Source organism: Lactobacillus iners DSM 13335 (assembly GCF_000160875.1).
GTDB classification, from domain to species: domain Bacteria; phylum Bacillota; class Bacilli; order Lactobacillales; family Lactobacillaceae; genus Lactobacillus; species Lactobacillus iners.
Map to the genome: position 1 here is coordinate 57,672 of NZ_GG700804.1, position 48,279 is coordinate 105,950.

Annotated in this window: 43 protein-coding genes and 3 tRNA genes (1 of these 46 cut by a window edge); 7 read left to right on the plus strand and 39 right to left on the minus strand. The window is 32.8% G+C overall.

Annotation, left to right across the window (positions count from 1 at the left end; all coding sequences use genetic code 11):
* The 5 genes from HMPREF0520_RS01810 to HMPREF0520_RS01830 form a co-directional block, all read right to left on the minus strand.
* A protein-coding gene (locus HMPREF0520_RS01810) for a bifunctional folylpolyglutamate synthase/dihydrofolate synthase (RefSeq protein ID WP_006729196.1) crosses the window boundary here: on the minus strand, positions 1 to 827 show its 5' portion. It extends 439 nt beyond the left edge of the window; 827 of the gene's 1,266 nt are visible here — the first part of the coding sequence; its start codon is at positions 825 to 827; its stop codon lies off the left edge, out of view.
* A 3-nt stretch (positions 828 to 830) separates the two neighbouring features.
* The gene (locus tag HMPREF0520_RS01815) at positions 831 to 3,470 is read right to left on the minus strand and encodes a valine--tRNA ligase (RefSeq protein ID WP_006729197.1); all 2,640 of its coding nucleotides are present in this window, start codon (positions 3,468 to 3,470) and stop codon (positions 831 to 833) included.
* 291 nt (positions 3,471 to 3,761) lie between these two features.
* Complete coding sequence (gene thiI / locus HMPREF0520_RS01820) at positions 3,762 to 4,979, minus strand: tRNA uracil 4-sulfurtransferase ThiI (protein WP_006730158.1); 1,218 nt, start codon at positions 4,977 to 4,979, stop codon at positions 3,762 to 3,764.
* Positions 4,980 to 4,989: 10 nt separating this feature from the next.
* Positions 4,990 to 6,144 carry a cysteine desulfurase family protein gene (locus HMPREF0520_RS01825; RefSeq protein ID WP_006729199.1) on the minus strand — a complete coding sequence of 385 codons (1,155 nt, stop codon included), beginning with the start codon at positions 6,142 to 6,144 and terminating at the stop codon, positions 4,990 to 4,992.
* A gap of 100 nt (positions 6,145 to 6,244) precedes the next feature.
* Positions 6,245 to 7,948: a septation ring formation regulator EzrA gene (locus HMPREF0520_RS01830; RefSeq protein WP_006730119.1), complete on the minus strand. Its 1,704-nt coding sequence runs from the start codon at positions 7,946 to 7,948 to the stop codon at positions 6,245 to 6,247.
* Between the two features lie 282 nt (positions 7,949 to 8,230).
* On the opposite strand from HMPREF0520_RS01830, the gene rpsD reads away from it, so the two are divergent.
* From rpsD to HMPREF0520_RS01845, 3 genes are all read left to right on the plus strand, one after another.
* Positions 8,231 to 8,842 (plus strand): 30S ribosomal protein S4, encoded by a 612-nt coding sequence (gene rpsD / locus HMPREF0520_RS01835; RefSeq protein WP_006730196.1) that lies wholly within the window; start codon positions 8,231 to 8,233, stop codon positions 8,840 to 8,842.
* A 74-nt stretch (positions 8,843 to 8,916) separates the two neighbouring features.
* Positions 8,917 to 10,224: a replication-associated recombination protein A gene (locus HMPREF0520_RS01840; protein ID WP_006730188.1), complete on the plus strand. Its 1,308-nt coding sequence runs from the start codon at positions 8,917 to 8,919 to the stop codon at positions 10,222 to 10,224.
* A 596-nt stretch (positions 10,225 to 10,820) separates the two neighbouring features.
* Positions 10,821 to 11,294 (plus strand): universal stress protein, encoded by a 474-nt coding sequence (locus HMPREF0520_RS01845; RefSeq protein WP_006729203.1) that lies wholly within the window; start codon positions 10,821 to 10,823, stop codon positions 11,292 to 11,294.
* Between the two features lie 69 nt (positions 11,295 to 11,363).
* Here the strand turns inward: HMPREF0520_RS01845 and HMPREF0520_RS01850 are convergent, their stop codons facing one another.
* From HMPREF0520_RS01850 to HMPREF0520_RS01935, 18 genes are all read right to left on the minus strand, one after another.
* Positions 11,364 to 12,557, minus strand: a complete 1,194-nt coding sequence (locus HMPREF0520_RS01850; RefSeq protein ID WP_006729204.1) for an FtsW/RodA/SpoVE family cell cycle protein — start codon at positions 12,555 to 12,557, stop codon at positions 11,364 to 11,366.
* Positions 12,558 to 12,573: 16 nt separating this feature from the next.
* Entirely contained in the window at positions 12,574 to 12,801 is a 228-nt protein-coding gene (locus tag HMPREF0520_RS01855; RefSeq protein WP_006730189.1) for a DUF2969 domain-containing protein, read from the minus strand.
* Between the two features lie 13 nt (positions 12,802 to 12,814).
* The gene (gene yidD, locus HMPREF0520_RS01860; protein ID WP_010222395.1) at positions 12,815 to 13,099 is read right to left on the minus strand and encodes a membrane protein insertion efficiency factor YidD; all 285 of its coding nucleotides are present in this window, start codon (positions 13,097 to 13,099) and stop codon (positions 12,815 to 12,817) included.
* Between the two features lie 76 nt (positions 13,100 to 13,175).
* Positions 13,176 to 14,165: a rod shape-determining protein gene (gene mreB / locus HMPREF0520_RS01865; protein ID WP_006729207.1), complete on the minus strand. Its 990-nt coding sequence runs from the start codon at positions 14,163 to 14,165 to the stop codon at positions 13,176 to 13,178.
* A 65-nt stretch (positions 14,166 to 14,230) separates the two neighbouring features.
* Positions 14,231 to 14,464, minus strand: a complete 234-nt coding sequence (locus HMPREF0520_RS01870) for a DUF1146 family protein (protein ID WP_006729208.1) — start codon at positions 14,462 to 14,464, stop codon at positions 14,231 to 14,233.
* A gap of 49 nt (positions 14,465 to 14,513) precedes the next feature.
* Complete coding sequence (locus HMPREF0520_RS01875) at positions 14,514 to 14,948, minus strand: F0F1 ATP synthase subunit epsilon (protein ID WP_006729209.1); 435 nt, start codon at positions 14,946 to 14,948, stop codon at positions 14,514 to 14,516.
* Positions 14,949 to 14,959: 11 nt separating this feature from the next.
* Entirely contained in the window at positions 14,960 to 16,402 is a 1,443-nt protein-coding gene (atpD, locus tag HMPREF0520_RS01880; RefSeq protein WP_006730163.1) for a F0F1 ATP synthase subunit beta, read from the minus strand.
* Between the two features lie 23 nt (positions 16,403 to 16,425).
* Positions 16,426 to 17,379: a F0F1 ATP synthase subunit gamma gene (locus HMPREF0520_RS01885; protein WP_006729211.1), complete on the minus strand. Its 954-nt coding sequence runs from the start codon at positions 17,377 to 17,379 to the stop codon at positions 16,426 to 16,428.
* A gap of 17 nt (positions 17,380 to 17,396) precedes the next feature.
* Positions 17,397 to 18,908 carry a F0F1 ATP synthase subunit alpha gene (atpA, locus tag HMPREF0520_RS01890; protein ID WP_006729212.1) on the minus strand — a complete coding sequence of 504 codons (1,512 nt, stop codon included), beginning with the start codon at positions 18,906 to 18,908 and terminating at the stop codon, positions 17,397 to 17,399.
* Positions 18,898 to 19,467 (minus strand): ATP synthase F1 subunit delta, encoded by a 570-nt coding sequence (atpH, locus tag HMPREF0520_RS01895; protein ID WP_006729213.1) that lies wholly within the window; start codon positions 19,465 to 19,467, stop codon positions 18,898 to 18,900. Before atpH ends, atpA begins: the two co-directional genes overlap by 11 nt.
* Complete coding sequence (atpF, locus tag HMPREF0520_RS01900; protein WP_006729214.1) at positions 19,467 to 19,967, minus strand: F0F1 ATP synthase subunit B; 501 nt, start codon at positions 19,965 to 19,967, stop codon at positions 19,467 to 19,469. The genes atpH and atpF overlap by 1 nt, the downstream gene beginning before the upstream one ends.
* Positions 19,968 to 20,011: 44 nt before the next feature.
* The gene (gene atpE / locus HMPREF0520_RS01905; RefSeq protein WP_006729215.1) at positions 20,012 to 20,224 is read right to left on the minus strand and encodes a F0F1 ATP synthase subunit C; all 213 of its coding nucleotides are present in this window, start codon (positions 20,222 to 20,224) and stop codon (positions 20,012 to 20,014) included.
* 18 nt (positions 20,225 to 20,242) lie between these two features.
* Positions 20,243 to 20,959 (minus strand): F0F1 ATP synthase subunit A, encoded by a 717-nt coding sequence (gene atpB / locus HMPREF0520_RS01910; protein ID WP_010222390.1) that lies wholly within the window; start codon positions 20,957 to 20,959, stop codon positions 20,243 to 20,245.
* Between the two features lie 94 nt (positions 20,960 to 21,053).
* Positions 21,054 to 21,683 carry a uracil phosphoribosyltransferase gene (gene upp, locus HMPREF0520_RS01915; protein WP_006730115.1) on the minus strand — a complete coding sequence of 210 codons (630 nt, stop codon included), beginning with the start codon at positions 21,681 to 21,683 and terminating at the stop codon, positions 21,054 to 21,056.
* A gap of 97 nt (positions 21,684 to 21,780) precedes the next feature.
* A complete protein-coding gene (locus HMPREF0520_RS01920; RefSeq protein ID WP_006735586.1) occupies positions 21,781 to 22,776 on the minus strand; it encodes an L-threonylcarbamoyladenylate synthase in 996 nt (331 codons plus the stop codon).
* 4 nt (positions 22,777 to 22,780) lie between these two features.
* Entirely contained in the window at positions 22,781 to 23,620 is an 840-nt protein-coding gene (gene prmC / locus HMPREF0520_RS01925; protein ID WP_010222387.1) for a peptide chain release factor N(5)-glutamine methyltransferase, read from the minus strand.
* Positions 23,613 to 24,701, minus strand: a complete 1,089-nt coding sequence (prfA, locus tag HMPREF0520_RS01930; RefSeq protein ID WP_006729220.1) for a peptide chain release factor 1 — start codon at positions 24,699 to 24,701, stop codon at positions 23,613 to 23,615. The genes prmC and prfA overlap by 8 nt, the downstream gene beginning before the upstream one ends.
* Positions 24,702 to 24,733: 32 nt before the next feature.
* A complete protein-coding gene (locus HMPREF0520_RS01935; protein ID WP_006729221.1) occupies positions 24,734 to 25,327 on the minus strand; it encodes a thymidine kinase in 594 nt (197 codons plus the stop codon).
* 129 nt (positions 25,328 to 25,456) lie between these two features.
* Here HMPREF0520_RS01935 and HMPREF0520_RS01940 point away from each other — a divergent pair, with 129 nt between their 5' ends.
* Positions 25,457 to 26,809 carry a Mur ligase family protein gene (locus tag HMPREF0520_RS01940; RefSeq protein WP_006729222.1) on the plus strand — a complete coding sequence of 451 codons (1,353 nt, stop codon included), beginning with the start codon at positions 25,457 to 25,459 and terminating at the stop codon, positions 26,807 to 26,809.
* A gap of 2 nt (positions 26,810 to 26,811) precedes the next feature.
* Here the strand turns inward: HMPREF0520_RS01940 and HMPREF0520_RS01945 are convergent, their stop codons facing one another.
* Positions 26,812 to 27,825 (minus strand): serine hydrolase domain-containing protein, encoded by a 1,014-nt coding sequence (locus HMPREF0520_RS01945; protein ID WP_006729223.1) that lies wholly within the window; start codon positions 27,823 to 27,825, stop codon positions 26,812 to 26,814.
* A 126-nt stretch (positions 27,826 to 27,951) separates the two neighbouring features.
* On the opposite strand from HMPREF0520_RS01945, the gene HMPREF0520_RS01950 reads away from it, so the two are divergent.
* Both HMPREF0520_RS01950 and HMPREF0520_RS01955 read left to right on the plus strand, forming a co-directional pair.
* Positions 27,952 to 28,023: transfer RNA gene (locus HMPREF0520_RS01950), tRNA-Glu, on the plus strand.
* Between the two features lie 4 nt (positions 28,024 to 28,027).
* Positions 28,028 to 28,100: transfer RNA gene (locus HMPREF0520_RS01955), tRNA-Gln, on the plus strand.
* Positions 28,101 to 28,163: 63 nt separating this feature from the next.
* On the opposite strand, the gene HMPREF0520_RS01960 is transcribed toward HMPREF0520_RS01955, so the two are convergent.
* The 3 genes from HMPREF0520_RS01960 to HMPREF0520_RS01970 all read right to left on the minus strand — a co-directional run bounded on the left by HMPREF0520_RS01960 (position 28,164) and on the right by HMPREF0520_RS01970 (position 31,715).
* Entirely contained in the window at positions 28,164 to 29,393 is a 1,230-nt protein-coding gene (locus tag HMPREF0520_RS01960) for an ABC transporter permease (RefSeq protein ID WP_006729224.1), read from the minus strand.
* Positions 29,390 to 30,283, minus strand: coding sequence for an ABC transporter ATP-binding protein (locus HMPREF0520_RS01965; RefSeq protein WP_010222384.1), 894 nt, complete (start codon positions 30,281 to 30,283; stop codon positions 29,390 to 29,392). The genes HMPREF0520_RS01960 and HMPREF0520_RS01965 overlap by 4 nt, the downstream gene beginning before the upstream one ends.
* A gap of 91 nt (positions 30,284 to 30,374) precedes the next feature.
* Positions 30,375 to 31,715, minus strand: a complete 1,341-nt coding sequence (locus tag HMPREF0520_RS01970; RefSeq protein WP_006729226.1) for a glucose-6-phosphate isomerase — start codon at positions 31,713 to 31,715, stop codon at positions 30,375 to 30,377.
* A 221-nt stretch (positions 31,716 to 31,936) separates the two neighbouring features.
* Here HMPREF0520_RS01970 and HMPREF0520_RS01975 point away from each other — a divergent pair, with 221 nt between their 5' ends.
* Complete coding sequence (locus HMPREF0520_RS01975) at positions 31,937 to 34,117, plus strand: LTA synthase family protein (RefSeq protein ID WP_006729227.1); 2,181 nt, start codon at positions 31,937 to 31,939, stop codon at positions 34,115 to 34,117.
* A gap of 115 nt (positions 34,118 to 34,232) precedes the next feature.
* Here the strand turns inward: HMPREF0520_RS01975 and HMPREF0520_RS01980 are convergent, their stop codons facing one another.
* The 12 genes from HMPREF0520_RS01980 to HMPREF0520_RS02035 all read right to left on the minus strand — a co-directional run.
* Entirely contained in the window at positions 34,233 to 34,946 is a 714-nt protein-coding gene (locus HMPREF0520_RS01980; RefSeq protein ID WP_006729228.1) for a response regulator transcription factor, read from the minus strand.
* Position 34,947: 1 nt separating this feature from the next.
* Entirely contained in the window at positions 34,948 to 35,337 is a 390-nt protein-coding gene (locus HMPREF0520_RS01985; RefSeq protein ID WP_006729229.1) for an SdpI family protein, read from the minus strand.
* Between the two features lie 11 nt (positions 35,338 to 35,348).
* Positions 35,349 to 36,317 carry a type I phosphomannose isomerase catalytic subunit gene (locus HMPREF0520_RS01990; RefSeq protein ID WP_006729230.1) on the minus strand — a complete coding sequence of 323 codons (969 nt, stop codon included), beginning with the start codon at positions 36,315 to 36,317 and terminating at the stop codon, positions 35,349 to 35,351.
* Between the two features lie 27 nt (positions 36,318 to 36,344).
* On the minus strand, positions 36,345 to 37,736 hold the full coding sequence (locus HMPREF0520_RS01995; protein ID WP_006729231.1) for a hypothetical protein: 1,392 nt from the start codon (positions 37,734 to 37,736) through the stop codon (positions 36,345 to 36,347).
* A gap of 131 nt (positions 37,737 to 37,867) precedes the next feature.
* On the minus strand, positions 37,868 to 39,835 hold the full coding sequence (locus HMPREF0520_RS02000) for an FtsX-like permease family protein (RefSeq protein WP_006729232.1): 1,968 nt from the start codon (positions 39,833 to 39,835) through the stop codon (positions 37,868 to 37,870).
* Positions 39,835 to 40,590, minus strand: a complete 756-nt coding sequence (locus HMPREF0520_RS02005; RefSeq protein ID WP_006729233.1) for an ABC transporter ATP-binding protein — start codon at positions 40,588 to 40,590, stop codon at positions 39,835 to 39,837. The genes HMPREF0520_RS02000 and HMPREF0520_RS02005 overlap by 1 nt, the downstream gene beginning before the upstream one ends.
* A 99-nt stretch (positions 40,591 to 40,689) precedes the next feature.
* Positions 40,690 to 41,607: a sensor histidine kinase gene (locus HMPREF0520_RS02010; protein ID WP_006729234.1), complete on the minus strand. Its 918-nt coding sequence runs from the start codon at positions 41,605 to 41,607 to the stop codon at positions 40,690 to 40,692.
* A gap of 4 nt (positions 41,608 to 41,611) precedes the next feature.
* Complete coding sequence (locus HMPREF0520_RS02015) at positions 41,612 to 42,280, minus strand: response regulator transcription factor (protein ID WP_006729235.1); 669 nt, start codon at positions 42,278 to 42,280, stop codon at positions 41,612 to 41,614.
* Between the two features lie 99 nt (positions 42,281 to 42,379).
* The gene (locus HMPREF0520_RS02020) at positions 42,380 to 43,672 is read right to left on the minus strand and encodes an extracellular solute-binding protein (protein ID WP_010222371.1); all 1,293 of its coding nucleotides are present in this window, start codon (positions 43,670 to 43,672) and stop codon (positions 42,380 to 42,382) included.
* A 197-nt stretch (positions 43,673 to 43,869) separates the two neighbouring features.
* Positions 43,870 to 43,942, minus strand: a tRNA-Thr gene (locus HMPREF0520_RS02025).
* A 212-nt stretch (positions 43,943 to 44,154) separates the two neighbouring features.
* The gene (locus HMPREF0520_RS02030) at positions 44,155 to 46,227 is read right to left on the minus strand and encodes a Tle-like phospholipase domain-containing protein (protein ID WP_035514796.1); all 2,073 of its coding nucleotides are present in this window, start codon (positions 46,225 to 46,227) and stop codon (positions 44,155 to 44,157) included.
* Positions 46,228 to 46,421: 194 nt separating this feature from the next.
* On the minus strand, positions 46,422 to 48,279 hold a 1,858-nt coding region (locus HMPREF0520_RS02035; RefSeq protein WP_035514799.1), incomplete at its 5' end, for a putative Ig domain-containing protein.

The window sequence follows — 48,279 nt, forward strand, 5'->3', positions numbered from 1 at the left end:
TCAATATCCCTAACAGAAATATCAAATTTTAATGTAGCAAAAGTGATTAAAGCTAATGCAATATCATAAGCTTCAGCTTGTGGTCGCAACTTAAAATGAAAAAGACGCTTATTAATTGTAACTACAATATCATCATTGCACTCCACTTGAAAATCTCTTCCTAAAAGCAAAACTGGGGCATTTTTTTTGCGGGCTTTATCCATTAAAAGAGGTAAAACCTTTGCTGGAATATTTCCTAATACGACTGGTCTATTTTTTTTAATTACTCCACTTTTCTCATGAGCAATATCAAACATAGTTGGTCCAATAATCTTTTCATGATCTAAACCGATTGTAGTAATAATACTTGCTTGTGGCACAATTACATTCGTTTTATCATGTTCTCCACCAATGCCGACTTCTATCACAGCATAATCACAATTTTGCTTAGCAAATATCCAAAAAGCCATTGCAGTTTCAAATTCAAATGTTACTAAGTTAAATTCTGGATATTTTTTTTGAATATTCCTTATCGCATTTTTAACTGCCTGATATGCACTAATTAGCAATTCATCACTAATTGGTTGACCATTAATCTGAATTCTCTCATTGAACACTTCAACATATGGAGATACAAAAAGACCGATCGACTGACCGGTCTTTTGTAAAAGGCGACTTAAATAATATGCCGTTGATCCCTTACCATTTGTACCAGTAATATGAAAAGTTTTTACTTTATCTTGAGGTTCATTTAATTCTCGTAAAATTCGGCGAATATAAGTCAAATCATTTTTTTGATGAATTCGTGGCAAATGTTCAATAAAATCTATTATTGCTCTAACATTCATTCATTAATTACTTTCTTTCAATTCTTTCAACCTTTGTACAGCACCTGCTAATTGACTCTCATAATCAGCTTGTTTTGCCTTCTCTTTTTCAATTACAGCTTCTGGAGCATGATCAACAAAGCCTTTATTAGCTAATTTAGCTTTACAACGCTTAACTTCTTCTTGCAAGTGGTCTATTTCCTTATCCATTTTAGCAATTTCTTCTGATAAATCAACTAATTCAGCTAATGGAACAAAAATCTGAGCACCTGCTATGACAGCAGATTTAGCTAATTTAGGTGCAACCACATTAGTATCAACAACTAAACTCTTAGGATGTAAGAAATTCTCTACATAATCACGATTATCTAATAAAATATGTTTATCTTTTGAATTATCTAATTGAATCATAATATCAATAGCAGATGACATTGGAGCATTAACTTCCATTCGAATATTTCGCACAGCTTTAATAATTTCAATTAGGAATTCCATATCTTGCTCAGCAACGTGATTTTCAAATTCAGGATGTGCTACTGGATAAGATGCTACCATAATGCTCTTACCATTATGTGGCATTGATAACCATAATTTTTCAGTAACAAAAGGCATAATTGGATGTATTAAACGTAATATCTGATCCAATATCCAGACTAAATTATCTTGTTTGTGCTTTTTTAATATTTCATCCGTACCATTTAAAGCTACTTTTGATATTTCAATATACCAATCACAAAAGTCATTCCAAATGAAGTTATACATTTCTCTACCGGCTTCACCAAATTGGAATTCATCAAACAATCGTGTTACTTTCTTAACAACTCGATTTAATTTATCAAAAATCCATTTGTCCGATAAATCAAATGTATCAACATCTGGCATATGAGCAGCTGCTGCGTCTTCTGGCAAATTCATAATAACAAATCTAGAAGCATTCCAAATTTTGTTAATAAAATTCCAAGCTGAATCCATTTTAGTATAACTGAACCTTGTATCTTGGCCTGGTGCAGTTCCATTTAGTAAGAACCATCGCAAAGAATCCGCACCATATTTTTCTACAACATCCATTGGATCAATACCATTGCCAAGAGATTTTGACATCTTACGACCCTGTTCATCACGAATTAATCCATGTAATACAACATTTTCAAATGGGCGACGCTTAGTAAAATGTAAACTTTGGAAAATCATCCTAGATACCCAGAAGAAAATAATATCATATCCCGTAACTAGAGCATTAGTAGGGAAATATCTCTTAAAGTCAGCAGCTTCTTCATCAGGCCAACCCAAAGTTGAAAATGGCCACAATGCACTTGAAAACCAAGTATCTAATACATCATTGTCCTGGTCCCAATTTTCAATATCTTTAGGAGCTTCTTCTTGAACAACCATTTCACCAGTTTTTTTATTGTACCATGCAGGAATACGATGTCCCCACCATAATTGACGTGAAATCACCCAATCATGCACATTTTCCATCCAATGTTCTAAAGTTCCCTCAAAACGTTCTGGAACAAAGTTAACTTTGTCGTCTTCTTTTTGATTAGACAAAACTTTATCAGCAAGTGGTTTCATTTTTACAAACCATTGAGTAGACAATCTAGGCTCAATTTGTACACCACTTCTTTCCGAATGCCCTACTGAGTGAACAATCGGTTCAATTTTTAACAAATATCCCTCATTTTTAAGGTCTTCAACTAAGGCTTTACGACAGTCAAAACGATCCATACCTGCATATTTGCCAGCTTGTTCATTCATAGTACCATCATCATTCATAACATTAATACGTTGCAAATTATGACGATTACCAACTAAAAAGTCGTTAGGATCATGTGCAGGTGTGATTTTAACTAATCCAGTTCCAAAATCAGGATCTACATGTTGATCTTCAATCACTGGTATATGACGCCCTACAAGTGGCAAAATTAATTCTTTACCCACTAAATCCTTATACCGTTCATCACCTGGTGCCACTGCAACAGCAGTATCCCCAAACATTGTTTCTGGACGTGTAGTAGCTATCTCAACACTACCAGTTCCATCAGCTAGTGGATAATTAATGTGATAAAAGGCACCATTATCATCCTTATGAATAACTTCTATATCACTTAAAGCAGTCTCCAATTTAGGATCCCAATTAATAATATATTGTCCTCGATATATCAAACCCTCTTCATATAATTTGACAAATACTTTACGAACAGCTTTAGATAAGCCATCATCCAAGGTAAATCTTTCACGAGAATAGTCTAAAGAAAGTCCCATTTTGCCCCATTGGCTTTTAATGATCGAGGCATATTCGTCCTTCCAATCCCAAACTTGCTTAATAAATTTTTCACGACCTAATTGGTGACGGTCTTGACCTTGTTTACGTAATTTTTCTTCAACTTTCGCTTGAGTTGCTATTCCTGCGTGATCCATACCCGGAAGATATAAAGTATCATATCCTTGCATTCTCTTAAAACGAATTAAAGTATCCTGAATAGAAGTATCCCATGCATGGCCCAAATGCAATTTACCAGTAACATTTGGTGGTGGAATAACTATCGAATATGGATGTGCTTTCTTATCTCCTGATGGTTTAAATAAATCTTCATCTAACCAAGTCTGATATCTGCCCTCTTCTACAGCTCGAGGATCATACTTAGGTGCTAACTCTGTCATTGCTTATTCCTCCATAAAAAAAGTCCCGGACATATTGTCCAGGACGAAAACTCCGCGGTACCACCTGATTTAAGTATATAAAATATACTTCGCTTCTTTGTGATAACGGTACAATCCGAAATAAACCTACTTAAATTTCAGTCTATCAGCATCTCAAGCTACTAAATTTTTCTGGCCTCTCAGCTAGTTGGCTTTTCTCTGTAAACGAAAAATTACCTCTTGATCAACGCCTATTGTTTATTAAGTAAAGTATAACATCTTTTATAAATAATAACTATAAATTACCATTAATTAAAGTAAATTATCACTATCTTCAAAATGATCATTAATAAATTTTTGATTGGGATAAATAGGTATAATTTTGATATTATCCAAAGCTCGCTGAATTAAGCTTTCACTGTCTAATCTATCTTGCAACTTTCTTGCTTCATCAAGTTTAGGCTTGGTCTTAGGTCTAGGCGGTGCAAAAATAGTACAACAATCTTCAAATGGCTGTATTGACAACTCAAAAGTACCAATTTTATCAGCCAGTGCAATAATTTCAGTTTTATCCATAGTAGCTACAGGTCGCAAAACAGGTGTGTTAGTGACATCATTGATAGCAACCATTGATTCTAATGTTTGCGAAGCTACTTGCCCAACAGATTCACCATTAAAAATAGCTAATCCACCACGCATCTCTCGAATTTTATCTGCCAATTGCAACATAAATCTTCTTTGAACAGTCATTAAATAGCCTTCTGGCAACTTTTCTTTAATCTGCTCTTGAATCTCGGTAAATGGAACAGCGATAAAATTGATTTTTCCACAATAATTAGCTAAAATACCAGTTAATTCTTCGGCTTTAGCTAATGCCTTGTCTGTTGTATAAGGTGGACTAAAGAAATGAACCATATCTATTTTCACACCACGCTTCATCGCTAAGTACGATGCAACTGGAGAATCTATACCACCAGATAGCATCATAACAGCTCTACCAGCAGTGCCTACAGGCATACCACCTGCTCCATGTAACAATTGATTAGAGATATAAATAGCATCTTTCCTTACTTCGATTCGCAAAACCAAATCAGGATTCTTCATTTTAACTTTTAAATCTGACATATGGTCAAACAAATAATCTCCAACTAACGCATTAAGCTGATTAGTATCATATTCAAATTCATGATCACTACGTCTAGTATTAATTTTAAAAGTCATACCGTCTTTAAAAGTTGCTTGCATCAAATTAAGAGCAGTTTCTTCAATAGCTGACAATGTTCTATCTGTCTTAATGACTGGAGAATAAGTTTGAATACCAAAGACTTTTTTTAATTTTTGATCAATTTCATCAAATGGTGCACCATTTAAAATAATATGCAACCGATCATGTTTGGGATAAATTTTAATAGCCGGAAAAGTACTTAAAGCTTTTTGAATATTATCAGCTAGTTTGGCTATAAAGTCTCTTCTATTTTTTCCTTTAGTAGACAATTCACCATACCTAACCATGACTTCTGTATATTCCAATCTAATCACCTCAATTCAAATGATTTATTTTAGCAAAATGTTGATAGATTCCATCAAAAATCTCAATAAACTGCTTTGCTTCTTCCAATGTATTCGTATCATCAAAACTTAGTCTTACCGCTGATTCTGCAATATTATTATCTATTCGCATTGCTTGTAATGTTGAACTTTCTAAACTACTTCTTGAAGAACAAGCACTAGTAGTAGAAATATAAATATCATACTTTTCTAGAGTATGAACCAATGTTTCACCTCTAATTCCTTCTAAAGCAAAACATAAAATACTGGAAACAAAGTTATCATTAATTGGCGAAAAGATATGAATACCAGGCTTATGACTCAAATAATTAATGATTTTTTCTTTTATTTGGTTCTCTCTTGCCACGTAATCTTTCTCATTAGCTAAATATAATCGCATTGCTTTAGCAGTAGCTGCAATGGCAGGTAAATTTTCTGTACCAGATCTCAAGCCACCTTCTTGGCCACCACCATCAATTAAAGGAACCAACATTTTTCCCTGTTTTTTATATAGTATTCCTACGCCCCGAGGAGCATGAAATTTATGAGCCGATAAACTCATCAAATCTACTCTAGAGGTAAAAACACGCGACCAAATTGCTTTTCCTAAAGCTTGCACATTATCTACATGAAATGTGATATTAGGATATTTTTCCAGAATTTTACTGATTTCTACTATTGGTTGAATAGCACCGATTTCATTATTAACACCCATAATCGAAACTAAAATAGTATCTGATCTAATACTATTTGCCAAATCTTTAGGATCAACCAAACCGTTACTGTCAACTGGTAATACAGTGACATCAAATCCTTCGTTCTCCAACATGCGAATAGAATGAGATACTGCAGCATGTTCAACGCTACTAGTAATAATATGCTTACCAAATGCTTTTTTGGCAAGAGCAGTTCCTTTGATAGCCCAATTATCAGATTCACTACCACTAGCAGTAAAATATATTTCAGTTGAATTTACTCCCAACAATTTGGCAATTTGGTTTCTAGATGCCTCAAGTAATTGATGTGAACGATCCCCAAATTTATGTAAACTAGAAGGATTGCCCCATATATCTTTAGTAACCTTTATATAGGTATCCAATGCCTCTGGATTGACCTGAGTAGTCGCACTATTATCAAAATAAATCAAATATTATATACCTCTCTAAAAAAACGACCACATAGTGATCGTCAAATTAACTATACAATGAATATTAACTTAATTAATTAAATCCTGCAACAGCTAAAAATTACTTTTTATAATAATCACTCTCAATTCGCTTATACGAACCTGGTTCAACTTTTTCAATGGCAGCAGCTAGAATATCCAACGCTTCTTTATATTCATACTTATTATTATATAAATCATATGCAACCTTATTAGCATGAATAATATCATTACGATTAGCATATTTGTTAGAATATTGCATTGTCAGCTCTACTAAGTCAGCTGAATCTAAAATTTCCTTTGTGTCTTGCTCTAAGCGATCAATATCATTTTGAATTTGAATCAATTCATGTGATATTTCTTCAAGATTTATCCTAACTTGATCTAATTTATCAGCAGTTTTGGCAATTTCATTCACAACTAAAGTATATAGTTGTAAAAAGCTGTCTGGTTTACCAGGTAGATTTCGTCGCTCCATTTTTCTATAAATAAGCGAGACATTCTGCTTAAATTTTTCAATAGAAGCATTAGCTATCTTTTCACCATCATATAAACCATCTACATCTTTAAAAATTTTATTTTCTCGTTCATCTGTCTTAATAATTTCATCTATTAATTTGTGCCACTTTTGTTCTATGGAGGAATATACTACTCCTCCATCACTAACTTTTTGACAATCTACATCAAATTCAGAATTCAAATGCTGAATACGACTTGATAATCCCCTAACTTCATCTAATTCTCCATGCGTTAATTCATAACTCTTATCAATATGTTCCAAATTTTTAATTAATTTCACGGAATTAGTAATAGTATGTGTTAGTGCCTTTACAATCTTAGCTTGATGCTGATCCACAAAAGCTTTGGCTTTATACTCTTTTGTTAAAATATCATAGCATTTATCAATGGTTTCTTTAATGCTATGATTCTTACTATCTGCATCCTTTAATTTTAACTGTGATACTAACTTTTTGCTTTCTTCAATCGAATTTCTTAATTGCTTGACAGTTGAGCAAATATCAATTTCAACAATACTAAATTTATTTTTAAGCATACTTTTGTATGTAGTACTAATTTCAGTCAATTGTTCTGGAAAAATATCTAACAATTCAGAACTTGTTTTCTTTACTAATGGTAATTCATCCTCTAGTTTAGTTATTGCACTTCTAATTTTTTGTAAAACACGTTTTGCTTCAACGTGATCACCTTGAATTGTTAAATTCTTAACTGATTCAAATTGGCATCCTATAGCATGCAACTCATCTTCTAAAGCTTCCAAAGCCAAGCTATAATCATATGAAGTTGATAAAATATATTTTCGTTTATCATCATATTGCTTTTTTAAAGCATCTAATTGTAATTTATTATCTCGGGTAAATTTTAACAATTCCATAAACCCTTTTTGCAAAGCTAAAACTTGTGTACCAATTTCCTGTACTTTTGGTTTTACTTGCTTAACAATTTCATAAGCCGTATATAATTTATAGCTTTCATTAGCAGCTGCAGCATTATTTAATAACTCCAAGCTTTTGGTAACATCTTCAGAAAATATGCGATTATAATTCTTTCTATCTTTGCTAAATCTCTCCAGACTTGCTCCGGCTAAATCCATCTTATCTAATCGATCAATATCTTCAGCAATTAAAGGATCATCTAACTTAGCTAAATCATCATGCAAAGAAGATATAACATTCTTAAGATACTTATTAATTATAATAGCACCTAATAAAACTGCCATTAATAAAACAACTAAAAAAACAATCAAAATAGTTTGCTTGGCTGACATATGATTTCCCCCGTCTTCTGTCATCAATTATAGCAAAACAAATGCAAATAAACAGCAAAAAGAGCCCTATAATACTTGATTTTTTAAAAAATTATCCGTATAATGTGCTTTGTGTAAAATATTGCAGCAATAAGCGACAAGAACGTCAACATCTTAGGGCGTTTAGTGAATCGGTAACCCGTGCTGCACTGGGTGAAAATTCAACTTAAGATGCACGAATGTTGAGCTTATTCTTATATTTTACTCCAGAAATTATTTTATGTTTTTATGGAGGATATTTTTATGTCAAGATATACTGGCCCAAGTTGGAAACGTTCAAGACGTTTGGGAATTTCACTTTCAGGAACTGGTAAAGAAATTAGTCGTCGTAACTACGCACCTGGCGATCACGGTCCTGGTAATCGTACTAAAGTTTCCGAATATGGTGAACAATTAAAGGAAAAGCAAAAATTACGTTGGATGTTTGGTTTGAATGAACGTCAATTCCGTAATTTGTTTGTCCTTGCAGGTAAAATTCGCGAGGGTAAGCACGGTGTTAACTTCATGATTATGCTTGAAAAGCGTCTTGACAATGTAGTTTACCGTTTAGGTTTAGCAACTACTAGAGAACAAGCAAGACAATTGGTAAACCATGGTCACATATTAGTTGATGGTAAACGTGTTGATATTCCTTCTTTCCAAGTTAAAGTTGGTCAAGAAATTAGCTTAAAAGAAAAATCAAAGAACTTACAACAAGTTAAAGATGCACTTGAAGCTACAGTTTCACGTCCTGCCTTTGTAACATTTGATGAAAGCAAAATGACTGGTTCATTAGTTCGTCTTCCTGAACGTGACGAAATGGAACCTGAAATTGATGAATCACTTGTCGTTGAATGGTACAATAAGAAACTTTAATATTCAGTTAAGAATCTTTCCTTTATGGAAAGATTTTTTTATTATGAAATATATCATTGAGGATGTACAAAAAAATGCAACCATTAGCATATAGAATGCGACCACATAGTTTAACTGATGTTGTTGGTCAGCAACATCTAATTGGTCCAGGAAAAATCATCACTAGAATGGTAGAAGCCAAATTATTATCTTCTATGATTCTTTATGGTCAACCAGGAATTGGCAAAACTAGCATTGCTACAGCTATTGCTGGTGCAACTAAGTATGCATTTAGAAAATTAAATGCAGCTACAGATTCAAAAAAAGATTTACAAATTGTTGCCGAAGAAGGCAAAATGAGTGGTACTGTTATTCTATTATTAGATGAGATACAGCGATTGGATAAAAGTAAACAAGATTTTTTATTACCCCTGTTGGAATCCGGGCAGATTATTTTAATCGGTGCTACTACTGAAAATCCATATATTGCTATCTCACCTGCTATTAGATCACGTTGTCAGATTTTTGAACTAAAACCACTTCAATCAGAAGATATTTCTAAGGCTATTGATCATGCTTTACTTGATCCAATTAATGGATTAGGCAAAGAAAATGTTACTTTAACGCCAGAAGCTAGAAATATTTTAATTCAAAAAGGAAATGGCGACTTGCGATCAACCCTTAATGCCTTAGAACTAGCTGTATTATCAACCAAACAAGAATTAATGCAGACAAATCAATATCACAATAAATTGACTATTTCTGAAAGTGAGATGCTGAATTCTGTACAATTCAAATCATACAATTTTGACAGTAATGGTGATAGTCACTACAATCTCCTTTCTGCATTTCAGAAATCAATCCGCGGATCAGATACTGATGCTGCACTTTTCTATTTAGCCGAACTATGTCTAGCTGGAGATTTAAAGTCAATTTGCCGAAGATTATTAGTAACTGCATACGAAGATATTGGTCTAGCCAATCCTGCTGCATGTAGTCGTACTACCTTGGCTGTACAAGCAGCTGAAGCTGTAGGTTTACCAGAAGCAAAAATTATTTTAGCAAATAGTATTATCGAATTATGTACTTCACCTAAAAGTAACAGTGCTTACTTAGCCATTAATCAAGCAATTGATTTAGTTGCTAATACAAAGGATATTGATATTCCATTATCCCTAAAAGATGCACATTTTAAAGGAGCCGCTAAACTAAAACATGGTCAAGGTTATAAATATCCGCATGATTTTAATAAAGATTGGATAGCACAACAATATTTACCTGATCAACTAATTAATACTATTCTTTTTAAACCTAAAGGTAATTCTAAATTTGAAGAAGCAATTAAAGCTCAATATTTAAAATTAAAGGATTTACAAACTAAAAATTTAAATAAAAGTAACTAAATTGACTTATTGTTAATTTTTGATAAAATATAATTGATCTAAGTAATCAAGTATTAATTAAGAGTTGACCGATCAACCAATTGACGTTAGATTCTACGAATAACTACTAAATCGGAATACCTAATTTTTAGGAATCCATATTTACGGCGACGTAGGATCAATTTTTGAACACTTTCGGGTTCAACGACGTTATTTATGCTTGATGCTTAGATTTTTTTATAGTTATATATAATAATTTTTAAAAGGATAATTTAATGTCTATTTTACAATTGATAATCTTACTATTTATTATGCTGATATTATTAGTCGCTTATTTTTTATATAAGTGTCAATTACAGAATACATTTCTTATTTATAATATTAAAGATAACAATAATTTAAGAAATTTATTCAAATGTACAAGCCTAATTTTAGTCTTCGTAGCAATTTTAGGTTTAATTATTTTATTCAGTTTTGATAAATACTATAACTTGATAACATTATTTTTAGCCAGTGTTGTCTTAGTACTATTTTCACTGATGCTAAATATTTTAAAATAAATATTTATATATAAAGGTTATATGTTTTGGAGTAAAATATTATTGAGGTGATTGCTAATGTCAAAACAATACAAAAATATTCAAATTGCAATTGATGGATCTAAAGAAGCAGATGTTGCATTCAAAAGTGCTGTTGAAATTGCAATTTTGAACGATGCTAATTTAGAAATATTGCATGTAGTTGATACAAGAGCATTTCAAGATGTATCAAGCTTTGATTCCGAAATGGTAGAACAAGTTTCCAATGATGCTAAAACAAAAATCGAAGATTATTATCAACGAGCACTTGATGCTGGTTTAAAACATGTTCATTATTCTATTGAATATGGTTCTCCAAAAAATATTATTGCACATGAATTTCCAAATGAGCATAATATTGATTTGATTGTCATTGGTGCTACTGGTTTAAATGTTATTGAGCGATTACTTATCGGTAGTGTAACTGAATATGTGACTCGCACTGCAGTTTGTGACGTCTTAGTTATTCGCCAACAATTAGCTCAAAAACAAGATATCAAAAATAATAAATAATTTTTCTAATAAAAATACACTTAATCGTTGCAAGGTTAAGTGTATTTTTTTGCTATTCTGATGTAATTTTTAAAAATCTTTTACTCTACTAAAAATATAATCTTTATGGTGCCATTTCATTGATAAAATCAAACCTACTCCAATCATATTTCCAATCAAAGCAGACCCACCTTGTGATACAAAAGGTAATGGAATACCAGTAAGTGGCAATAAATCAATTCCCATTCCAATATTTTCAAAAACATGGAAAAGTATCATCATAATAATCCCAGTTGAAATATATGAATAAAATGTATTTTTTGTTTCAAAGGTAATCCTAACCATCTTAAAGATTAAATAACCATATAAAACTATTAAGGCACACGAACCTACGAATCCAAAAGTTTCACCAATTACCGAAAAAATCATATCTGATGTTCTAACAGGCACATATACATTTATTTTACCAAAACCTTGACCAAAAATTTGCCCTGAGCCAATTGCTTTCATACTCAACCATAATTGATATGCACCTTTAGACGTATCACCAAAGGGATTAAGCCATGAATTTATTCTTTCAAATTGATACGCTCTAAAATTAAAATGGCCTAATATTACCTGACCTCCTGGCGTAGTAACCAATAATATAGCAACAGCTCCTAATAAAAAAGCTACACCATACACAGGAAATATAATTTTCCAGGTTATGCCAGATACTAAAATAACTCCACCCACAATAGCTATAAAAACTAGCATGGTACCAAAGTCATTTTGTAATTTTAACAATATCGCAACTGGCAAAAGATATGCCATAATTTTACCGATTAGTTGCCAATCTGATTTAATTTGATGCTCAAATCGTAAATTATGCTGATTAACTACACGAGCTAGCATTAAGATGAATGCTGGTTTCATAACTTCTGAAGGTTGAAATGTTAAAGGCCCTAGTTTAAACCAACTCTTGGCACCAGTTTCATTAAAGGTACTGCGATTATATAAAAATAAGACCGCAATTAATAAAATAATTCCTGTAGCATATGCATAGGGGGCTAATTTAAATAATTGCTCAGAATCAAATCGCATAATAAAAATAACAATAGCAATGGATACTACATACCACAAGCCTTGCACAGCTACAATATACTTTGGTCTACCCAAATTAGGATCATTACTAGCTGCCACCCAGATAGCATACAAACTGATTAAAGCTAATGTAAAAACAGATAGCACAATACCCCAAGCTACTCTATCAAACCAGTCGGATTTGTTTTCTACTTTTGCCATTACCTATCACCACTTTTTACTTTTCGTGAAGTGTAAAATATGATAACAATTCATTAATCGCACTTTCTAAAGTCTTAGAATATATACTATATCCAGACTTAGCAGTAATAGCATGATATCGATCATTATCTTTTTCAATTATACCTACACTCTTTTTACCTGGAATAATAACCTCCCAAGTTGGAACAGAAGCATTTTTCTGTTCGTTAACTTCTATTTCAATATTTTCTAGCTTTTTTGACATACTATCTCCTAATTTATTTATAAAATTTTTTGGCAATTATTGGATCCATATATTTCTCAGGATGCGGATTTCTGCGGATAGTAAAAAAATCTGGCACAGGATCTACACCACCACGGACGAACGGATTACATCTAATGATACGTGCAACGCCCATAATAATTCCTAAAATACACCCATGTTTAGATATAGCAGTAATCATATATTTAGAACATGTCGGATAATATCTACATGTAGGTGGAAATAATGGTGATATACACTTTTGATAAATAATCACCATATTAATAAGTAATTTTTTCATTAATTTAAAAATTGAAATAAATGTATCCATGAAAAAAGTAAGGACACAACAATTTGAATCAAAAATAGGTTTCATCCTATTTTTTGGAATGTTCCTGAATATTTTTTAGCAAAATACCTGTTCCATTAGCAACAGCTTCCAAAGGATTATCTGCCACTAACACTGGAACTTGTAAATAATAAGTGATCAACTTATCAATATTAGTCAACAAGGCACCACCACCAGTTAGCATAATACCTCGGTCAATAATATCAGCCGATAACTCTGGCGGAGTTTTTTCTAATACTTCTTTGGTTGCTGCCACAATGGACATCAATCCATCTTCTAATGATGATTGAATTTCCGTTGCTGAAACTACTGTCTGCTTTGGCAAGCCATCTATAATATCTCTACCTCTTACTGAAATAACTTTCTCTGGATCAGCATCAAAAGCCGTACCGATTTGAATTTTTATTTGTTCAGCAGTACACTGTCCTATCAACAAATTCTTATTATTTTTAATATAATTAATAACAGCTTGGTTCATTTTATCACCAGCCCAGCGAAGTGAGCGAGAAGTTACAACTTCACCCATTGACAAAACGGCAATGTCAGTAGTTCCACCACCAATATCAATTACCATATTTCCCTGCGGTTTAAAAATATCCAAACCAGCACCAACTGCAGCTACTTTCGGTTCAAAGTCTAAGTAAACTCTTCCTCCACCTGATTTTTCTGCAGCTTGAATAATAGCCTTTTGTTCTATCGATGTAACACCTGTCGGAGCACAAATTAATATATTAGGTTTAGACATAAAACCTTTTACATTTAACTTATTGATAAAATAACTTAACATTGCTTCAGTAATATCAAAGTCCGCAATCACACCATTTTTTAAAGGACGAATTACTCTGATATTACCAGGAGTACGACCTACCATTTTATAAGCTTCTGTGCCTACAGCAACTACTTTATTTGAATTAGTATCAACAGCAACTACAGATGGTTCATTTAAAACGATGCCTTTACCTGCAATATTTATCAAAACATTAGCTGTACCTAAATCAATTCCTATGTCTTTTGCCACTACAATACCTCCAGTAATTAATCACTAAAAATTGTATCACAAAAATATATTTTATTTAATAGGTATTAAATAAATAACCATTTCAGTAACATTGAATAATACATTAAATTAATTAAAAATTGTCCAACTAAATAACCTAATGAAATGGCAATAAAAATCAATAAGATTTTAACTTCATTAGTCTTCCCTTTACGGATAAATTTTTCCAATGCAAGACATTTAACAACCTTAAAGGAATAAGCAATTGTCACGAGATATGTAATAATTCTTATTAAAGCACCTATACCTAAATCTTTCATCTTTTTCTCCTTAAACAAAAAAAGATGGGCAAAAACCCATCCTTTACGATTATTTACCTAAATTTTCACGAACATGTAAACGATTAAGTGCTCGCTCTAAAGCAATTTTAGCCTTATACATCTCACGATCATTATGATGAGATTTAGCTTCTTGGATATGCTTTTCTGCACGCTCTTTAGCAACTTGTGCACGTTCAACATTAATATTTCGTGCACGTTCCGCACTATCAGCAATAATAGTAGCCTTGTTATCTGAAAATTCCATATAACCACCATTAACTGCTATATGATCAACTCCATGTTTGGATTCTCGCTTAACTTTAACTTCTGCAATAGCTAATGGAGTAATTAAAGGTAAGTGATTATACAAAATTGTTCTCTCACCATCAATCGCTCTAAATGAAATCTTACTTGAGCGATGTGAATAAATAACTCCATCAGGTGTAACAACAGTTACAGTTAAAAGCTTCTCTGCTTCTACCATGATATATCAACCTACTTTGCTTTCAACATAGCTTTAGCATCAGGGTCACTAGGTACTACTCCCATAGTATTAGCTTTGTTAATTACATCTTCGATTGGACCAACATTTCTAAATGCATCTTCAGGTAAATCATCTAACTTACCATCAATAATCATCTTAAACCCTTTAATGGTTTCTTTGATTGGAACATATGAACCTGGCAAGCCAGTAAATTGTTCAGCTACGAAGAAATTCTGTGACAAGAAGAATTGTATTTTTCTTGCTCTAGCAACAATTAATTTCTCTTCATCTGATAATTCATCCATTCCCAAAACAGAAATAATATCCTGTAATTCTTGATATCTTTGTAAGATATGCTGCACTTGAACAGCAACTTCATAATGATCCTTACCAACTACTTCAGGATCCAAGGCACTGGATGTTGATTCCAAAGGATCAACAGCAGGATATATACCTTGCTCAACTAAGCGACGCTCCAAATTAGTAGTAGCATCTAGGTGGGCAAATGTTGTTGCAGGTGCAGGGTCTGTATAGTCATCAGCTGGAACATAAACTGCCTGAATAGATGTAATAGAACCCTTTTTAGTAGACGTAATTCTTTCTTGCAATTGACCCATTTCTGTAGCCAAAGTTGGTTGGTATCCTACAGCACTAGGCATACGTCCTAACAAAGCTGAAACTTCTGATCCTGCTTGAGTAAATCGGAAAATATTATCAATAAACAATAATACGTCTAAACCTTCTACATCACGGAAATATTCCGCAATAGTTAACCCAGTTAACGCAACTCTCATACGTGCACCAGGTGGTTCATTCATCTGCCCAAAGACCATGGCTGTCTTAGCTAAAACACCAGATGCCTTCATTTCAAAATAAAGGTCATTTCCTTCACGTGTTCGTTCGCCAACTCCAGTAAATACAGAAATACCACCATGTTCTTGAGCAATATTATGAATCAATTCCTGAATAATAGTTGTTTTTCCAACACCTGCACCACCGAACAATCCAACTTTACCACCACGGACATATGGTTCCAACAAGTCAATAACTTTAATACCTGTTTCTAGAATTTCTTCACTGGTACTCAAATCATTGTACTTAGGTGCATCCTTATGAATTCCATCACGTTGAACGTCATCAGCAATTTCAGGGCCACCATCAATTGGATCACCTAAAACATTAAATACACGACCTAATGTTGCTTTACCAACAGGGACAGAAATTGGACCGCCTGTGTCCTCAACTTCCATCCCACGTCTCAATCCGTCGGTAGATTCCATTGAAATAGTTCTTAAAACACCATCACCAAGTTCAAGTGTTACTTCAAGCACTAAGATATCACCATTAGTGTTTTTTACATGCAAGGCATTATTAATATCAGGTAATTTTTTATCAACAGGAAATTGAACATCAACAACAGGTCCGATAACCTGTAAAATTTTACCTTTGCTCAAAATATCTACCTCTATTCCTCTTATCATTCAAGGGCATTAGCACCACCAACAATTTCAGTAATCTGTGTGGTAATTTGTGCTTGTCTAGCCCTATTTAACTTGGTTGTCAATCTAGAAACAACATCCTCAGCATTTTTAGATGCACTTTGCATTGCAGTCATAGAACTTGCATGTTCTGCAGTTTTAGCATCCAAAATTGCACCAAAAATCATTGAACGGGCAAATTGCGGTAAAACCGATCTCAAAACCGAATCAACGCTCGGGGCAACAATATAATCTTTAGGGACCACTTCCTCATCAGAAATATCTAAATCAGAAATTGGTAACATCTTCTGAACACGAAATGCTGAAGATAAAGTATTCACATGGTGAGTATAACAAACATATAATTCATCATATACACCGTTTTGATACATTTTAATCGCCGACTGGATAATGTCTCTAACTTGTTTATAATTAGGAACATCATCTACTCCCTTATATTCGTATACGACATTCAAATTCTGCTTTTTGAAAAATTGTGCAGCAATACTACCTACGGCTAGTATTTTGACATCTCTTTTTTCAATTTCAGCATCTTTAAAAATATCCATCATATTTTTAATGACTTGGTTATTATAGGAACCTACCAAACCACGGTCACCACTAATTACTAAGTAACCAGTACTTTTAATTTCCTTGCGTGGTTGAATCAAGTCCACAATCTTACCCAATTCGAATATATCACTATAGTCAAGTGAATTTATTTCATCGTCACACATTTCCACATTTTTCTTGTTAAACTCATCAAAAATTTTGGCACTAACAAGATGAGAAATAGTTTGACGAATATGATCATTATATACTGTATAAGCCTGATTTAACTTTTCAGTACGATTAAGTTTTACACCTGAAACCATTCTCATGGCTTCAGTAATTTGACCTGTTTTTTGAATAGAAGAGATTTTTTTCTTCAATTCAAGGAGAGACTCTGTCATTTAAATAACCTTCCCTCCTAATTTTTACCTATTGAAAAACCTTCGTTAAAGTCTTTTAAAGCAGCCTTTAATTTGTCTTCATCTGGTAAATTACCAGTTTTCCTAATAACATCGAGTAAATCATTATGATTACTTGCAAAGAAATCATACAATTCATTTTCATAACGAAGAATATCAGGAACTGGTATCTCATCAAGAAAGCCATGTGTCAGTGCATATAATACCAACACTTCATCTTCAACAGGTAATGTCTTATGCAATGGTTGCTTAAGAACTTCTACAGTTCTGCGTCCACGATTAAGCTTAGCTTGTGTAGCTTGATCTAGATCACTGCCAAATTGTGCGAAGCTTTCCAATTCACGATATGAAGCAAGGTCAACACGCAAAGTTCCGGCAACTTTCTTCATAGCCTTAATCTGTGCACTACCACCAACACGTGAAACTGATTCACCAGCATTAACAGCTGGTCTAGTACCTGCAAAGAACAAATCTGACTCTAAGAAAATTTGTCCATCAGTAATTGAAATAACATTAGTTGGAATATATGCTGAAATATCACCGGCTTGTGTCTGAATAAATGGTAAGGCAGTCATTGAACCACCACCTAATTTTTTGCTCAATTTAGCACTACGTTCCAACAAACGTGAATGTAGATAGAAAACATCACCAGGATATGCTTCACGACCAGGTGGACGACGAAGTAATAATGATATTTCACGATAAGAAACTGCTTGCTTGCTTAAGTCATCAAAAACAATAAGCACATCCTTACCATTGTACATAAATTCCTCACCCATTGCAGTACCTGCATATGGAGCGATGTAAAGCATTGGAGCTGGCTCACTAGGTCCAGCTTGAACAACAATCGTATAATCCATTGCTCCAAATCGCTTCAAAGTTTGAACGGAATTTTTAACTGTTGATTCCTTCTGACCAATAGCAACATAAATACAAATTACATTTTGACCCTTTTGGTTAATGATAGTATCAATAGCCAGTGCAGTCTTTCCTGTTTTACGGTCACCAATAATCAACTCACGCTGACCACGACCAATTGGAACCAAGGCATCGATTGCCTTAATACCTGTTTGTAAAGGTTGGTTAACGGACTGACGCTCCATAACACCGGGAGCCTTGCTTTCTATAGGTCTAGTTTTTGTAGTCTTTATCTCACCTAGGCCATCTACAGGTTGTCCCAATGGATTAACAACACGACCGATCAATGCCTCACCCACAGGAACTTCCATGATTTTTCCTGTACGTTTAACTTGATCACCTTCACGAATGTCATCGAATTTACCTAAAATGATAATACCAACATCATTTGCTTCAAGGTTCTGTGCAATACCATATGAACCATTAGAAAACTCTAATAACTCACTTGATAAAACATTATCTAAGCCGTGAGCTCTGGCGATACCGTCACCGACGTAAGTAACTGTACCAACTTCGTCGACGTTGAGCTTTTCACTGTAATTTTCAAGTTGTTGTTTAATTAAAGCACTTAATTCTTCCGCTTTAATGCTCAATGGTCTCACCTCTTTTACTTATACTTAATTGCTTGCGAATCTGCTGCAATTTATTTTTGATTGATCCATCAATTATGTGATCCCCTACTTTAAGAACCACACCTCCCAGAATATTGGCATCTACTTGATTAGTTAAATGAATATTACTCAAGTTGAATTTATTAGCATATGACTTACTAATGGCAGCTAACTGTTCATCATCAAGAGCAATAGCACTGATTGCTACGCCACTTGCCTCATTCATCTCTCGATCATAAAACTTATCAAAAGCTTGCAAAATACAACCTAAATCCTCAAAACGACCATATTCTAAAACTAAATGTAAGAAATTAGCCATCTCTACTGTCATTTCAGCAGTTACTGCCTTTAATATTTGCTTCTTGTCGTTACTAGACAACAAAGGAGAAGCCATCAACAATTCAAATTTAGGATTTTCCTGCAAAACTTTAATCAGCTCATCCACCTCATCATGAACAAGTGCAAGTTTAGCGTTTTCTTTAGCATATTCAAATAACGCCATTCCATATCTGGAAGCTATTTCTTCCCTACTAAGAGACATTACTCATTCAGCCCCTTGATAAATTTATCTACCAAATCTTTCTGATCTGCCATCGAAAGGTTCTTACCAATCAACTTTTCAGCAATGGTGACAGAAATATCAGCTACTGCATCATGAGCTTGATTTAATGCATCAGCTTTTGCTTGTGCAGCATCTTGTGTAGCTTTTTCTCTAATAGAAGCAGCTTCACTATTAGCAGCACTGATAATTCCATCTTTGGTCTTTTCCGCATTGCTCTTAGCTATAGAAAGGATTTGTGTTGCTTCCTGCTTCGAATTCTTTAATTCTGCTTCACGTTGATTAGCTAACAATTCTGCTTTCTTTTGCTTATTTTCTGCATCATCTAAATCAGAAATGACTTTTTTACGCCTTTTTTCCATCATTGATGATACAGGTCCAAAAGCAAAATGATTGACTAACCACAACAATGCAGCAAAAATTAAAAGATAATATAAAGTATCACCTAATTCGAGCTTGATAGCAGCTAACATTATTTGCATATGAAACCCTCCTTTCCTGTAATTAAATACACATAGCTAAATAATTACAAGAAAAGAATTAAGAAACTGATAACAATTGCCAAAATAGGAACAGCTTCAATCAAACCAACACTAATAAACATGTTAGTTCTTAATTCATTAAAAATTTCGGGTTGTCTTGTCATACCCTCAATAGTCTTTGAGATAACACGTCCATTACCCCAACATGCAGCTAACGCAGTCAGACCTGCAACAAGTGCGGCAGCTAATTGTTTCATAAAAAAACCTCCAAAAAATTATTCTTCCATGACTTTCTTATTAATATAAACCATCGAAAGTGTTACAAATACATATGCCTGGATCGAGCCTATAAAAATAGAGAAGCCTTGCCATATCATAGTTAATGGTACCGAAGCGAAGATTGTTGCCCATCCTGCACTTTTAGCAAGATGCTCGCCAATCAAATTCAATAATACTTCACCGGCATATATATTACCGTACAAACGTAACGACAGCGTCAAAAAATTCGTAAACTCTTCAATAACATTAATCGGCAGCAAAAATCCAACTGGTTTGGCATAATTAGCTATAAAGCCCTTTGCTCCAAACTTTTTAATGCCAAAGTGATACGATAAAAGCAATGTCATCATCGCCATCGTCATTGTAATTAATGGACTTGCTGTTGGTGATTTGACAAGAATTTGATCATTAATCTTTACTTCTAGGAATAAACCCAATTGGTTCATAAAGAAAATAAACAAAAATAATGTAAATGCATACAATGATAAGTTTGATTGCACTTCACTATCGGAAACATTATTCTTAACTATACCATTTGTAAAGTCGATAATAGCTTCCAGAAAATTCTGCTTTTTTCCTGGCTTTAAACAAACTTTACCTGATAACCAATAAACTAATCCGAATATTGCAATTGCTACCAAAGTTCCTGAAAAGCAATTGGTAATATTAAAGTTCAATCCTAAAAAATTAACAACTATAGATTTCTCACCCACTTCGTGACCTCCCTTCCAGTGCTTATTACCATGCACACATATAAAATTATACGCCCGTTTTTATTAAATTTTCAAATAAATATTCAGTTATTGTTTATTTTGTTCCAAATAAACGGTCACCGGCATCTCCCAAACCTGGGAAAATATATCCATTAGACATTAATTTTTCATCTTCTGCTGCTGCATATATATCAACATCAGGATTTTCCTTTTGGACTGCCTTCACACCATCAGGTGCAGCAACCAAAACGGCTAGCTTGATATCAGTTACGCCACGTTTTTTCAAGGCACCGATAGCCAAATTAGCTGAACCACCCGTAGCTAACATAGGATCGACAATAATGCATTGTCTTTGTTCAACTTCAGGGGGCATTTTGAAGAAATACTCATGTGGCTTTAAAGTCTCTTCGTCACGATACATACCAATATGTCCAACTTTAGCTGATGGTATCATCTGCAAAACACCTTCAACCATTCCCAAACCTGCACGTAAAATCGGTACAACTACTAATTTCTTACCTGCCAATTCTTTTTGAACGGTCTTACCAATTGGAGTTTCAATTTCAACGTTCTTCAATGGTAAATCACGTGTCATCTCATACACCATTAATCCACCAATCTCACCAACTATTTGACGAAACTCGTTAGTACCTGTTGTCTTTTTCCGAATAATAGTTAATTTGTGTTGAATTAACGGATGATTCAGAACTGTAAACTTTCCCATAATTTCCTCCTGTAAAAAAATATATCCGACTATTATTTTAGCAGACATTAGATACAATGAACTCAAAACATCAAAAAAAAGCGAGAATTAATCTCGCCTATTTTTTAAAATGATTTCCTGAAGCAGCCTTATTTAATCTATTCATATATGCTGCACTAATATTTCCTTTAGCAAAACCTTGAACATATATCGTTTTTATTTGCTCATTACTATCAAAATATCTTAATGCACCAAACAAATTATGTGCTGCTTCATCAATAGAAACACCTAATGAAAAGCTATCTGCATCTCCCAAATCATGCAAATTATCAGCTAATGCAGCTACACCTACTGATGAATCATGCGGTATATATGCAAAATCTGCTGGATCATCCACAATATACACTGGTGAGCTAGGAGCATAGTGACGATATTTCATCCCTGGTGCTTTAGGCACATCTTTAGTTTGAACTGTACCTTTATTGAGTAAAACTTTTTTATGTAATACTTCTGATAACTCATCTGGAGTAATTTCACCTGGTCTTAAAACTACTGGTTGATCTACAGATAAATCGATAATTGTCGATTCTAATCCTATTTTTGTAGGACCATTATCAATAATACCAGCAATCTTGCCTTTTAAATCATGATATACATGTTCTGCTGTCGTTGGCGAAGGCTTAGTAGAAGTATTAGCTGATGGACCTACAATTGGTCTAGCTAAAGTATGAATTAACTCATTAGTTAAAGGATCCTGTGGACACCTAAAAGCAGCTGTTGGCAATCCTCCAGTCACAGCATCAGGCAATGCACCTTCTTTAACAAATAAAATTAAAGTCAACGGACCTGGCCAAAAATGGTCAATTAACTTTTGAGCATCAGCAGGTATTTCAGTAACATATTTTTTCATCATCGCTTCATCTGCAACAGTTACAATCAAAGGATTATCACTTGGCCTGCCTTTAGCTCTATATACATTTTTGACTGCTTCTTCATTAGTAGCATCAGCTCCTAAGCCATAAACAGTTTCAGTAGGAAAAGCTACTAACTCGCCTTGTGCTAACAATTGAGCAGCTTGTTTAATATTATCTTTATTAAAAATTTGTGTATCCAATTTATTATTTCCACCTTCCATGAACCATTCGCGGTTTACCAGCTAAATCATTTTTAAATTCAATTGTAAATTCAGGAAGCTCCTTGGCAAATAATTCAGCCAATAAATCCTTTTGTGAAAAACCAAACTCCAAAAAGAAATGTCCATCTTTGTTTAAATGTTTTGGAACTTGTTTAACAAAACGACGATAAAAATCTAAGCCATCTGCTCCAGCAAAAAGTGCCTCTTCTGGTTCATTTTTTATAACATTTTGATCCATCAAATCTTTTTCACTATTTTTAATATATGGTGGATTGGAAATAATTAAATCAAATTTTTCTAATCCTATCAGGACATCTGCTTTTCTAGTGATGATATCATTCAAGTTAAATTTTAGGAAATTTTCCTCACTTTGCCGTAATGCCGAATCAGTAATATCACTAGCATAATACACAATATTGTTTATATTCTTGCACTCAGCTTTTTTAGCTAATGCAACAGTGATCGCCCCAGAACCAGTACCTAAGTCTAATACTTTACTATTATCCTTGAGATAATCTAAAGCCCATGTAACTAGCTCTTCAGTCTCAAATCTAGGAATCAATACGCCAGGATGAACATCAATACTATAACCTAAAAACCATGCATGACCTACGATATATTGAGGTGACATCCCCTTATGCAATTTATTTAAATCTTTTTTTATTTGAGTTAATTGTTCTTTAGGCAAATCCTGATCCAATTGCAAATGATATTGACTAGGAGTCAAATTTTGCCTTTCTGCTAAAACAAAATCAACATCTTCTGCTATAATTTGTGGATTTTCAGCAATAAACTTCGTCCTTAATGTTCTAAAGCTAGGCATTATCATCAGCCATCTTTTCTAATTGTTTTGTTTGGTAATATAAAACTAGTGCACTAATAATATCTTCTAACTCACCATTCATAATTCGATCTAATTTATTTAAAGTTAAACCGATGCGGTGATCTGTAACACGATTTTGTGGATAATTATATGTTCTAATTCTTTCTGATCTATCACCAGTACCAACGGACTCTTTTCGTTTAGCATCATAACTAGCCTGATTTTGACTCTCATAAAAATCATAAACCCTTGATTTCAAAATCTGCATAGCTTTTTCACGATTCTGTTGTTGTGATCTTTGATCCTGCATAGCCACTACAATACCAGTTGGTAAGTGTGTCATTCTAACCGCACTAGAAGTTTTATTAATATGCTGTCCGCCCGCACCAGATGAACGATAAACGTCAACCCTAATATCTTTAGGATCTAAATCTAAATCTACTTGTTCATATTCTGGCATAACAGCAACTGTTGCAGTAGATGTATGTACACGTCCTTGTGATTCAGTTACAGGAATTCTTTGGACACGATGTGCTCCATTTTCATATTTCAATTTTGAATAAACTTTATCACCACTAATCATCACAGCAACACGCTTAAAACCACCAACTTCAGTTTCTTCAGCGTCAATAATCGACATCTGCCAGCCTTGATTTTCAGCATATTTTTGGTACATCCGCAACAAATCACCTGCAAATAAAGATGCCTCATCACCACCAGCAGCCCCTCTTATTTCCATAATGATATCCTTATCGTCATTAGGATCTTTAGGTAACATCAAAATTTTTATTTCTTCTTCTAGCTTAGTTACTTCTTCTTCAAGGGCTATATTTTCTTCTTTAGCCATATCAATTAAATCTGAATCGGATTCATGAGATATAATTTCTTTATTGTTAGCAATTTCTGACTGATCATTGCAAAAAAGTTTGTATTTTTCAACTACTTCACGCAAATCGGCCTCTTCTTTTGAAATTTCCATATACTTTTTAGTATCATTGATAACTTCAGGATCTGACATCATTTCCTGCAATTCTTCATAATGAGCTAATAAGCTCTCTAACTGTGCCATAACTTTATCCATTGGCAAAATTCCTCTTTCATCATAAAAATAATTTACTTTTCGGGATTAAAATAATGATGTCGACAAACTGGATAATAACTCTCGTCTCCACCAATTTGTACTTGTTCTCCCTCATAAACTGGTACTCCATTATTTATTCTTAAATTCATTGTTGCCTTATGACCGCAATAATGACAAATAGTTTTCATCTCTTCTATTTTATCAGCAAAAATCAATAAATTCTCACTACCTTCAAATAAGTGATTCTGAAAATCATTTTTTAAACCAAAGGCCATGACAGGTATTTTAAGGTCGTCAACAATATGAGTACATTGTAAAACATGTTGTCTTGTTAAAAACTGTGCCTCATCTATTAAAACACAAGCTAATGGTTCATGCTCAATATTCAAAGATTTTTTATTTTCTTCCTTAACGTAAGAAAAAATATTCATATCATGATCAATCGCAACAGCAGTTCGATGTAATCCAATTCGTGAAGAAACTACACCGACACCGCTTCGATCATCCAATCCACTCGTCATTAAAACTATTTTTCTTCCTTGCACCTCATAATTATGAGCAACTTTTAAAATTTCTATTGTTTTACCTGAACTCATTGCTCCGTAACGAAAAAATAATTGTGGCATGTTAATTTCTCCCCTTTATTTTCTTTACATAAAATAAGTATAGATTAAATTAATAAATATTGCAGATAAATATCGTTTTAATGTTAATCATATGCTATAGTATGTTCTAGTTTGAAATGGAGGATCAATATGTTTATTAAAACTAATTTAGCCAAATTCTTAGGTAAAGTTTCTTACTTAGTCTTGCACAATATTTTCAACGGTGGAACAAGTTTTCCTGGAAAATTGGCTGTTAAAATTGACCACAATATTTTGGAAGAACTTGCTAGCGATTATGAAGTCATACTTGTAACAGGAACCAATGGCAAAACAATGACTACTTCTATCATAACAGAAGCACTAAAAGAAAAATATGGTGATGTGTTAACTAACCCTTCGGGCTCAAACATGTTACAAGGAATAATAACTGCCTTTTTAGCTCATCGCAAAAAACATAGTCAACGTAAAATCGCTGTCTTAGAAGTAGACGAGGCTTATTTAAAAATTATTACTACTTATTTAAAGCCAAAGGTAGTGGTATTAACCAATATTTTCAGAGATCAAATGGATCGATATGGTGAAATTTATACGACTTATGAAAAGATTATCACTGGAATTAAAAATTGTCCTGATGCTACCATTGTGGCAAATGGTGATGCAAGCATTTTTTCATCAGACGATCTAACTAACCAGAAAATATTCTATGGCTTTGATTTAAATAATTCAGACCAAAAAACTGATTTACTAGCTCCAGTTAATACTGATGGTGTATTATGTGCTAAATGTCATAATATTCTACATTACCATGAAATAGTCTATGCTAATTTAGGTAACTATTTCTGCCCTAAATGTAATTTTCATCGACCTAAATTAAAATATACTGTCAATGAAATCGTCAAACAAACGCCTAAATCATTAACATTTAAAATGGGTACTAAAGTATATCAAATGGCTATTGGTGGCACCTATAACATATATAATGCCTTAGCTGCCTATTCTGTAGCTAAAGAATTTGGCTTGTCAGATGATGAGATTGCCAGATCATTTAGCAAAAATAAGCGAATTTTTGGGAGACAAGAATTAATTAACTACTCTGATAAGGAAATCATTCTAATTTTAGTCAAAAATCCAGTTGGCTTAGATTCTGTTCTAAATATGCTCAATACTGAAAATGACGACTATTCTTTAATAACTTTATTGAATGCCAATCATGCAGATGGTATTGACACTTCATGGATCTGGGATTCCAATTATGAATCCTTACACAAAGAAAATATTAAACACATCTTAGTTGGTGGTTCACGCCACCAAGATATGCATTTACGACTAAAAGTCGCTGGTTTTGATCCTAAAATCATGGAAACTACTCCTACTGATGACGAGTTAATCGATGCAATTCCTAATTTGCCTTGCAAAAAAATATATATTCTATCAACTTATACTGCTATGCTTAGCTTGCGTAAAAAAATGGCAGAAAGAAAAATAATCAATGTAAATATGTAAATTTAAATTATCGAGTTTTCTAATAAAAAAGACTCGATAATTTTTTGACGCATTTTTAGGAAAATCAAATTGTGTCCAGAAGGATATATACGATTTGTTAAGACAATTAGCCCTGTTTTTTTGACCTTATCAAGTAACATGAATGTTCCAGTAAATCCTGTATGATAAATCAATGTATGATGATCAGATGGATCAAAGCACAAATCCCACCCCCAGCTACGAGCATGCAGCTTAGCGGGGGTTTTTATTTTGTATAACTCAGATAATGTTGCTGAGCCAAAAGGCAAAATATCATCCCTTAATCCAACATAGCCTTGTGCTAATCGATATAAATCAGCAATATTAGAAAATAATCCTGCTGACCCACAACTTTTACCTAACACTCGTGCTTTAGGATCATGCACTACACCGCACAACATAATTCCCTGCTGATTCATTGCTGTAGGGACTGTTTTATTAGCATCAGGAGCAAAACTAGTTGCTTTAAGTCCTGCAGGCTTGATTACTTCGTGCATAATGATATCTTGCAAATCTTGCTGATATATTTTTTCAAGTACTAAGCCTAATAAAATAAAATTAGTATCAGCATAACGCACTTTATGTTCAAACTCTTCTGTTACAGGTAGATTAATAATTGCCTGCAATAATTCACGTGCATTTAATTGATCCCGATTAGCAATCCAACCTTTAATACCACTAGTATGTGTTAATAAATCACTTAATTTTACTCTCTTATCTAAAAATTCAGGCAAATACATCTTTAAAGTATCATTGAAAGCAATTTTACCTTCATCTGCTAATTTCAACAGAACATTAGTTGTGCCAATAACCTTAGTCAAACTAGCTAAATCATAAATTGCATCTGCTTTTAATGGAATAGGTTGCGGTATTATTTGTGACAACCCTACTGTATTTTGCCATACATCATTATTTTTAAAAATTAGATAATTAACACCAGGTACTATTTTGGATGCTACCATCATTTCAATCAATTTTTTAGTCTTTAAGAACTCCATAATTTATCACCCACTTAATATATATCATACCTGCTATACATATCAAATTACCATCGATTATACAAAATTTTAATTATAAGCCTTGACATCTTTAAAATATTAAATTATATTAGTTATTGTTAGTTTTGCCCGTTGGTCAAATGGTTAAGACGCCACCCTCTCAAGGTGGAGTTACGAGTTCAATTCTCGTACGGGTGATTACTGGGTTGTAGCCAAATTGGTAAGGCGGGGGACTCTGAATCCCTAATGTATCGGTTCGAGCCCGGTCAACCCAATCTTACGATTTCTTACTCACATAAAAAAAGCTCTTTATTTAAAGTAGCTTTTTTTATTGACTATTATTTCATCATAGCCTTTTTAAGTGCCTTAAACACACTATCATCAGTCTGTAAAATTAAACGTGGATATATTCTTCTAATTAAGATCAATATCCCTATTAAAAAGCCTACTGTTATTGAAATTGAAATTAATATTTCCCACGTAGATGCTACTTCATAAATAATTCTAATTGGCATCATAAATGAAGAAATAAAAGGAACATATGATAAAACAAATAACAAGTTACTATGTACATTATTATTAAATTGTGTAGCTAAAATAAAACACAAAATAATCAAAATTGTCATAAATTGGGCAGTTTTACCTGCATTTTCTGGCTTAGAAGCCAAAGCTCCACATAATGCAGCCAAAATAAGACAAATGATTAATGCAGCAACAACATATATCAGACTATAAACACCTATATTACCTAAAATTGCACCAACAAAAGGATCAAATTGATGTACTAATGTTTTACCTTCTTTAAAATAAGGTAATAATCGCCAAATGCTATATCCACCTACAAGATAAATGCCTATGTGCAATAATACTTCTCCAATTAATCCCATTATTTTACCAATAAAGTAATCACCACCAGGCATACTTGAAAAAACAACTTCCATAATCTTAGTTCCTTTTTCTGTAGCAATTTCCTGTGTAGTAACACCATTATATATCAACAAAATGAAATATAAGATAAAACAGACAGCATAGAAACAGATTATTTTAATACCTGTATCATTTTTGATTTCTTTGGACTTTTCTGCTTGTTTTACATGTACCTCAGGTACTGTCATAATTTTCTTTTTTTGTTCATTAGATAGCTTAGCTGTAGCAAAATTAATATTATTTTGTAGTCCAGATATAATTACACTACTTCTTTTATGAATATTGCTAGAATCAGTTGGTTGCAGATAAACCGTTGCATCCAATTGCTGATTCTTTTTAATAGTCAAGTAAAGATAACCTTTAATTTTCCCTTTTTCAAATAATTTACTAGCTGTAGCTTGATTGTCATAAAGTTTAACATCTGGATTAGCTTTTAAATTGGTTTTTAGTAAATTATCTTTACAAACTACAGCAATCCTATTATCAGTGTCATTCTTTTGGTGAGCACTCTTAGCTGTAGCAAGACCAATGATGATATTAATGCCAACAATAATGAATGGACCTAATACCATAAATATAAAGCCCCAAGATTTTATTTGGCGAAAAAATGTTTCCTTGGCAACAATTAATATCTTTTTCATAAACCTTCACCCGCCTTTTGCTTAAATATCTCATTCAAAGTAGGAGGCTCCTGATCAAATGTTTGGATATATTTTCCTTGTGATAAGATATCAAAAATTGTATAACCATATTCAGCCGAAGTTAAGTATAATTTGATTCGACCATCATTAAGTAATTCTGCTTTTTCAACACCCTCAATTTTGGATAAGTCCTCAATAGCCATAGAGGTTCTAACATATATCCGCGTTAAGCCGAATTTATTACGCACATCATAAGTATTTCCGTTAAGCACAACTTTACCATTGTCTATCATTACCACGTCATCACATAGCTCTTCTACATTAGACATATTATGATCTGAGAAGATAACTGTTGCTCCTTTACTTTTTTGATTAAGAATCTCACGCTTCATTATTTCAACATTCAAAGGATCTAATCCACTAAAAGGTTCATCTAAAATAATTAATTGTGGATTATGAATAAGAGTCGCAATCATTTGCACTTTTTGTTGATTTCCTTTAGAAAGACTTTTTATTTTGTCATCAACCTTTCCTTTAACTTCAAGTCGCGACATCCAGTCAGCTAATAATTTATCGATTTCTTTATCATCCATTCCTTTTAACCTAGCTAAGAATTTAATCTGTTGCTTAATCTTGAATTTAGGTAACAAACTACGTTCTTCGGGTAAATAACCCACACTATTGTAATCACCTGCTCCGAATGGATGACCGTCAATTGAAATAGCACCACTATATTCCACAAATTTTAAAATACTATGAAAAATAGTAGTTTTACCAGATCCATTTTTTCCGATCAATCCCAAAATATGTCCATCTTGAGCAGTAAAGTTAACATCATATAAGACTTGTTTATTGCCAAAACTCTTATTTAACTGCTTAATTGTTAACATAAGATTCGCCTCCTCACATATAGTAAAAGATATCATATGAAAATAAAAAAAGATATATGTACATATATCTTTTTTAGCAAATTATAAGTTATTAAAGTCTCTTAGTTAAATCATCATGTAAATCTTCATAACCAGGCTTGTTTAAAAGACCAAACATATTACGTTTATAGCTTTCAACACCTGGTTGGTTGAATGGATTAATTCCATTCAAATATCCAGATATACCTACTGCCAATTCGAAGAAGTAAATCATATAACCTAATGTATGTTCACTTTGATCTGCAATATTGACAGTCATCACTGGAACTCCACCATCTGTATGTGCTAAAACTACACCTTCATATGCACGATCGTTGACATAATTCATCGTCTTACCAGATAAGAAGTTTAACTGGTCTAGATTTTCAGCATCATTTGGAATAGTAATGTCATGACTTGGATTTTCTACTCGCACAACAGTTTCCATCAAATTGCGACGCCCTTCTTGAATATATTGACCCAATGAATGTAAATCAGTAGTAAAGTTTGCACTAGATGGATAAATACCCTTTTGGTCTTTACCTTCAGATTCACCGAACAATTGTTTCCACCATTCACCAAACATTCTCAATGTTGGTTCGTAATTCTCTAGCAATTCTGTAGTAAATCCTTTGCGGTACAAAATATTTCTTAAAGCAGCATACTTATATGGATTATCACCTAAAACATCAGTAGTTTGATAGTCACTGCGTGCATCAGCTGCACCTTTCATCAAGGCATCAATATCACCACCAGCAACTGCTATTGGTAAAAGACCTACTGCTGATAATACTGAGAAACGTCCTCCTAAATCATCAGGAACAACAAATTCTTCATATCCCTCAGCATCTGCTTCAGTCTTTAAAGCACCTTTTTGACGATCAGTTGTAGCATAAATTCTCTTAGCTGCTTCTTCTTTACCATACTTAGCAACTAATTTTTCTTTCAACACACGAAAGGCAATGGATGGTTCTGTAGTAGTACCTGACTTAGAAATAATATTTAAGCTGAAGTCTTTATCACCTAACCATTCAATTAAATCATATAAATATGAACCAGAAATTGAATTACCACAGAAAACAACAGTTGGATACTTTTCTTTGCCTTTGCCATAAAAAGCACTATTTAAAAATTCAATCGCAGCTTGAGCTCCTAAATAAGATCCACCAATTCCAATTCCGATTAAAACTTCAGAATCTTTTTGGATTTTAGCAGCAGCTTTTTTAATTCGGGCAAATTCATCTTTATCATAATTTACAGGTAAATCAATCCAGCCACGGAAGTCTGCTCCTGCTCCAGTTCCTTCACGTAATTCTTGATCTGCAGCGTTCACCATAGCTTGCATTTCCTTTAATTCATTATCATGAACAAAAGGTGCCAATTTACTATCGTCAAAACTTAAAACTTTTGTCATCTTTCAAACTTCTTTCTATGAGAATTAAAACTGTATACACTTTCATTTTAGCAGAAAAAATCCGAAAAAATACTACAATCGTATGTTACCGCAAACAATTATCATTTAGATGATGAAAACACTTGAAATACTAACTGATCTAGCTTGTTGAAAAGTATTTATAATTAAAATTTGGCGTTTTTTAAAAATATCAGTAAAATATCAGTATAAGGAGTAAATTGATGATAAATAACAAATATAATTTTAGGCAAAGTAAAGTATGTTTTTTAACGATACTAACTATATTATTCTGGTTAAAATACATGTTTGCCTTTTACTTTTATTTTAAATTACAACTAAATGATTATTACCAACAAATTATTGCATTGATCTCTTCTCTAGGCTCAACAATAATTTTATTTAGTATTGCCTTTTATATTACTAAGCCACTTTTGTCATATATTTTTATGATTTTGTTGGATATCGCCAATACTACATTATTATTTTCAAATATTATTTACTTTAGGCAATTCAACGACTTTTTAACCTTTAAAACGATTCAAAATACTAGTAAAGTGACGCAAGGTTTAGGTAAAAGTACTGTTGCATTGATGCAACCATTAGATATTTTAATCTGGTTAGACATCATCGTTATTGTTTGTTTATTGGTGTTAAAAATAATTAAGCTTGATCAGCGACATTATAATATTAATTTTTCTTTTGCCATTACATCATTTGGACTTTTCATTGCCTTGCTAAACTTAGCATTAGCGGAAACAGCTCGACCAAAATTATTACGTAATACTTTTGATCGTTCTTACGTTGTCAAATACATTGGCTTAAGCAATTATACGCTATATGATTTAACACGCAGTGCACAATCTGGCAGTAGCAAAAGAAATATTAATGCTAGCCAAATCAATAAAATTTTAGCTTATACTAGGAAAAAATATGCTGGCATTAATCCTAAATATTTTGGCAAAGCTAAAGGTAAAAATGTCATTATATTACATCTAGAAAGTTTCCAACAATTTTTAATTGATTTAAAGATTAACAATAAAGAAGTAACACCTTTTTTAAATAGTATTTATCATAGCAAAAATACTATTTCCTACAAAAACTTTTTCCACCAAGTAGGTTTAGGGAGAACTAGTGATGCTGAGACGATGCTAGAAACTGGCACTTTTGGTATTGCCGATGGATCTTTATTCTCGTCATTAGGTAATGAAAACACCTTCCAAGCAGCTCCTCAAATTTTAAGACAACGAGGCTACACATCCGCTGTTTTTCATGGAAACATCGGTACATTTTGGAATCGTAATGAAGTCTATAAAAATTTAGGCTATAATTATTTCTTCGACTCATCATATTATTTCAACGAGAAGAAAGATAAAGTTGGCTACGGACTTAAAGATAAATTGCTTTTTGCCGAGAGTATCAAATATCTAGAACAACTGCAACAACCTTTTTATGTCAAATTTTTAACAGTAACTAACCACTATCCCTATAATATGGACACTGAAGATTTAGATAAAGATTTTAAAACTACCAATACTAACAACACCACCATTAATAACTATTTTCAAACTGCTCATTATTTAGATCAATCAATCAGAGAGTTTTTTGAATATTTGAAAAAATCGGGCCTAGACAAAAAATCAATAGTAATTTTATATGGAGATCATTATGGTGTAGGTAGCTCAGACAATGAAACTAATGCCCTAGCTCCTATTCTCAACAAAGCTGATAAACCATGGAGTGAATATGACACTATTAACTTGCAACGAGTTCCATTTATGATCCATATGAACGGACTAAAAGGTGGTATCAAATCCAATATTGCTGGCGAAATTGATGTTTTACCAACTTTACTTCACTTACTAGGTATTGATACTAAAAACTACATTCAATTTGGTAATGACCTATTATCTAATAAGCGGCAAAAATTTGTTATTTTCAGAAATGGCACAATCATTACACCACATTATATTATTATGGGCGGTAGAAATAATCTTAATCGAATATACGATTTTAACACTGGTGAAAAAATCAATAATCTGACAGATAAACAAAAAGCCCATATTGAGCATTTAATTAAGCAAGCGGCTAAGTCTTTACGTTACTCCGATTTATTGAATAATCGTAATCTTTTACGTTTCTATACCCCAAAGGGTTTCATTCCAGTCGACCCTTTAACTTTCAATTATCAATTGAATTATCTTAATATGATTAGAATTAGAAAAATGGTAGGCAATAATTCAACTTCCCTTTATTCTGAAAATAGAGGTTCAACTATTGATATGTACAAAACAGATGCATTCCAAATTAATAAAGATAAATTATTCGACCTTCCTGCAAATGTTATTAAGACACGAAAAGAAGCAAAAAACTTATTAAAAGAAGATGCACCACTAAATAAATAGTGCAAAAAATTGCATATAAAAAAAGACTATGATCAAAATATAGTGCTCTCAAATAGTTAGATGCTTAATCCAGCTTTATGGAAACACTACAAATTTATCATAGTCATTTTTATAGCTAAATATCAAAATTTAGTTCATCATATTTATAACCAACACCCCAAACTGTAATAATAACATGCGGTCCTACTTTCTCTAATTTTTGGCGTAAGGTTTTTACATGTGTATCAATCGTCCGAGCATCACCAAAATATTCATTGCCCCATACCAATTCCAATAATTTTTTACGTGAAAAAACCTGCGTCGGACTACTAGCTAATATTGTTAAAATAGCGAATTCTTTCGGCGAAAGGCTATTAATCTCCTGCTTATTAAAAATAACTTTATGTTTTTCCGGATAAATCTTTAAATACTTTGTACAAATAACTTGCTCAATATTGAGATTAACTCTTTTGCCACGTTCCAAATTAATTCGGCGATATAAAGCTTTGATTCTCGCAACCATCAAAAGTGGACTAAATGGGCGTGCTAAATAACCATCTGCCCCTTGTTGCAATGAAGAGATCAATTCTTCTTCAAATTTCTTTTCAGCTAAAACCAGAATCGGTGTTTCTAATGATATATTGCGAATATACTTTACTACTTCAACTCCATCAAGTGAAGGTAGCTCTACATCTACTAAGACTAAATTATATTTATTTTTGTTCAAACTATACATTTTGGTACCAATAACCCCATCAGTAGCAATATCGTAATTCCACTTTTCCTTCATAAAAAAAGCTTCTAGAATTTGGATAATAGCTTCTTCTTTTTCGATTAATAGTATATTCATCTTAATCTTTAAATCCCTTGGTTAGTTTATGCTTAACTTTATCCGGCTCAATATAGTCATAAGGCAATAAATCACGTGCTTTTAAGAAACGCTGTAATGCTTTTTCTGTACTGATAAAAGGAAAAATTATAAATAAATAAAAAGTCAGCAGCCATAAAACGATACAACCATCCCACTTTAACAAGTGGATGATTAAGCCTAATCCAAATTGAATACTACCATAAAGCATAAAATATTTAGCAGCACTTTTTTGAGCAAATTTAAAGCCTTCTTCGCTCACCATTGCCAAATATGACACATAACCATAAAGATTATTCGGCTTTTTAGCTGGTGATATTAACCAAATTAAGCCAATCATAAATAAAATAATTCCACATGCAATATATAACATTTTTATTCATCCTATTCTTCATTAGTAGGTACAGAAATAATAATTTTTAAACTTTCGCCAACAAATTTAAAATTATTATATTTGTTAGGAACAATAAAACTATCACCTAATGATAAATTATAGTCATTGCCATCAAAAATCAACTTACCCTGCCCACTAATCACTGAAACCAACAAATATTGGTAATTTAACATATTCCATTCAAATTCCCCGAAAACATCCAATTGCCATAGATAAAAATGAGGTGAATATGGAGGATTAGCCAAACGAACCAAGGTAGCAGCAGGAAACTTGCTAACTGCTCTTTCTAAATAAGGATCGACATGTGGCACTTGAATCGTATCTAGCGACTGCTGAATATGTAACTCTCTTTTTTGTCCTGTTTTATTATCAATCCGATCCCAATCATATAATCGATAAGTAACATCACTTGATTGTTGCGTTTCAATAACCATGATTCCTTTGGTTAAAGCGTGAACACAACCCGCAGGAACATATAAAAAATCACCAGTTTTGATTGGCACATATCGTAACAATTTGTTCCATTGACCATTTTTTATCCATGCTGCTAATTGCTCCTTTGTTTCAGCATGATGACCGTAGATTAACTTCGCACCTGGCTCAGCTTGTAAAATATACCAACATTCAGTTTTACCTGAATCATTTTCATGAATTTTGGCATATTCATCATCTGGATGCACCTGTACTGATAAATTATCATTAGCATCTAATAATTTAACTAAAAGGGGAAACTCAGCAGCATGCGGTTGACCAAATAAATCAGGTTTTTGCTGATATAGTTCTCGCAAATTAAGACCTTGATATGAACCTTTTATAACTGTTGAGGAACAATTTGGATACCCAGAAATAATCCAGGCTTCTCCAATCTTACCTTCTGGTAAATCATTAAAAATTTTTTCAAACTTACGAGAGCCCCATATCTTAGAACGAAAATAGGGTTTTAAAAAAATTGGTTCCAATCTTTAATACCTCACCTTATTAAAATTTTATTCATAATCCTGCAAATTTAAAGGATACTTTTGCAAGCGTTTTTGAATTCTTTTAGGAATAATTACATAGACATTGTCAGTTAATGTTATTTTTTGTGGTACAACACCTTGTTCTATCCATTCTGTCAATTCAACAGGTAATTTACTAATATAACTAAAAGTAGTGATATATCCTTTTGCTACTACCTTATTTTGACGTAACCACTGTTGCAAACGCCACCACAATAACCAACGATATATAGTATTATCATCAGAAAATACTTTTTGCATATATTTAAGCACTAATTGATGCTTGGTCGCTAATTTAAAATATCTCAACCCATTGCTGTAATTGCAATAATATGGATTGGCATCACTATCTGCAAAAATATTAAATCCTAAAAGATCCTGATCACAACTTTGGGTATCATTCATGACATCTTCTAAAATTTTGTTTAGTGACAATGGAATGGATTTAACTACTATTTTAGAAAGTGCCGTTATATTTTTCTTTAAATTAACACCATTGATAACTTTATTAACATCAAGACGTGCGTCTTCATAGGTCAATTGAGAAGTTAAATATTTTTCTAAATAATCGTGAATAAATGCACTCAGTACTTCCATATGTTCATAATTACGAAACATTATAGCTATCTTTTCTTGTACCAACATATTATAGTCATCTTCAGTCAACAAATCACCCGATAGCATATTTTCCTTACAAAATTCAAGTGGATATACTGAATTATCAATATACCATTGTTCATCAAATTTACAAATTAAGGTTAGCTTTCGTTGATAAACAAATTCTAAAATATTTACTAACCAAGCAATTTTATCATCAACTATTGCTTTTTTTATGATAGACGCCATATTTAGATAATTCATGTAATAATGCTTAGAAACAATCAACCGCTGGATTAAAAATAACAGTTTGACAACAATTTGCCATGAATAATTTTGAACTAAACTTAATAACTCAGCAGAAGTTAAGCCTAATTTATTACACACAGACTTTAATTCAGGAATCTTTAAATGATAATCATACTTAAAATCATAAACATACCAACTATCATGCTTTATACCTTCATTAATGATGATTTGGCCATCACGATCTAGCAAAAAAGAAGGCATTGTTTGATTAGTTATAGACCAATTTAAAATAGGACTAAGCAATTGATCTTTTCTTAATAATTTATCAAATGCTTCAAAATAGATAGCATCCCCAGTCAGGGCATACGCTTTTACACTAGTACTAAAACAATCATACGAAATATTTTTGATATTTCTAACTAGATTCTTCAATCTCCACAATTGTTCACTATTCAGCTGTTCTAATTCAGGAAAAGTCAGAAAGTCATTAACTCTATTAGCAAAATATTTACAATCAGCTATTGATAATACCATAACTAAACAACGCCCCCATTTTTTAGGTCTTTATTAAGATAATAGCATATAAAAAATAAAATGACTCCTTATTTCAAAGAAAGAGCCATTTTAAATAATCATACTTAATCAGAGAAAATTTAACTAATACTTTATCTAACTATATTATAGTAAATCCTAGATGTTATCTTAAACACTAATAAATATATAATAAAGAAAATTGAAATCACTGCAGCTAAACAAATATTATAATTTTGCCACTTAATTCCACCGAACATTTGCACCAAATTAAAAACAATCTTCGAAGCAACTATACAATGAATAATCGACACACATAGGGGAGAATATAACAATAACATCAGTTGTGATGTATTAGATTTCTTAATCAAAGCATCTTCCAACCCAATTTCTTTCATAATTCTAAATTTATGACGATCTTCATATCCGGCTGAAACTTGTTTATAGTAAATAATTAATATCGTACCAACTAAGAAAATAATACCGATAATAATTCCAATAAAGAGAAATCCACCATTAATTTCATAAAATCTCGTTAAAAATTCTTTGGCATCAACAAACTCTACCTTATTAGCAGAAAGTACATGCACCCGTTTCGAATATTTTTTATAACTTATACCCTTAACATCCCAGTTGTAACTACAACTAATCTTAGCATTAGTAGCCATTCCACCAGTTGCTTTTACAAAAAGTTTGCTAAAAAATAACATAGTCTTGAGATCTTTGACAATAATACCATATGATTCTATGGCAACGTTTGCAGGAACAAAGTTATCAACTGTCCTTACTTTAAAAGTTCGCCCTCCAATCCTTAGCTTATGAACATTAAGTTTCTCGATTCTATTATTACAAAGTAAAATCTCATCATCTTGCAATTTAATCTTTTTATGCAAGTTGGCATTATATCCAACTAAATCACCAACATATAACATCTTAGATGTTCGAGAAGATAAAGATTCATTATTTAGTATTTTTAACTGATCACCTTTTTTTTCACACCAGCTTTCACAATTATAACCAACGTATGAATGAACAACTTGTGATTTATTATCGACTGTTTTTTCAACTTGCTTTTTTAAAGTATTAGATACCTTTTTATAATTGTGCAAGTCAATATTTTCACCACTAATTAATTCATATGACCGTGGAATTGCATTTTTAAAATTCATATTAGCTGAATAATAAATCATAGTCACCGCAGATAGAGTAACTATAACCCCTGAACCCAAAATTGCTATACTTGCTAATGATAAGGCATTACTTTTAATACGATATAATAAACCGCTCACACTCAAAAATTTAACTGGCTTGAAATAACTGGAATGTTTCTTTTGTAATTTAAGAGCAACAACCGTTAATGCAACATATAAAGCATAAGTTGCAAATATCACTAATAGTACCGCAATAAAGAAGTTAGTAATAGATTCTAAAGTACCCTTAGTTGTCAAGGCAATCCAATATCCTGCACTTAAGGTTATTAATCCAAATAATAAAACCAAATAGCGTGACTTGGGTTCACCTTCACCACTATGTTGTTTATTTAATAATTCCGTTGGTGTTGAAATATAAACTGTAAAGCTTAATCTAATAACCGTAATAAGATATAAAATGATTACAACGACCATGGTCAAGACTATTGCCAAGATACTTAGTGGGTAATGCATTACATTTACTCCCATATCTCGCATTAAATAATTTAATCCTAAAAAAGCTAGCTGACCAAATATGTATCCTCCTACTGTAGCAATAGCTAAAATCATTGTAAAGAGATACATAAATTCAATACTAATAATTTTTCTAATATGCTTTTTTTCTAAGCCTAAAATACTATACAGTGCCAAAGTTTTATTTTTTCTTTTTAATAAAACAGATACACTATATAAAACAAAGATCACAGCCAAAATTCCTACAATGACAATACCCATATTAATAATACTTATTAAAAATTTATGTCGATGTATAACATAGGAATTGCTGGCTAAACTGACCATAATATTAAATAAAATGAACATAATTCCTGATGATAAAACAAAAGGAATTTCTAATACTTTGTTGGCCTTTAAGTTTTTAAGAGCAAACTTCTTAGCCATTAAAAATGACATTATTGCTCACCTCGCTTCAACATAAATTGAGCTTGGCTAATTCGCTCCATAAATTCAGACTGACTTTCAGCTTGGCTACGATAAATTTCATGATAAACAATTCCATCTTTGATAAATAAAATTCTTTTAGCAAACGAAGCTGCTCTTAAAGAATGCGTTACCATCATAATAGTTTGTCCAGCCTGATTGATTTTGGCAAACATATTTAAAATAATCTCAGAAGACGTTGAATCCAACGAACCTGTAGGTTCATCAGCCAAAACTAAATCGGGCTTAGTAATGATTGCACGAGCAATCGCTACTCTTTGCTTTTGTCCACCTGAAATTTCATAAGGGTATTTATTTAAAAGTTCACTAATTCCCAATTGATCTTTAATTTGGTCTAACCGTTCTTGCATTAGCTGTGGTTTTTGATTAGATAAAACTAACGGCAAATAAATATTATCCCGATTGTTAAATTGATCTAACAAATTAAAATCTTGAAAGACAAAGCCCAACTTATTTCTTCTAAAAGTTGAAATTTCACTATTTTTTAGTGTACTAATCTCTTTGCCATTCAAAATAACAGAACCCGATGTTGGCTTATCAAATGTTGCAATAACATTCAATAAAGTAGTTTTACCAGCACCAGACTCGCCCATAATGGCAACAAACTCACCAGCTTCCACACTAAAATCTATTCCCTTTAAGACTTCAGTTACAACACATTTAGTTTTATAGGTTCGTTTTATATTCTTTAATTCCAAAATCGCCATTTTAATCACTCCTAATATTTTGATGATTTAATTATTGATGATTTAATTATATGAAATATAAAATTCTCCAGCATTTATTTAACCTTACAATGACAAGGCTTATCTTACAAAATTGTAACTTTGTTTAGGAAAGCAAATAATAAATTCGCTGCCAACATTCACTGTTGAACAAACTTCTATTTTAATATTTAACAAAATAGCAATCTTTTTCACCAAATATAGCCCGATGCCACTTGACTTTTCATTGATACGTCCATTAAAACCCGAATAGCCTCTATCAAAAATTTTATTTATATCTTCTGACTTTATTCCAATTCCAGTATCTTTAACTTTTAAAGCATTTTTATCTCGATCAAAACTAAGCGTAATTTTACCAGAATTAGTATATTTTAAGGCATTAGCTAATATTTGTTCAATCAAAATCGTTGCCCACCTTGCATCTGTAATTATTTTGGTATCAATTGGCTGATAATCTAGCGAAATATTTTTATCAATAAATAAACCAGAATACTTTCTTAGTAAACTCTTAAGCAACTTATCGATTTCAACTTCTGCAATGTCCATATCTGCTTGACGATCCTTCAATTTCATATAATTGATCGCCATATTAGTATATTCACGAATGTAAAACATTTGTTCCTTTAGTTGACACGTATAAGGATTTTTTTCTTTTTGTAAAATCAAATCCGAAACCGTAATTGGCGTTTTTATTTGATGAACCCATAGCAAAAAATATTCCTCTAAATCTTTTCTTTCAATGTCGATTGTATTCTTAAGTTGTCGATTTTCTATCAATAGCTGATTAACTTGCTCTTGTAAATTTTCCTTCTTTTTAAAAGTCACCCAGCAAATAAATAAGTAAATTAACAGGCAAAAAGTCACTATCTCCAGTGATAAATAAAATAAAGAAAAATCCAAATTGGCAAATAAAAAAACAAAAAAGAAAATTAATAATACAATAAACACTGCTACGCAAATTTTGACTTCAGTTTTAACAAATTTTTTGATCTTTTCCATACAATCACTTCAAATAATATCCTATTCCTTTTTTCGTTTGAATTAATTCATCATAACCCACTGTTTTAAGCTTTTTCCTCAATCTAGCAATATTAACTGCCAAAGTATTATCATCAATAAATGCATCCCCTTGCCAACAATAATTAATAATGGCTTCTCTTTTAGCAATTTTATTTTTAAAATTAAACAAAATCTCCAATATCAAAAGTTCTGTACGCGTCAATTCTAAAACAAAATTTTTACCCTCTAGATTAGCCACCGACAAATTTAATTTTAAATCACCATACATAATACTATCACTGCCTACTTTATAGTCATAAGTTCGACGTAAAACAGCCTGAATTTTAGCTATAGTTACAGTTATATCAATCGGCTTAGTAATATACTCATCTGCTCCCATTTGCATCGCTCTTACAATATCACCTGATTCAGTATGCGAAGTAATAAAAATAATCGGTACATGTGATATCTGCCTAATTTTTTCTGTCCAATAAAATCCATTATAAAAAGGTAACGATACGTCCATTAAGACCAAATCCGGCTTAAAATCTGTAACTTCCGCTAAAATGTCATTAAAATTGCTTGCTTTTTTGCTCAAATAACCCCACTGAACTAATTCTTCTTCCAATAAACTGGCTAGTGTTGCTTCATCTTCAACTATTAGTATTTTCATATATCCCACACTTATCAATTATTTTGTGTAAAAAAATCTCCTATGATTATTGTATCTAATCATAGGAGATATAAATAGTATTTTTAAATTATCATTAAACTATTGTTTCCAGCAATGAGCTAGTTTCAATTGATTGGCTTTGATGACAGGAACAACACTGTCACCTTTCTTAGCAGCCAATAAAATTGCTTGCATTGAAGATTTTAATTGGAAGTAAGCTGCATTTTCATTCTTACTAATCTTCAAATTATAGATATTAGCAGTCGTTTTATCTAATATACCAGCAACCTTTGAATCTTTAGAACATTTATAATCATCAGATTTTAAAATAGACTTTAAAACCGGCATATAACCAGTTGCATGTGCTAATTTCAATTGATTACGCTTAGACAACATGAATTTAATAAACATAAAGGCAGCAGATTTTTGCTCAGCAGTTCCCTTATTAAACATATAAATATCTGTTCCTTGTTGCACATTATATTTAGATGGACGTGGTGCTACTCCATAATTAAACTTGTTTTTGCCCATACCCATTTTAACATATGCTTCACTAGCACATGTACTGATGAACATTGCAACTTTTTGGTGACCAAAATCAGTTGAAAGATAACCATTGGCAGAAGCTATTTGCAAATAACCTTCTTTTAATCCTTTGATGTACCAATTCAAAGCTTTTTTAGATTCAGGGCAAGTCATATCAATATTCTTATCAAAATCAATACCTTGTTCCTTCATAGATAAAATGTAGTAATTTGCCAATTCATCAACACCTGCACCAACTAAGGCATGATTACTCTTTTTATAGATAGTTTTAGCACATTGAGCTAATTCAGACATATTACGTGGTACTTTTAAATTATATTTATCAAAAACGTCTTTATTATAGAATAATACTTCTGAAGATTTATTAAATGGTATACCATATTGCTTACCGCCAATTTGAGCACCAAGCAATAATTTATCCTTAATATCACTCTTGGCCACAGAACCCCATCCTATTTGGCTATTTTCAATATATGGTTTTAAATTAACCAGCTTATTTAATTTAGCAGCATCATACAACCAACCTGGGTAAGCCTGAGTAATAGTTGGCAGATTCTTAGGTGATTGCAAAGTTGCATTGATCTTAGACTGGAGATCTGCATAATTACCTTGGTTTTCCAATTTAATATGTATGTTAGGATGTTTTTTTTCAAACTCCGCAGCATATTGCTTCATACATTTCTCAGATGCTCCTGTCATAGAGTGCCAAAAGACGACAGTAGTCTTTTTAGTAATATTTGTGGCAACCTTACCATCTGTTGAACTACTATTTTTAGAACATGCTGATAAGGTTAACATAGCAAGAGCTGATGTAGCTAATAGTAACAGTTTCTTTTTAAAATTCATATGGATCCTCCCCATAATAACGCACTGTTATAAAACATAAATAATAAATTTCAACTGCCTGATTTTTCAACTCAGACGCCTCAATTTTACCATAAATTTAAAAGTTAATATCCATTTTTTGCAATGTAAGCCTTATCATAAATATAAAAAATGATATAGCTTCAAAAACTATATCACTTAAATGATTATTCAACTAATGCTGATTAGAGGAATCGAACCTCCGACCTTCTCTTTACGAGGGAGATGCTCTACCGACTGAGCTAAATCAGCAACATATAGATTATTATAGCAAAAATACCATTTTTAAGCAACATTTAGCTAATTTAAGATAACATTGTCCTGATAAACAAAAAACGCATCAAATTAACCATAATAGTTAAATTGATACGTCTTGAATGAATCATCAACTTATTTTTTATCTTTATTTATCACATATTTGGATGAACCAATTATAAATATTGACATAAAGGAAACTAAATAAACTAAAATTCTACAATCTGCTCCCAATTGAGGCAGTTTTTTAGCATTAATATGTACATCTGATGATATCTGTTGACTAAGTTGTTTCTGCTTGATAGATGGTACTTTTTTTCTAGCAATTCTGTCAAATGACTTAATTCTGTAGCATGATCTGCTTTTGTTAGTTCTACTAAAGGATCACCCTTGCTAGTTACTACACCTGCGGGGGTAGCTTTTTGCACTAAGGGATCGACTTTGCTAGTTATTACAGCTGCGGGCTTGGCTTTTTGCACTAAGGGATCGACCTTGCTAGTTACTACACCTGCGGGCTTGGCTTTTTGCACTAAGGGATCGACCTTGCTAGTTACTACACCTTCTGGTTTAGCTTTTTGCACTAAGGGATCGCCCTTGCTAGTTACTACACCTGCGGGCTTGACTTTTTGCACTAAGGGATCGACTTTGCTAGTTACTACACCTGCTGGTTTTGTTTCTTGCATTAAAGGTTCACCCTTGCTAGTTACTACACCTGCGAGCTTGGCTTTTTGCACATCAATGGTTACAAAATATGTTTTCTTTGATCCATCTTGATAAGTTAAGCTTAAGCTACCACATTGACCTTTGCCTATTTGATAAGGTTGATATAAATGCATGGAGCTTGTTTTATCTTCAACCTTAGCTAAGGGAAGTTCATTACGATTCAAAATACATTGTGTTAAATCAGGAATTACCCCAACTTCTGTGACAATATGATTTTTAATCTTTGCAGGATATGCATCTGCTTGCGTTGCTACTACAGGATTACTAAAGCCAGCTAATACCTTTTTCAAATTAGCTTCTTGGTCTCCAGTGCCTGCCATAGAAGATTTTCTCCTACCCTGCTTAAAGCCGAATTGCATGATGCGATCTTCAAAATAAGTACGTGAACTATGTCCATTAGCTGATTTTCCAACCGATTTCGCACCGATAAAATTTCCAACCGCTGAAATCACATTATCATTTGAAACAGCATAATGGATCGCTTCTCCTCGTTGAGTTAACAAATTTGCTTCTTTAGCAACACGTTGCATCTTCTTATTGAATAAATTTCCCCTAATTTTAGGGGCATTAAAGGTTACAGCTTTTTTAATTCCAGTATAACCTTTATCACGTGCTTCAACCAAAGCAGTCATTGCCAAATATCCACCTAATGAATGTCCCGTCAAATATGTATTCGTTAAAGCACCTTCATTTTGTAATTGCTTTAAAATTTTGTTCAAGCTATCAACTTGACCTGGGGTCATTCCTAAAGTCAAATTCAAATCATCATCAAGATCTGCTCCACCCTTCGTACCTCTAATTGCCAAAACCTGTACTTGATTATCCTTCAAATATGGTAAATCAGAATGCGTAACAAAAAAAGTTGCATCCAATCCATCTGATTCGTGGAAAGATTTTTCTGCTTTCCAAAAAGGTGCTAATTCCGTATGCATTAATTCATATTCTTGTCGACCATTATATTTTTCTTTCAAAGGATGATGCGAATCAAGTACTTGTTGAATATAATTATCATCTCGATAACTCAACTCCATCATCATAGCTAAATCTCGATCACAAATATTCCAAACCAACGGATCAGTATGATTCTTAATCTCATCAGCATCTAATAATCCATCACCATCACTATCACTTAATAGCGGATGAGTATGATAGCCCAAAAATTCACGGTTGTTAACCTTTTCAACATACAATTCTTGACCATTCTTTAAGCCATCATGGTCATCATCTCCAGCCACATCCAGAACTGGCTCATGATAAAAACTTGGATCAACCTGACCTCCTGGCAGCGTTAATTGTCCTTGTGCAAGCTTAATCATATCCTGCTGATTCAAAGGTCTGAAAGACTCAACCTGATTTTTTGATTTTTTCCTAGTTTTCGTTAAATCAGCTACAGATGCTTTTTTATCTACTAGGTGTTCTTGATAATTAGATGTATTTTCTTTAGCTTGAGATACAGATATTTCTGTCAAAAAAGCCACACTAATCACCATAGAAACTACACCAATAGCTAATTTTCTAATTCCATAACATAGATTACTTCGTCTTCTATTAAAGACCATTCCTCCATCTCCTTATTATTTGTATTTTTTATCTTAAAGGCACACATATTTAAGATTAAAGCATATCTACCTTTGCAGTCAATTAAAATTATTTAACCCATTGTCTTGCTACAAAAAAGTGCATGGATTTAAAAATCCATACACTTCCTCATAATTGATTATCTATAAATCATCAGTTTAATAGAACACAGTCCTTAATCCTGTTCTTTTTTCTTTGGCAAAACTACTAATCCGGCTGCTAAGCAAAGTGCTGCAACTAAGCTCGCAATATCGGATGTTTCCCCTGTTTGTGGTAATTTTTCCTTACCACTTGTAGGTGTCTTGTCAGTTGAAACTGGTTTTTCTGGAACTGGTGCTGGTTCTGGAACTGGTGTTGGTTCTGGAACTGGCATTGGTTCTGGAACTGGTGCTGGCTCTGGAACTGGCATTGGTTCTGGAACTGGCGTTGGTTCTGGAACTGGTGCTGGTTCTGGATTAATCTTACGATAAATAGTAATTGAATCTTCTGCCTTATATTGCTTACCATCACAATTTACTACAGTCACTACAAATGGATAAATACGTGAAACTTCACCATCTTGCCAATCATCAACCTTAGCAGTACCTGTGAATGTCCCTGTCGTTGAATCAAATTTGATCCCTTTAGGCAAAGGACGACCAATCATCTTAAGTGTGTAGTATGGTCTAGTTCCTGGTACAACACCCACATATGACATTGATTTACCTGGATTAGGTATTGAAGTATCTGGAGTTGATGTACCTTGAACACTAGGTTTGGACGTTATGGTACGAGTCACAACTATATCACTTTCAGCTACTTTTGTTGAGCCATCAGAGTTATAAACTGTAACACGAATTGGTACACGACGTTTAGTTTCGCCATCTTTCCAATCAGTAATCTTAGCTTTACCAGTAATTGTAGCATCTTCTGGATTAAAGACCATACCATCTAATAATCCTTCTACCTTATAAGTATTAGCTATAGGACCTTGAACAGTCTTATCTTCTGCAGGATAATCAACTGCTTCTCGATCACTTCCTACTAAAACTGAAGTTGCCATCAAATTCAATAATCCTGCATTAGCTACTTCTTGATCACCTAAAGAACGACGACTTCTTGTATGCTTAACTGCAGCTGTCACATTGGATGGTCGGTCACCTAATTCAACTGGTATAAATCTAAGCTGAATTCTACCGAGATCTGCTCCATCCTCATACCTTGCATCAAATTTAACTGGTTTAAAGTCACGATTATCACAAATACCGCAAGTTCCTTGACAATCTTTGCCATCTCTACCATCTTTACCGTTTGGAATTACAACAGTAGTTGAGCCCTTGCTGGTTGTAAAGGTCACTGTAGTAAATACATGACCATTTTCATCTTTGCCTTCACCTTTAGTAATAGTTGGAGTCTCACCATCTTTACCATCCTTAACCTCAATTACTTGTGGTTTAGCATTTGGTTTTTCCTTGATCCCTTCACGATCACGAATTTGATCTGTAATAGTAATGATGTGACTATTACCTTGTTCTGCTACTTCAATCTTAGGTCCAACTCCGTCATAAACGGTATTAGTAGTAGTCTCTTTGGTTAAATTACCATTGTTATCCCATTTTTCTTGAGTAACAGTAATATCAACACCGGTATTTTCTTCATTTCGCTTAATATCTACTTTAGCAGAAAGACCCTTAACAAGACCTGCATCAATTGGATTTGCTTGACCTTCTATAGTAATCATTAAATGTCCAGTCTTGGCATCTACGTATGCACTAGTAACAGACTTACCGTCTTTACCGTTCACACCATCCTTAACTTGAACATCACTACCAACTGGCTGCTTCGTCTTGTCTGGTTTGCCCGTCTTTGGATCCACTGGATAGAATTTAATCGTGGTTACGCCATCTTCACCCTTTGTAGCTACTGGAGCATAGGTGATTCCGTCACTTACTTTAACTTCTTGGCGATAAGCAGTGCCGTCATCGTTGTAACCGTCAATCGTGATCGTTGTTTCACCATTAACTTTGTCACTTACCTTAATGTGAGGCGTCTTA

Excerpts from the sequence above, each read along its gene's own strand:
- atpF (WP_006729214.1), bottom strand. The coding sequence starts at position 19,967 with ATGCAAATAATGTTAGCTGCTATCAAGCTCGAATTAGGTGATACTTTA.
- prmC (WP_010222387.1), bottom strand. The coding sequence starts at position 23,620 with ATGCCTAGCTTTAGAACATTAAGGACGAAGTTTATTGCTGAAAATCCA.
- HMPREF0520_RS01850 (WP_006729204.1), bottom strand. The coding sequence starts at position 12,557 with ATGGCAAAAGTAGAAAACAAATCCGACTGGTTTGATAGAGTAGCTTGG.
- HMPREF0520_RS01980 (WP_006729228.1), bottom strand. The coding sequence starts at position 34,946 with ATGAATATACTATTAATCGAAAAAGAAGAAGCTATTATCCAAATTCTA.
- HMPREF0520_RS02030 (WP_035514796.1), bottom strand. The coding sequence starts at position 46,227 with ATGGTCTTTAATAGAAGACGAAGTAATCTATGTTATGGAATTAGAAAA.
- prfA (WP_006729220.1), bottom strand. The coding sequence starts at position 24,701 with ATGGATAAAGTTATGGCACAGTTAGAGAGCTTATTAGCTCATTATGAA.
- HMPREF0520_RS01875 (WP_006729209.1), bottom strand. The coding sequence starts at position 14,948 with ATGGTAGAAGCAGAGAAGCTTTTAACTGTAACTGTTGTTACACCTGAT.
- HMPREF0520_RS02020 (WP_010222371.1), bottom strand. The coding sequence starts at position 43,672 with ATGAATTTTAAAAAGAAACTGTTACTATTAGCTACATCAGCTCTTGCT.
- HMPREF0520_RS02015 (WP_006729235.1), bottom strand. The coding sequence starts at position 42,280 with ATGAAAATACTAATAGTTGAAGATGAAGCAACACTAGCCAGTTTATTG.
- HMPREF0520_RS01960 (WP_006729224.1), bottom strand. The coding sequence starts at position 29,393 with ATGAAAAAGATATTAATTGTTGCCAAGGAAACATTTTTTCGCCAAATA.
- HMPREF0520_RS01975 (WP_006729227.1), top strand. The coding sequence starts at position 31,937 with ATGATAAATAACAAATATAATTTTAGGCAAAGTAAAGTATGTTTTTTA.
- HMPREF0520_RS01970 (WP_006729226.1), bottom strand. The coding sequence starts at position 31,715 with ATGACAAAAGTTTTAAGTTTTGACGATAGTAAATTGGCACCTTTTGTT.
- HMPREF0520_RS01995 (WP_006729231.1), bottom strand. The coding sequence starts at position 37,736 with ATGGTATTATCAATAGCTGATTGTAAATATTTTGCTAATAGAGTTAAT.
- HMPREF0520_RS01830 (WP_006730119.1), bottom strand. The coding sequence starts at position 7,948 with ATGTCAGCCAAGCAAACTATTTTGATTGTTTTTTTAGTTGTTTTATTA.
- atpH (WP_006729213.1), bottom strand. The coding sequence starts at position 19,467 with ATGTCTCTTAGTAGGGAAGAAATAGCTTCCAGATATGGAATGGCGTTA.
- HMPREF0520_RS01940 (WP_006729222.1), top strand. The coding sequence starts at position 25,457 with ATGTTTATTAAAACTAATTTAGCCAAATTCTTAGGTAAAGTTTCTTAC.
- HMPREF0520_RS01945 (WP_006729223.1), bottom strand. The coding sequence starts at position 27,825 with ATGGAGTTCTTAAAGACTAAAAAATTGATTGAAATGATGGTAGCATCC.
- HMPREF0520_RS01815 (WP_006729197.1), bottom strand. The coding sequence starts at position 3,470 with ATGACAGAGTTAGCACCTAAGTATGATCCTCGAGCTGTAGAAGAGGGC.
- HMPREF0520_RS01870 (WP_006729208.1), bottom strand. The coding sequence starts at position 14,464 with ATGAAAGATTTAGGTATAGGTGCTTTAATAAGAATTATTACATATCTC.
- HMPREF0520_RS02005 (WP_006729233.1), bottom strand. The coding sequence starts at position 40,590 with ATGGCGATTTTGGAATTAAAGAATATAAAACGAACCTATAAAACTAAA.
- HMPREF0520_RS01985 (WP_006729229.1), bottom strand. The coding sequence starts at position 35,337 with ATGTTATATATTGCATGTGGAATTATTTTATTTATGATTGGCTTAATT.
- HMPREF0520_RS01935 (WP_006729221.1), bottom strand. The coding sequence starts at position 25,327 with ATGCCACAATTATTTTTTCGTTACGGAGCAATGAGTTCAGGTAAAACA.
- HMPREF0520_RS01885 (WP_006729211.1), bottom strand. The coding sequence starts at position 17,379 with ATGACAGAGTCTCTCCTTGAATTGAAGAAAAAAATCTCTTCTATTCAA.
- HMPREF0520_RS01840 (WP_006730188.1), top strand. The coding sequence starts at position 8,917 with ATGCAACCATTAGCATATAGAATGCGACCACATAGTTTAACTGATGTT.
- yidD (WP_010222395.1), bottom strand. The coding sequence starts at position 13,099 with ATGAAAAAATTACTTATTAATATGGTGATTATTTATCAAAAGTGTATA.
- HMPREF0520_RS01965 (WP_010222384.1), bottom strand. The coding sequence starts at position 30,283 with ATGTTAACAATTAAGCAGTTAAATAAGAGTTTTGGCAATAAACAAGTC.
- atpE (WP_006729215.1), bottom strand. The coding sequence starts at position 20,224 with ATGAAACAATTAGCTGCCGCACTTGTTGCAGGTCTGACTGCGTTAGCT.
- HMPREF0520_RS01855 (WP_006730189.1), bottom strand. The coding sequence starts at position 12,801 with ATGTCAAAAAAGCTAGAAAATATTGAAATAGAAGTTAACGAACAGAAA.
- HMPREF0520_RS02010 (WP_006729234.1), bottom strand. The coding sequence starts at position 41,607 with ATGGAAAAGATCAAAAAATTTGTTAAAACTGAAGTCAAAATTTGCGTA.
- upp (WP_006730115.1), bottom strand. The coding sequence starts at position 21,683 with ATGGGAAAGTTTACAGTTCTGAATCATCCGTTAATTCAACACAAATTA.
- HMPREF0520_RS02000 (WP_006729232.1), bottom strand. The coding sequence starts at position 39,835 with ATGTCATTTTTAATGGCTAAGAAGTTTGCTCTTAAAAACTTAAAGGCC.
- rpsD (WP_006730196.1), top strand. The coding sequence starts at position 8,231 with ATGTCAAGATATACTGGCCCAAGTTGGAAACGTTCAAGACGTTTGGGA.
- HMPREF0520_RS01845 (WP_006729203.1), top strand. The coding sequence starts at position 10,821 with ATGTCAAAACAATACAAAAATATTCAAATTGCAATTGATGGATCTAAA.